At 33.5% G+C, this 57,671-nt stretch carries 46 protein-coding genes (1 of these 46 only partly in view); 32 read left to right on the plus strand and 14 right to left on the minus strand.

All coding sequences use genetic code 11. The annotated features are described in order from the left end of the window. Positions 1 to 1,461, plus strand: partial view of a formate--tetrahydrofolate ligase gene (locus tag KA894_RS00800; RefSeq protein WP_096809150.1) — the 3' portion only. It extends 207 nt beyond the left edge of the window; the window shows 1,461 of its 1,668 coding nt (coding positions 208-1,668); its start codon lies off the left edge, out of view; the stop codon is at positions 1,459 to 1,461. A gap of 146 nt (positions 1,462 to 1,607) precedes the next feature. On the opposite strand, the gene KA894_RS00805 is transcribed toward KA894_RS00800, so the two are convergent. Beyond that, positions 1,608 to 2,519, minus strand: coding sequence for a biosynthetic peptidoglycan transglycosylase (locus tag KA894_RS00805; RefSeq protein ID WP_108909282.1), 912 nt, complete (start codon positions 2,517 to 2,519; stop codon positions 1,608 to 1,610). 395 nt (positions 2,520 to 2,914) lie between these two features. On the opposite strand from KA894_RS00805, the gene tyrS reads away from it, so the two are divergent. Further along, entirely contained in the window at positions 2,915 to 4,177 is a 1,263-nt protein-coding gene (tyrS, locus tag KA894_RS00810; protein ID WP_115342105.1) for a tyrosine--tRNA ligase, read from the plus strand. 274 nt (positions 4,178 to 4,451) lie between these two features. Here tyrS and KA894_RS00815 read toward each other — a convergent pair whose 3' ends face one another. Beyond that, positions 4,452 to 5,738 carry a S1C family serine protease gene (locus KA894_RS00815; RefSeq protein ID WP_210133622.1) on the minus strand — a complete coding sequence of 429 codons (1,287 nt, stop codon included), beginning with the start codon at positions 5,736 to 5,738 and terminating at the stop codon, positions 4,452 to 4,454. A 166-nt stretch (positions 5,739 to 5,904) separates the two neighbouring features. Between KA894_RS00815 and KA894_RS00820 the strand changes: the two genes are divergently transcribed. From KA894_RS00820 to KA894_RS00830, 3 genes are all read left to right on the plus strand, one after another. After that, the gene (locus tag KA894_RS00820; RefSeq protein ID WP_096809159.1) at positions 5,905 to 6,528 is read left to right on the plus strand and encodes a lysophospholipid acyltransferase family protein; all 624 of its coding nucleotides are present in this window, start codon (positions 5,905 to 5,907) and stop codon (positions 6,526 to 6,528) included. 173 nt (positions 6,529 to 6,701) lie between these two features. Beyond that, positions 6,702 to 8,204, plus strand: coding sequence for an N-acetylglucosamine-specific PTS transporter subunit IIBC (nagE, locus tag KA894_RS00825; protein WP_115342106.1), 1,503 nt, complete (start codon positions 6,702 to 6,704; stop codon positions 8,202 to 8,204). A 221-nt stretch (positions 8,205 to 8,425) separates the two neighbouring features. Next, on the plus strand, positions 8,426 to 9,547 hold the full coding sequence (locus KA894_RS00830; protein ID WP_115342107.1) for an HAD family hydrolase: 1,122 nt from the start codon (positions 8,426 to 8,428) through the stop codon (positions 9,545 to 9,547). Between the two features lie 262 nt (positions 9,548 to 9,809). Here KA894_RS00830 and serA read toward each other — a convergent pair whose 3' ends face one another. From serA to KA894_RS00845, 3 genes are all read right to left on the minus strand, one after another. Beyond that, the gene (serA, locus tag KA894_RS00835; RefSeq protein ID WP_103373218.1) at positions 9,810 to 11,450 is read right to left on the minus strand and encodes a phosphoglycerate dehydrogenase; all 1,641 of its coding nucleotides are present in this window, start codon (positions 11,448 to 11,450) and stop codon (positions 9,810 to 9,812) included. Next, positions 11,443 to 12,603 carry a pyridoxal-phosphate-dependent aminotransferase family protein gene (locus tag KA894_RS00840; RefSeq protein WP_103373219.1) on the minus strand — a complete coding sequence of 387 codons (1,161 nt, stop codon included), beginning with the start codon at positions 12,601 to 12,603 and terminating at the stop codon, positions 11,443 to 11,445. Before KA894_RS00840 ends, serA begins: the two co-directional genes overlap by 8 nt. Before the next feature lie 164 nt (positions 12,604 to 12,767). Next, positions 12,768 to 13,208: an SACOL1771 family peroxiredoxin gene (locus tag KA894_RS00845; protein WP_115342108.1), complete on the minus strand. Its 441-nt coding sequence runs from the start codon at positions 13,206 to 13,208 to the stop codon at positions 12,768 to 12,770. A gap of 78 nt (positions 13,209 to 13,286) precedes the next feature. On the opposite strand from KA894_RS00845, the gene KA894_RS00850 reads away from it, so the two are divergent. After that, positions 13,287 to 14,030, plus strand: a complete 744-nt coding sequence (locus KA894_RS00850) for a glycerophosphodiester phosphodiesterase (protein WP_115342109.1) — start codon at positions 13,287 to 13,289, stop codon at positions 14,028 to 14,030. Between the two features lie 195 nt (positions 14,031 to 14,225). Here KA894_RS00850 and KA894_RS00855 read toward each other — a convergent pair whose 3' ends face one another. The 3 genes from KA894_RS00855 to KA894_RS00865 all read right to left on the minus strand — a co-directional run bounded on the left by KA894_RS00855 (position 14,226) and on the right by KA894_RS00865 (position 16,415). Then, on the minus strand, positions 14,226 to 14,747 hold the full coding sequence (locus KA894_RS00855; RefSeq protein WP_096809168.1) for a GNAT family N-acetyltransferase: 522 nt from the start codon (positions 14,745 to 14,747) through the stop codon (positions 14,226 to 14,228). Positions 14,748 to 15,108: 361 nt separating this feature from the next. Continuing rightward, positions 15,109 to 15,711, minus strand: coding sequence for a 30S ribosomal protein S4 (gene rpsD / locus KA894_RS00860; RefSeq protein ID WP_096809170.1), 603 nt, complete (start codon positions 15,709 to 15,711; stop codon positions 15,109 to 15,111). A 239-nt stretch (positions 15,712 to 15,950) separates the two neighbouring features. Continuing rightward, positions 15,951 to 16,415, minus strand: a complete 465-nt coding sequence (locus KA894_RS00865) for a GAF domain-containing protein (protein ID WP_103373484.1) — start codon at positions 16,413 to 16,415, stop codon at positions 15,951 to 15,953. Positions 16,416 to 16,639: 224 nt separating this feature from the next. Here KA894_RS00865 and ezrA point away from each other — a divergent pair, with 224 nt between their 5' ends. The 9 genes from ezrA to KA894_RS00910 all read left to right on the plus strand — a co-directional run bounded on the left by ezrA (position 16,640) and on the right by KA894_RS00910 (position 26,606). After that, positions 16,640 to 18,331: a septation ring formation regulator EzrA gene (gene ezrA / locus KA894_RS00870; protein WP_107644229.1), complete on the plus strand. Its 1,692-nt coding sequence runs from the start codon at positions 16,640 to 16,642 to the stop codon at positions 18,329 to 18,331. A gap of 336 nt (positions 18,332 to 18,667) precedes the next feature. Then, on the plus strand, positions 18,668 to 19,804 hold the full coding sequence (locus KA894_RS00875; protein ID WP_096809178.1) for a cysteine desulfurase family protein: 1,137 nt from the start codon (positions 18,668 to 18,670) through the stop codon (positions 19,802 to 19,804). Beyond that, positions 19,801 to 21,024, plus strand: a complete 1,224-nt coding sequence (gene thiI / locus KA894_RS00880) for a tRNA uracil 4-sulfurtransferase ThiI (protein ID WP_096809179.1) — start codon at positions 19,801 to 19,803, stop codon at positions 21,022 to 21,024. Before KA894_RS00875 ends, thiI begins: the two co-directional genes overlap by 4 nt. 75 nt (positions 21,025 to 21,099) lie before the next feature. Next, positions 21,100 to 21,876, plus strand: a complete 777-nt coding sequence (locus KA894_RS00885) for a sulfite exporter TauE/SafE family protein (protein ID WP_096809181.1) — start codon at positions 21,100 to 21,102, stop codon at positions 21,874 to 21,876. A 213-nt stretch (positions 21,877 to 22,089) separates the two neighbouring features. Beyond that, a complete protein-coding gene (sppA, locus tag KA894_RS00890) occupies positions 22,090 to 23,082 on the plus strand; it encodes a signal peptide peptidase SppA (RefSeq protein ID WP_096809182.1) in 993 nt (330 codons plus the stop codon). A gap of 9 nt (positions 23,083 to 23,091) precedes the next feature. Further along, the gene (locus KA894_RS00895) at positions 23,092 to 23,643 is read left to right on the plus strand and encodes an RDD family protein (RefSeq protein ID WP_103373021.1); all 552 of its coding nucleotides are present in this window, start codon (positions 23,092 to 23,094) and stop codon (positions 23,641 to 23,643) included. Between the two features lie 76 nt (positions 23,644 to 23,719). After that, complete coding sequence (gene tpx, locus KA894_RS00900; RefSeq protein WP_096809186.1) at positions 23,720 to 24,214, plus strand: thiol peroxidase; 495 nt, start codon at positions 23,720 to 23,722, stop codon at positions 24,212 to 24,214. Positions 24,215 to 24,372: 158 nt separating this feature from the next. Further along, positions 24,373 to 25,320: a class I SAM-dependent methyltransferase gene (locus KA894_RS00905; protein WP_096809188.1), complete on the plus strand. Its 948-nt coding sequence runs from the start codon at positions 24,373 to 24,375 to the stop codon at positions 25,318 to 25,320. Between the two features lie 86 nt (positions 25,321 to 25,406). Then, the gene (locus tag KA894_RS00910) at positions 25,407 to 26,606 is read left to right on the plus strand and encodes an acetate kinase (protein WP_096809191.1); all 1,200 of its coding nucleotides are present in this window, start codon (positions 25,407 to 25,409) and stop codon (positions 26,604 to 26,606) included. 407 nt (positions 26,607 to 27,013) lie between these two features. On the opposite strand, the gene KA894_RS00915 is transcribed toward KA894_RS00910, so the two are convergent. Both KA894_RS00915 and KA894_RS00920 read right to left on the minus strand, forming a co-directional pair. After that, complete coding sequence (locus KA894_RS00915) at positions 27,014 to 28,192, minus strand: esterase-like activity of phytase family protein (protein WP_115342111.1); 1,179 nt, start codon at positions 28,190 to 28,192, stop codon at positions 27,014 to 27,016. 227 nt (positions 28,193 to 28,419) lie between these two features. Continuing rightward, positions 28,420 to 28,923 carry a universal stress protein gene (locus KA894_RS00920; protein ID WP_096809194.1) on the minus strand — a complete coding sequence of 168 codons (504 nt, stop codon included), beginning with the start codon at positions 28,921 to 28,923 and terminating at the stop codon, positions 28,420 to 28,422. Between the two features lie 150 nt (positions 28,924 to 29,073). Here KA894_RS00920 and ald point away from each other — a divergent pair, with 150 nt between their 5' ends. After that, the gene (gene ald / locus KA894_RS00925) at positions 29,074 to 30,189 is read left to right on the plus strand and encodes an alanine dehydrogenase (RefSeq protein ID WP_115342112.1); all 1,116 of its coding nucleotides are present in this window, start codon (positions 29,074 to 29,076) and stop codon (positions 30,187 to 30,189) included. A gap of 270 nt (positions 30,190 to 30,459) precedes the next feature. Here the strand turns inward: ald and KA894_RS00930 are convergent, their stop codons facing one another. Both KA894_RS00930 and KA894_RS00935 read right to left on the minus strand, forming a co-directional pair. Next, positions 30,460 to 31,089, minus strand: coding sequence for a copper homeostasis protein CutC (locus KA894_RS00930; RefSeq protein ID WP_115342113.1), 630 nt, complete (start codon positions 31,087 to 31,089; stop codon positions 30,460 to 30,462). Beyond that, entirely contained in the window at positions 31,086 to 32,138 is a 1,053-nt protein-coding gene (locus KA894_RS00935; RefSeq protein WP_096809200.1) for a M24 family metallopeptidase, read from the minus strand. Before KA894_RS00935 ends, KA894_RS00930 begins: the two co-directional genes overlap by 4 nt. A gap of 206 nt (positions 32,139 to 32,344) precedes the next feature. Here KA894_RS00935 and KA894_RS00940 point away from each other — a divergent pair, with 206 nt between their 5' ends. Then, positions 32,345 to 33,034, plus strand: coding sequence for a metal-dependent hydrolase (locus KA894_RS00940; RefSeq protein WP_096809202.1), 690 nt, complete (start codon positions 32,345 to 32,347; stop codon positions 33,032 to 33,034). 304 nt (positions 33,035 to 33,338) lie between these two features. Here KA894_RS00940 and KA894_RS00945 read toward each other — a convergent pair whose 3' ends face one another. Next, positions 33,339 to 33,752, minus strand: a complete 414-nt coding sequence (locus KA894_RS00945; protein WP_096809204.1) for a universal stress protein — start codon at positions 33,750 to 33,752, stop codon at positions 33,339 to 33,341. 223 nt (positions 33,753 to 33,975) lie between these two features. Between KA894_RS00945 and KA894_RS00950 the strand changes: the two genes are divergently transcribed. The 8 genes from KA894_RS00950 (at position 33,976) to pyk (ending at position 45,951) form a co-directional block, all read left to right on the plus strand. Next, positions 33,976 to 35,268: a DRTGG domain-containing protein gene (locus tag KA894_RS00950; protein ID WP_103373311.1), complete on the plus strand. Its 1,293-nt coding sequence runs from the start codon at positions 33,976 to 33,978 to the stop codon at positions 35,266 to 35,268. A 36-nt stretch (positions 35,269 to 35,304) separates the two neighbouring features. Beyond that, complete coding sequence (locus KA894_RS00955; protein ID WP_115342114.1) at positions 35,305 to 36,240, plus strand: DHH family phosphoesterase; 936 nt, start codon at positions 35,305 to 35,307, stop codon at positions 36,238 to 36,240. 21 nt (positions 36,241 to 36,261) lie between these two features. Further along, the gene (locus tag KA894_RS00960; RefSeq protein ID WP_096809210.1) at positions 36,262 to 39,465 is read left to right on the plus strand and encodes a DNA polymerase III subunit alpha; all 3,204 of its coding nucleotides are present in this window, start codon (positions 36,262 to 36,264) and stop codon (positions 39,463 to 39,465) included. A 237-nt stretch (positions 39,466 to 39,702) separates the two neighbouring features. Then, the gene (gene ystJ / locus KA894_RS00965) at positions 39,703 to 40,935 is read left to right on the plus strand and encodes an NADP-dependent malic enzyme (RefSeq protein ID WP_096809212.1); all 1,233 of its coding nucleotides are present in this window, start codon (positions 39,703 to 39,705) and stop codon (positions 40,933 to 40,935) included. 76 nt (positions 40,936 to 41,011) lie between these two features. Then, positions 41,012 to 41,878 carry an acetyl-CoA carboxylase, carboxyltransferase subunit beta gene (gene accD, locus KA894_RS00970; protein ID WP_096809214.1) on the plus strand — a complete coding sequence of 289 codons (867 nt, stop codon included), beginning with the start codon at positions 41,012 to 41,014 and terminating at the stop codon, positions 41,876 to 41,878. Beyond that, positions 41,871 to 42,815 carry an acetyl-CoA carboxylase carboxyltransferase subunit alpha gene (locus tag KA894_RS00975; RefSeq protein WP_115342115.1) on the plus strand — a complete coding sequence of 315 codons (945 nt, stop codon included), beginning with the start codon at positions 41,871 to 41,873 and terminating at the stop codon, positions 42,813 to 42,815. The genes accD and KA894_RS00975 overlap by 8 nt, the downstream gene beginning before the upstream one ends. Before the next feature lie 386 nt (positions 42,816 to 43,201). Continuing rightward, entirely contained in the window at positions 43,202 to 44,170 is a 969-nt protein-coding gene (gene pfkA, locus KA894_RS00980) for a 6-phosphofructokinase (RefSeq protein WP_096809218.1), read from the plus strand. A 20-nt stretch (positions 44,171 to 44,190) separates the two neighbouring features. Beyond that, a complete protein-coding gene (gene pyk / locus KA894_RS00985; protein ID WP_210133623.1) occupies positions 44,191 to 45,951 on the plus strand; it encodes a pyruvate kinase in 1,761 nt (586 codons plus the stop codon). A 355-nt stretch (positions 45,952 to 46,306) separates the two neighbouring features. On the opposite strand, the gene KA894_RS00990 is transcribed toward pyk, so the two are convergent. Next, a complete protein-coding gene (locus tag KA894_RS00990) occupies positions 46,307 to 47,671 on the minus strand; it encodes an amino acid permease (RefSeq protein WP_107644227.1) in 1,365 nt (454 codons plus the stop codon). A gap of 348 nt (positions 47,672 to 48,019) precedes the next feature. On the opposite strand from KA894_RS00990, the gene KA894_RS00995 reads away from it, so the two are divergent. The 7 genes from KA894_RS00995 to coaE all read left to right on the plus strand — a co-directional run bounded on the left by KA894_RS00995 (position 48,020) and on the right by coaE (position 57,638). Then, positions 48,020 to 49,138 carry a citrate synthase gene (locus KA894_RS00995; protein WP_096809224.1) on the plus strand — a complete coding sequence of 373 codons (1,119 nt, stop codon included), beginning with the start codon at positions 48,020 to 48,022 and terminating at the stop codon, positions 49,136 to 49,138. A 77-nt stretch (positions 49,139 to 49,215) separates the two neighbouring features. Then, the gene (icd, locus tag KA894_RS01000; RefSeq protein ID WP_096809226.1) at positions 49,216 to 50,484 is read left to right on the plus strand and encodes an NADP-dependent isocitrate dehydrogenase; all 1,269 of its coding nucleotides are present in this window, start codon (positions 49,216 to 49,218) and stop codon (positions 50,482 to 50,484) included. A gap of 413 nt (positions 50,485 to 50,897) precedes the next feature. Further along, the gene (locus KA894_RS01005) at positions 50,898 to 51,608 is read left to right on the plus strand and encodes a response regulator transcription factor (RefSeq protein ID WP_096809229.1); all 711 of its coding nucleotides are present in this window, start codon (positions 50,898 to 50,900) and stop codon (positions 51,606 to 51,608) included. Further along, positions 51,608 to 53,296 (plus strand): two-component system histidine kinase PnpS, encoded by a 1,689-nt coding sequence (gene pnpS / locus KA894_RS01010; RefSeq protein WP_119487937.1) that lies wholly within the window; start codon positions 51,608 to 51,610, stop codon positions 53,294 to 53,296. The genes KA894_RS01005 and pnpS overlap by 1 nt, the downstream gene beginning before the upstream one ends. A gap of 181 nt (positions 53,297 to 53,477) precedes the next feature. Then, positions 53,478 to 56,108: a DNA polymerase I gene (gene polA / locus KA894_RS01015; RefSeq protein WP_119487938.1), complete on the plus strand. Its 2,631-nt coding sequence runs from the start codon at positions 53,478 to 53,480 to the stop codon at positions 56,106 to 56,108. A gap of 15 nt (positions 56,109 to 56,123) precedes the next feature. Next, entirely contained in the window at positions 56,124 to 56,996 is an 873-nt protein-coding gene (gene mutM / locus KA894_RS01020) for a bifunctional DNA-formamidopyrimidine glycosylase/DNA-(apurinic or apyrimidinic site) lyase (RefSeq protein WP_096809234.1), read from the plus strand. Positions 56,997 to 57,011: 15 nt separating this feature from the next. Further along, positions 57,012 to 57,638 (plus strand): dephospho-CoA kinase, encoded by a 627-nt coding sequence (gene coaE / locus KA894_RS01025; RefSeq protein WP_096809236.1) that lies wholly within the window; start codon positions 57,012 to 57,014, stop codon positions 57,636 to 57,638. Positions 57,639 to 57,671 lie beyond the last annotated feature (33 nt).

The raw sequence follows: 57,671 nt of genomic DNA on the forward strand, positions 1-57,671 counted from the left end.
GGTAAATCAACAGTTACAGTTGGTTTATCTGACGCTTTTAATCAATTAAAGAAAAATGTAATGGTTGCTTTGCGTGAACCTGCGTTAGGGCCTACATTTGGTATTAAAGGCGGCGCAACTGGTGGCGGTTATGCTCAAGTGCTGCCAATGGAAGATATTAATTTACACTTTAACGGTGACTTCCATGCTATTACAACAGCAAACAACGCGTTATCAGCATTTATTGACAACCATATTCATCAAGGAAATGAATTAGGTATTGATCAAAGACGTATTGAATGGAAACGCGTCTTAGACATGAATGATCGCGCTTTAAGAAATGTCATCGTAGGATTAGGTGGGCCAACACAAGGTGTGCCCCGTGAAGATGGGTTCAACATTACAGTAGCTTCTGAAATTATGGCTATTTTATGCTTAGCTAACGATATTAATGACTTAAAAGCTAAAATCAGTAATATTACAATTGGTTATACAAGAGATCGTAAGCCAGTTACAGTAGCAGATTTAAAAGTTGAAGGCGCTTTAGCAATGATACTAAAAGATGCAATTAAACCTAATTTAGTCCAAACAATCGAAGGTACACCAGCATTAGTACATGGTGGGCCGTTTGCAAATATTGCGCATGGCTGTAACTCAATTCTTGCAACACAAACAGCAAGAGAATTGGCTGATATCGTCGTAACAGAAGCTGGTTTTGGATCAGACTTAGGTGCTGAAAAATTCATCAATATTAAAGCACGTGAAGCAGGATTCGAACCCTCGGCAGTTGTGGTTGTTGCTACTATCCGTGCGCTTAAAATGCATGGCGGCGTTGCAAAAGACAATCTTAAAGAAGAAAACGTGGATGCATTGAAAAAAGGTATCGTAAACTTAGAACGCCACGTAAACAATGTAAAAAAATACGGTTTAGAACCGGTTGTTGCATTGAACGCATTTGTTCACGACACAGATGAAGAAACGAAGTTTGTACAAGAATGGGCGAAAGAAAATGGCGTCCGTCTTGCTTTAACTGAGGTTTGGGAAAAAGGTGGCCAAGGCGGTCTCGATTTAGCTAATGAAGTATTAGAAGTGATTAACCAACCACAAAATTTCAAACATTTATATGAACTAGACCAACCACTTGAAGATAAAATTGAAACGATTGTAAAAGAAATTTATGGTGGCAGCAAAGTAACGTTTAGCAGTAAAGCACAAAAACAATTAAAACAATTTAAAGAAAATGGTTGGGATAATTATCCTGTATGTATGGCTAAAACACAATATTCATTCTCTGACGATGCATCATTATTAGGTGCACCAGAAGGATTTGAAATTACAATTCGCGAGCTAGAAGCTAAAACAGGTGCAGGATTTATCGTAGCACTAACTGGTGCGATTATGACAATGCCTGGATTGCCTAAGAAACCAGCTGCATTAAATATGGACGTTACTGATGATGGTCACGCAGTAGGTCTATTCTAATTTAGTGATTATAACATAAAACAACCGAGGCACAGTGGCGCCTCGGTTGTTTTATGTTGTAGATATTTATAGTCTTATTTCTAGTTATCGAAATCTTGTCAAGCTAACAAAATCATATTGAAAATATGATTGCTTTGTTGTTTTTTTTACTTTGTCATTAATCGAGATTTAATATCGTAACGTTCCGCACGAACATAATCATATTGTGTAATTTTGTTTTCTACTAGCATGCGTTTTAATACGTAATGTTGTCTATTTAAGCCGATTTGAATTTGATGATTAGGTTTAAGTGATCCATCTTCATTATAAGGCGTGTAGTAGTAAGGACTTTGCAGTAGACCAATGATATACGCAGATTCAGCAATATTTAGATCTTCTGCTGGTTTGCCGAATAAACTGAAAGAAGCTGATCCTATACCTGAAATGTTTAACCCATTATAATCACGACCAAATGGAACAATATTCAAATATGTGTACAATATCTCATCTTTAGTTAAAATTTTTTCAGCACGCATGGAAAGTACAAGCTCATTTGCTTTACGATTATAAGTTTTTTGATTTGTAAGTATTTGATTTTTAACAAGTTGCTGTGTGATTGTACTGCCACCTGTAGCATCGCTAGAATTGAATATATCTTGTCCTATAGCTCGTAAAACAGCTTTTGGTAAAATGCCATTATGTCGAAAAAATAAACTGTCTTCTGAGGCTGTTAAAGCTTTGATCACATTGTTGTTAACATGTTTTGGGCCAACGATGAGCGAATTCATAGAATTATTATACTCTACGAGTAGGTTATCGCTGTTATAATTGATTGCTTCATTTCCAGAAATAACTAATAGCTTGGACTTTAATTCAGCATCTGACATATGGGTAGCTTCTTTGGTTAAACTTTGAAAGTAAAATACAGATATGGCAAGTAAAATAAGCAAAGTGCAACCAAATATGGAAAATAAACCTACGAAAAAATGTTTGAGTTTTTTATAAATAAATTCAAATTGATTTAGTTTTATATGTTGTTTATTTTCTTCAATGTGGCTCTCATATGCATGATTTTTCATCGTGGACCTCCTTATTTAAACAATATTATATCATAATATATAGAGTTGACTTTTAAATTAGAGTTAATTATAATAAATACAATTCGATATCGTTTTTGGATAGAGGAGAAGTAATATAATGTATCATCTACAGAGAGTTAGTGGTTGCTGTGAACTAGCGTTGGTCCTTATATGAATACACCTTTTGATAAGTAATTATCCAAACGTTTTAGTTAATGAACGTATCATTAATAGAGTTGTTTGACTTAAAGTATGGTGGTACCGTGCGTTTGCGCCCTTACAAAAAATGTAAGGGCGCTTTTTTGTGTTCTCTAAAATTACGCGGTTAAAATTTTAAGTGATGCAAATGAATTCTATTCAAAACTTTATCATAATTAAATTAGGAGGCGAATGCAATGACAAATACGTTAATTGAAGATTTAAAATGGAGAGGTTTGATTTATCAACAAACGGATGAAACGGGTATTGAAAACTTACTAAATAAAGAGCAGGTCACACTGTATTGTGGGGCTGATCCAACAGCAGACAGTTTACACATTGGCCATTTATTGCCGTTCTTGACTTTACGTCGTTTTCAAGAGCATGGTCATCGTCCGCTCGTATTAATTGGTGGCGGAACAGGAATGATTGGTGATCCTTCAGGTAAATCAGAAGAAAGAAAATTACAAACAGAAGATCAAGTTGAATTAAATGTGCAAGGCATAAGTGAACAAATGCATAAAATTTTTGAATTTGGTACAGATAAAGGTGCAAAATTAGTTAATAACAAAGATTGGCTTGGCCAAATATCATTAATAGATTTTTTAAGAGATTATGGTAAACACGTGGGTGTCAACTATATGTTAGGTAAAGATTCTATCCAAACGCGTCTAGAACATGGTATTTCATTTACTGAATTTACTTACACTATCTTACAAGCGATTGATTTCGGGCATCTTAATAAAACGTATAATTGTAGGATTCAAGTAGGTGGTTCAGACCAATGGGGTAACATCACAAGTGGTATAGAATTGATGCGTCGTATGTATGGAGAAACTGAAGCGTTTGGACTTACAATTCCATTAGTAGTTAAATCTGATGGTAAGAAATTTGGTAAAACTGAAGGTGGCGCAATATGGTTAGATGCCGATAAGACAAGCCCTTACGAATTTTATCAATTTTGGATTAATACTACAGATGCAGATGTTATTAAATTCTTAAAATACTTTACGTTTTTAAGTAAAGAAGCTATAGATACACTAGAAACTTCATTGAATGAGGCACCTCATTTACGTGAAGCTCAAAAAGCATTAGCTGAAAATGTTACTAGATTCATTCATGGCCAAGCAGCATTAGATGATGCCATCAGGATTTCTCAAGCTTTATTCTCAGGTGATTTGAAATCACTTTCAGCTAGAGAATTAAAAGAAGGCTTTAAAGATGTGCCTCAAGTCGAATTAGATCATCAAACGACGAACATCGTGGAAGCAATTGTGGAAACAGGCATTGCTTCTTCTAAAAGACAAGCACGTGAAGATGTAAATAATGGTGCTATTTATATTAACGGAGAAAGACAACAAGATTTAAATTTTGAATTGTCAAATGAAGATAAAATCGAGAATGAATTTACTATTGTACGTAGAGGCAAGAAAAAATACTTTATGGTTAGTTATAAATAAGTGTGAAAGTTGAACATACCATCGTTTATAAAAAGTAACACGTTCAGCAATACAAAAATACGTCGTGCTGTTTCTAATAATAGTTACTAAGCGTAGAAGTCGTCTATATCAGTATATATTGGTTTCAGAAGTTTGATATATAGGTGTAATAAAAATATTGAAATATGGCTTTATGCTTAGGGCGTATTTTATTATCTGAACACAGTTATAAAATACAATAAAGGCACCAAATCATATTTATGATTTGGTGCCTTTAAGTATTTATAACACTCATTTAATTAAAAGGAACGGCTTGTTCTTTTGATGAATCAGAAGTTTTTGATTTTTGTTCTTTTAATGTTACATCAACAGTTTGTGTTTCACCTTTTCTTTCTACAGTTAATTTAACTGTATCTCCAGGTTTTTTATGTTCATATAGATAAGAGCGTAAATCTGTATCCTCTTTTACTTCTTCATCATCAATTTTAGTGATAATATCTCCTTCTTTTAGATCATTATCAGCGTATACTTTTGCTACATAAATACCATCTTTTCTATCAGTATTTAATTGCTTTTTATACTCATCAGGAATTTCGCTTAAATTAAGTAAACCGATACCGATTGAAGGGCGATCAATTTTGCCATTCTTAACTAATTCTTTAATAGTCACTTTGACTTCATTACTTGGAATAGCAAAACCAATGCCTTCGACTTGTTCGTTCGCTATTTTCATTGAATTAATACCAACTAAATTACCATTTAAATCAACCAATGCCCCGCCTGAGTTACCAGGGTTAATTGCTGCATCTGTTTGTAGTACGTTTACCTTATTAGCACCAGCTGAAGTTTGTGTGTCGATTGTTCGTTCGCTAGCTGAAATAATACCAGACGTCACAGAGTTTGCAAATTCTAAGCCAAGCGGGTTGCCCATAGCGAATACGCTGTCACCAGTTTTTACCTTGGAAGAATTAGCAAATTCTACCGCTTTTGTACCTTTCGTTTCATTTATTTTCAATACTGCAATATCCGTAAGTGCATCTTTGCCAATTAGTTTAGCATCGACTTGCTTAGAATTATGTAATTGAACTTTAATTTCACTTGCACCATCAATGACATGGTTATTTGTAACGATATAAGCTGAGCCGTTATTTTTTTGATAAATTACACCAGATCCAACGCCAGCTTCTTCTGATTTACCTGTTTTACCTTTAAGCAAATCGTCTAAATTTTGAGCTTTTTGCATATTAATTACACCTACAATGGCGGGGGATACATCAGTAATCATTTGATTTACCGAATCGTATTTCTCGCTTTTTCCATCTAAGGAATTACCAGCTCTACTACTATCACTTGTTTCCTTTACTGATGACCCATTATCGTCTAATACTGTACTTTCCATAAATTTCCCCACACCTAAGACAATCAGTGCACCAAGAATACCTGCTACAAGTGCGACGAGTACAGTTTTAAACCATGGGAATTTGGGTTTTGATCGTTTACTATAGTTGGGTTGTGTGTATTTTGATATTTCTTCATCAGGTTGTTTTTTATTTGAGTTCTGATCATTATTAAATTCTGACATATTATACCTCCGATTCATTCTTTATAACCTATTATGAAAGGTTTACTCAACTTTTTCTAGTATATCATTATACTACTTTAGACTGAAATATAAATTACCTTGTCCATTGATGTTCTAAATGATAGAATCAATAGGGTAATATAAGGCTAAATAAGTAGGTGAAAAAATGTATAGATTTGTTAGCGGTTTATTAAATTTTATTTTACGCAAAATATGTAAATCATTAGAAGTGCAAGGAAAAGAGCATATCCCACAATTACATCGTTATGTCGTAACTTGTACACATGAAAGTTATAATGAAGTTATTATGCTTGGCATGGCTATTTATCCAAATCAAATCCATTATATGGCTAAAAAAGAACTTTTCTATAATAAATGGTTTGGTAGATTTTTGAGTTCGCTTAATGCATTTCCAGTAGATAGAGATAATCCTGGACCAAGTACATTAAAAAAACCAATTAAATTATTAAAAGAAAATAAAACAGTTGGAATTTTTCCGACAGGGCATCGTATGAAATACGATGAAGGCGCGCCAATGAAACGCGGTGCAGTAACGATAGCGTTAATGGCACAAGCACCTATTTTACCAGCAGCATATGTAGGGCCTAAAGAAATCAAAGGATTAGTTACTGGTAAATCAATTATAAGATTTGGTGAACCAATTGAAACAAAAAATTTACCAAAAGACATGAAACGTAATGAAAAATTAGAATATTTAACTAAAGAATTAGAAAAAAGAACAATACAATTACAAGATGATTTAAATGAGTATGTAACACATAATAAGTAAATTTTACTCATTTTTTTAACTATTGAATCATAATATATATACGAAATTAATATAACTTGTGTTATTATGAAAATGTACAATAACAACAAGTATAACGCTTTCATTTCACCACGTGGACAAATTGTACATGTGGTGATTTTTTGGGTGAATTTATTGTGAAATGGGGAATAATTATGTATAGTTTCTTTCAACGTTTGGGAAGATCTCTTATGCTGCCTGTTGCCGTATTACCAGCAGCCGCAATTATTGTAGGTATAGGGAATGCCTTAACTGCAATTGGTATATGGCCGACTGTAGCTGCTTTTTTCTCGACAGCAGGGTCTACGATTCTTGAACAATTAGGTATTTTATTTGCAATCGGTGTAGCATTAGGGATGGCTAAGAAAAATGATGGGGCTGTGGCACTTGCAGCGGCGGTTGGTTTCTTCTTGACCACAGTCGTACTTAGTCCTGAAAAATTAGCACCATTATTAGGTGTGAAACAGTCATCTTTGAATGACGCATTTGAACAAATGAACAATCAAAACGTGTTAATTGGTCTAGTTATTGGTTTAGTCGCAGCTTATACTTATAATAAATTTAGTAAGACAGAGTTGCCGGCAGCATTGTCATTCTTTAGTGGTAAACGGTTAGTACCAATCATGACCGCATTTTTTAGTATTTTTATAGCGGTTATTATGTTATTTGTTTGGCCCGTTGTATACTCAGCAATCGTTACGTTTGGGACATGGATACTGGATTTAGGTCCAGGTGGCGCATTTTTATATGGTTTTTTCAACCGTTTATTAATTCCAACAGGATTACACCACGCATTAAATGCAGTATTCTGGTTTGATTTAGCAGGCATTAATGATATTGCAAAATTCCAAACGGGTGATGGCGCAATAAAAGGTATAACAGGTCGATATATGGCTGGTTTCTTCCCAGTAATGATGTTTGGGGTTCCAGCAGCAGCGCTAGCAATGTATCATACTGCAGAAACGAAACAGAAGAAACGTGTATATGGTTTAATGTTTGCTGGTGCACTTTCAGCATTTATCGTGGGTGTTACTGAACCAATTGAATTTTCATTTATGTTTGTAGCACCTATACTATTTGTTATTCATGCATTATTAACAGGATTGTCATTATTTATTGCCGCTTTGTTCCATTGGACAGCAGGATTTTCATTTAGTGCGGGATTAATTGATTTCATATTGTCTCTAATTAATCCAGTTGCAAACCATCCGATGATGTTAATAGTACAAGGTATCGTATTCTTTATCATTTACTATGTTGTATTTAGGTTAGCAATAAAATGGTTGAAACTGAGTACACCTGGCCGTGGAGATAACTTGTTACCTGATCCTACATCTGATGAAGCAACAACTGGTGATACAGCTCAAGATGGAGATGGTACAGAAAGTACACCATCAACAAGCAAATATGCGCAAACAGCCAGCCAAATCTTAGAAGGCTTAGGCGGTAAAGAAAATATTACTTCTTTAACAAACTGTGCTACACGTTTACGTATGGAACTTAATGACAACAGCGTGATTGATGAAACTAAGATTAAGGGTGCAGGCGCAGTAGGCGTTACAAAAAGTGGTGAACATAATACGCAAGTTATTATTGGCACACACGTACAACAGGTTGCTGATGAAATAGAAACTCAAATGGAAAATAACAACTCGTAAGTATATTTTAATGTAGTATAAAATAATGTTTTAAGAACGTAATATCACGCATAAAAATAAACGAATTTTTATAATTTCGTTTCATTTCTATGCGTGATTTTTTGTTGTAAGTATAAAGTTTGTTTGCCGTATATTATTATCAAAAATACATTGCTCTTTTAACATGTAAATAGTACGATGTAGTAGTATCAGAATTTTCTGATTAAAGGAGAGGAATGCATATGAAGTCGGTACTATTTGATGTTGATGGTGTATTTTTAAGTGAAGAAAGATGTTTTGATGTTTCTGCGTTAACAGTATATGAAATGTTGATGAGTAAAGACTATATTGGTATAGACCCTAGTATCAATTTTCAAACATTAAATGATAAACAAATATCTGAAATTAGAGATATCGTATTTTACCATGATGAAATTTTAACCAAGTTAAAATCACTTGGTTTAAACTCGAACTGGGATATGCTATTTATCGTGATTGCTCTTCATTTTATTGAATTATGTAAATCTTTATCAACAGATAAATTATCCATTGTATTAGATACAGACAATTTCAATGAACAAACACTGCAATTTCTTGGTGAACATATTTCAGACATAGCGCTTAATTTTGAACTACCGCTATCATTTTTAGACGGTTTAAGTTCGGGTAAAGATCATATTTATCAAGCGCTTGTTACACATGCGAATGATCAATTAAATACAGATAATGATGGATTATTTGAATTAAAAAGCCCGTTTTGGTTGTTAGCACAGGAAATTTATCAGGAATGGTACTTAGGTTACCAATTATATAATGAAGTTGAACAAAAACCGCAGCGTTCTAATTTTAAACAAGGTTATATTTATCAAGAGGTTGCGCTTAGACCAGTTAATGAAATGAAACAGTTGTTAGAAGATTTGAAAGACGCTGGTTACCAAATTGCGATTGCTACAGGACGACCTCGAACAGAAACGCTAGTACCATTTGAAAGTTTAGGTATTAAATCACTGTTTGATGATATACATATTGTTACGGCAAGCGATGTTTTGACAGCAGAAGCACATTTCCCTGAGTTAAAGCCATTAGGGAAGCCTAATCCGTTTAGTTATTTAGCTACATTAGAAGGTAATTATCTTGAAAATTATAAAAAATATGCAACAAACCAGCAAAATCGCGTAAATAAAGATGAAGTGTTTATCGTAGGGGATTCTTTAGCTGATTTGTTGAGTGCTAAAAAGATTGGAGCTACTTTCATTGGCCCATTAACTGGATTGAAAGGGCAAAAAGCACGTAAAGAATTAGAAGATTACGACGCAGAGTATATCGTTAATCATGTGAGCGAAATTAGAGAAATTCTTTTATAAATACAATGAACATGTTGAAAAAGCTGAGACAAAATAAAATGTCTCAGCTTTAAATATATGATCCGCTAACTACCCTTATAATAGTATCGCGAAAAATAGTATGAGTGAGAGCGTTAAAGTATCGAGTTATTTCTTTAGGTGGGTATGAAAGTTTAAAATCAGGGTAATTTAAATACAAAAAGACACCTCCACTCAAATTTATAAATGAAGGTGCCTTTTACTTTAAGAAGCATAGGCGTCTATCTTCTAAAGTTTAAAACTGTTAAATATGATACGTCTCGCTCGCTTTTTCATCTAACTCTATGCTGGATTCCACATCTAATTCTACACTTCTGATAAGGTTAAAGCCTTCAATTTCATATAAAGCTTCAATAACATCTTGAGTGACAGGATGGTCAATGGACAGCACCATTAGTGCATTACCACCTTGGTTGGTACGGCCTAAATGCATTGAGGCGATATTGATATTATATTCGCCTAATATTTGTCCAGTACGTCCAACAATACCTGGTCTATCGTTATGGTTAATTACAAGTTGGTGTTTTTCCGGTTTGAAATCAACAGGATAGTCGTTGATGCGCACAATTCTAGGACCATAACCATTTAATACTGTCGCGCCAATTTTAATTTGTGTGTCTTTATTAATTAATGTTAGTTCAATATAGTTACTAAAACCACGGTGTTTTGTATCTTTCTCTATATTATATGATACACCTTGTTCATTGAGTAATACTAAAGCATTAATTAAATTAACACGTTCCGCTAAATCTTGACGTAAAACGCCAGATACAAGTGTTCTAGTGAGTAAGCTTGTATCATCGATTGCAATATCACCTTTGTACTTAATTTGAAGTTCACGTGGCGCTTTCTCTAATAATTGAATGCCTACTTCACCAGTTAATTTACTTAATTCAATATATGGTTTTAGTTCATCATTGATTTCGTTGAAAGACATTTTTGGAGCGTTAATCGCATTAACGACATTACCCTGTTCAAAGATATCTACAATTTCATTTGCAACAGAAACAGCTACTTTTTCTTGTGCTTCTACAGTTGAAGCGCCTAAATGTGGTGTAACAATAATTTTATCATGTGCTACCAGTGGTGAATCGGTTGCGGGTTCAGTTTCAAATACATCGATTGCAGCGCCTTGAATTTGGTTTGCATCCAGCGCTTCAATGAGGGCATCTTCATCAATAATACCGCCACGTGCCACATTGATAATTTGTAATGTTGGTTTGGCTTTATCGAAAAAGGCTTTATCAACAATGCCTTTTGTTTTTGGTGTGAGTGGCGTATGCACAGTGACAAAATCTGCTTGCTCAGCAATTTCTTCTACAGTAGCACGTGTCACATTAAGTTCTTTGGCTTTGTCTTCAGAAAGATAGGGGTCAAAAGCAAGGATATTCATACCGAAACTTTGCGCTCGTTTTGCTACGCCAATACCAATTCTTCCGGCTCCAATAACGCCTAAAGTTTTATTATAAAGTTCAGTTCCTCTATATATTTTACGATCCCATTTTCCGTTTTTAAGCGATTGGTGTGCTTGTGGCACATTACGTGCCATCGATAAAATCATAGCCATTGAATGTTCAGTAGCTGAAATGGTGTTCCCATCAGGTGCGTTAATAACGATGACACCATGCTTTGTAGCAGCATCTACATCTATATTATCTACCCCAACACCCGCACGTGCAATGACTTTTAGGTTTGGTGCCGCTGATATAATATCTGAAGTGACTTGTGTTTGACTTCTCACTATCAGTCCTTCGTAATTCGTAATAGTTTCTGCTAACTCTGTTTTGCTTAATTCAGTATTGACATCAACTTCAAAGTCTTTATGTTCTGTTAAACTTTTTAAACCTTCTGGTGAAATAGGATCTGAAACTAAAATTTTATACATATGCTTTTACGACCTCCATATATTGCGTAATTGCTTTACCAACATAAGATTCATTTCTAAATTCTGTTAATAATATTTCTAATGCTGAAACGACTTGTAAAATATCAAAGGGTGATATTTGTCCCATATGACCAATACGTAAAATCTGACCTTTTAAGTGACCTTGACCACCAGCAATCGTAATTGCAAAACGCTTTTTCAATTCATTTTTAATATAGTCTAATTCATCTTTGGATTTTGGTACAAAAGCCGTAACAGTAGGTGAAGCATAAGCGTCTTGAACTAATAATTCTAGATCTAGCGCATTTAATGCTTGTCTCAACGCATCACGTATCGCGTAATGTCTAGCGATAACTTGATCCAACCCTTCTTCATTTATGAGGTTAGCATAAGCATTTACACCTCTAAATAAAGATACATTAGGTGTGAAAGGCGTAGAGTTCTCTGTTAATGATTTTAAATACTTATTTAAATCTAAATAAAATCTAGGTGTTGTAACTTGACTAAAACGAGCTTTAGCACGGTCGTTATAAGCTACAAAACCTAACCCAGGCGGAAGCATAATTGCTTTTTGACTTCCTGAAACAAGCACATCAATATTGTCACGATTTAAATCTACATCTACAGCACCAATACAACTGACACCATCGACTACGAAGTAGATATCCTGATCAAAGTTTCTTAGTGCTGTACCCAATTCCTGAACAGGGTGTAAGACTGCCGTTGAAGTTTCACAATATTGGCTAAAAACTGCTGTTATATCTCTTTTTAATGATTTTAAGAAGTCTATAAAGTCCGGTATGTTTACTGCTTGTCCCCATTCAACTTCAAATATATGTACATTATCGTAATATGCTTCTGCTATTTGCTTAAATCTGTTGCCAAAAGCACCTGAAACAATAATAACAATATCTTCTTCTGGGTTTGCAATATTTAACATACTCGCTTCAAGCACACTTGTGCCGCTAGAAGTAAGTATCATGACTTCATTTTCAGAACCAAAGACAGGTTTGAGTGCTTTAAATGCCTGTTCAGCAATTGCTTCAAAATCGCTAGAACGGTGTCCTACCATAGGTAATTGCGTTGCGTATAATATTTGATCTGGCACTGGTGTAGGTCCTGGTGTTAATAATAAAGGATTATAATAGTTCATATGTAATTCCCCCATTGCTTATGATTGTCAAGTTTAGCAAATTTTCAGAAAATATAAAAGTACAAAAATTAATATTTATTAAAAATAAACACATTTTTAAATAAATGTAAGGGTATACATTGTTATTGTAATCATATTCCGTCATACATAAAATGAATTCAAAATTATTTTATTATGGGCTCTATTTTCACATCAACGTTGCCTCTAATTGAATTGGATATCATACAGTTGTTGTCTGCAATTTTTAGTAATTTAGGGAGTTTCTTTTTTAATAAATCTTTTTGATTTTTGTCAACCGTTATTTCTGGATAGTGTGTAATTGAGTCCATTTTAAATTTAGCATTTTCAAATATGGCTAAGCCAATTGAAGATTGTTGTATCTCAATATGATCAAAGCCTGAACGTTCCAGTACTGCTGCTAATGAAATGATATAACATGAAGAGGCGGCAGAAACGAGTAATTCATCGGGATTAGTTCCAGTTCCATTACCTCCTAAACCTGCTGGTATTGATATTTGTTCATCTAAGACATCTCCTATAAGATTTCCTACAGATTCACGGCCATCAGACCATTGTGTGTTAACTTTAAATTGATGTTGAACCATTGCTATTGACCTCCGTTGATTATATGATAACTTAAGTTTAGACGATTCTACCGTATAATGAAAGGGGAGAGGATTTTAATGCAATTAAAAGAGGAACGACAAAACCTTTTGTTAGTTGCACACCGAGGATTGTCTTCAGAATATCCAGAAAATACATTGATTGCATTTCAAGCAGCATTACAAAGTAATATCGATATGTTAGAAATAGATTTACATAGAACAGCAGATGGCTGTCTAGTTGTTATACATGATGATTCCATTGATAGAACGTCCAATGGCAGTGAAAAAATAAAAGCAGCTACATTGGACGCTTTAAGACAATATGATTTTGGAATAAGTAAAAATAGCCTGTTTGAAAGACAATTGATACCGACATTTGAAGAAGTGTTGCAGTTAATTCAATCATTGCCTCAAACACTATTAATTGAAGTGAAACAGCCTAAAAATTATCCAGGTATTGAAAATGATTTGTTTAATAAATTAGAGCAATATAACATAAATAAAGATAAAGTCATTATACAATCATTTGATCAAAACTTTATCGAAGTATTGTATAAAAAGGGCTTTGGGTGTCGATTGGGTGTGTTAATAAGTAGAAAGCGATATTGGTATCACATGCCTAAATTTAAAAAAATATCAGCTTATGCTGATTTTGTTAACCCTCACTATTCATTAGTGACTAAAACTTTTATGAAACAAGCACACCAAAACGGTTTGAAAGTAATGCCATATACGGTAAATGATGGAAATCTTGCTAGGAAATTAGAGCGTCTAGGTGTAGATGGTTTAATCTCAAATAATCCAAATTTATTATTTCATTAATACTATAAACGTTAAGTGTTGGTTACGAATTTTTTAGAAAAATGAAGCATTTTGGTGCAGATATAATTAAAATTTTTTAATCGTACATTTACATAAATATAAATAAAAGACTGATTTCTATTTCATATACTAGAAACCAGTCTTTTTAAATGTTGTACTTTGAAATTTCACGACCAATGTATTAAGGTAAAAAGATTATTGTAGTGGTTCATGTCCACCATAACTAATCCAATTCTTTTTCAATAAACCCATCACATGACAATCATTATATTGTCCTCGTGTATAGAAATGTTCTTGCAAAGTCCCTTCGATTTTAAAATTTTGCTTTTGATAAATATGAACTGCTTTTTCATTAGTGACGTCTACGAACAAATAAATTTTATGCAAGTTTAATACTAGAAAAGCATAATCTATAGCCATTTTAAATGCTTTTGAAGCGTATCCTTTACCACTATATTGGCCATCAACGATAATTTGAATCTCACAGTTACTATGTATAAAATCAATTTCAACTAACTCAACTACACCAATGCGTTCTGATTCTTCTTCTATAATAAATCTTCTCTCAGATTCATCTAAAATATGTTTTTTATAAAGTGATTGTAGTTCACTTAAAGATTGGTATGGCTCCTCAAACCAATAGGACATATTAGCATATTCATTATTTAAACGATGTACAAAGTCTAAATCTGTTTCTTCTAAAGCTCTAATTTTCACTCATAACACTCCTTTATCATATATACTATATATGATAAAGGAAAAAGTAAAAAGTAAAATAGAGCATAATTTATAAATAAGATTGAAATCTATTCAACCAGGGTTTAATTTACGAAAATACAAAAATCACAATGCCAAATTAAACTCAAATCACTTAAAAGTAGGTGGGAGAAGATAAGTGAAAACGATTCGAAGTCCATATCGAAAAGGCAGAAGATGTTGGAAAAGTAAACCATTTTATATTTAGATTTTGACCGCATTGTTCTAACCATCTATACATTAAAAGATATAAGATGGTTTTCAATACTGATATCAATAAAAAACACCAACCATTTTGGTTGGTGTTTTTTATTGAAGACAATTATCTTGAATAGTACTCAACGATAAGTTGTTCATTAATTTCTGCTGGTAATTCACTACGTTCAGGAATACGGATGAATTTACCTTTTAAGTTGTCTGCATCAAATTCTAAGTACTCAGGTACAAAGTTGTTGATTTCAACAGATTCAGCAATGATATCTAATTTAGCAGATTTTTCACGAACTGAAACCTCTTGTCCTGGCTTAAGTGTGTATGATGGAATATCAACACGTTTACCGTCTACTTCGATGTGACCGTGGTTAACGATTTGACGAGCTTGACGACGCGTACGAGCCAAACCTAATGAATATACAACTGCATCTAAACGAGAAGCAAGTAATTGCATGAAGTTTTCACCATGTACACCTTGTTGGTTACCAGCGATTTCGAATGTGTTATGGAATTGTCTTTCAGTTACACCATATAAATAACGTAATTTTTGTTTCTCACGTAATTGTAAACCATACTCAGACATTTTTTTACGTTGGTTTGGACCATGTTGTCCTGGAGCGTATGGGCGTTTTTCTAATTCTTTACCAGTACCACTTAATGAGATACCTAAGCGACGAGATTTTTTCCAATTTGAACCTCTGAATCGAGCCATAATAAGACTCCTCCTTTATCTTTTTTGTTGTTATGAAAAAACAAAAAAGAGTGTTGTATGCTTAACTGGATATATTGTTTTATGTGTCCTCGCCTCATAGCTACGGTTACACGGCACGCCCGCATCGGGAACAATATAGAGCCAATTAATATACAACTGCTAATTTCGTTTATTCACACAAAGAGTATTGTATCATGATATATCGTTCTGTCAACTCTTGAGTTGAAAATAAGTAGAAATTAAGTTAGTTGTTGCTCGATAATCGCTACAACTTTTTCTAAACCTATTTGGTCGTCGTTTCCAAAGCGATTTGTAATTGGCGCATCAATATCTAAAACACCAATTACTTTGTTATTCTTATGAATAGGAACTACAATTTCAGATTTACTATTTGCATCACAAGCGATATGACCTGGAAAGGCATTAACATCTTCGACTAGTTGCGTTTCATTTTCAGCAACAGCTGTACCACACACGCCCTTACCAACAGGGATATGTACACAAGCTGGATGCCCTTGGAACGGACCTAGGATTAATTCATTCTCTTCCATCAAATAAAACCCTACCCAATTAATTTGATCTAATGAATCATTTAGTAGCGCAGATACATTACTTAAAATAGCAATGGTATTTGATTCGTCTTCAATTAAACTAAACACTTGTTTTTGTAATAAGTCATAATTTGTTACTTTGACTTCTAACATAAAAAAACCTCACTTTTTACTTTTCATTTATTATAAAGACTGTTTTAATAGTAATCAATCAATTAAATTGAAAAGGCTTTATTGAAGATAACATTATACATATTATTAATAGAGAGTGATTTAATACTTATTTTAAATAATTAAGGCGATTAGCTCATTTTCTCTTTTAATGGGTAGGTAACTTACGTTATAATGAATAGTGATAAAATAGGAGGAGAAAACATATGGTATTGTATGTCATTTTAGCAATTATTGTCATTATACTGATTCTTGTCGGTGTATTATTCTATATGCGTTCAAACAAAAGCCAGATGATAGAAAAGGCTGAAACGCGTAAATCAAAAGTAGAGCAATTACCCTATGATGAAAGTCTATCTCAATTATCTGAGTTAACTTTAACTGGCGAAATGAAATCTACTTATAATAATTTAAAACAAAATTCATTAGATAGTAAAAATCAATATTTATTACCAGTAGAAGAAAAAATTCATCAAGCAGAAGGCTTATTGGATAAATTTAAATTTTCACAAGCACAGACTGAAATTGATGAAGCACATGAATTGATGGATAAATATGAAGAAAACTATAACGAACTTAATTCGTATGTGGAAAATGTTTTAGAGTTACATAAAGATAGTGATCATTTATACGAAGCGTGCAAGGTAGACTACCGTGAAATGAAACGTGATGTATTAGCCAATAGACACCAATTTGGTGAAGCAGCAGAACCATTAGAACAAGAAATTGAATCATTTGTTCAAGAAATGGAAACATATGAATCATTGAAAGCAGAAGGTAATTACAATCAAGCGCATGAGCATATCAAAACATTAAATGAAGATATGAATTATTTGAAAAAAGATATGGATGAGATTCCTGAATTAATTAGAGAAGCGCAAAAAGAATTACCAGGCCAATTCCAAGATTTAAAATATGGCTGTAGAGATCTTAAAGTGGAAGGCTATGATTTAGATCATGTCAAAATCGATAGTTCACTTCAAACGCTTAAAACAGAATTAAGTTTTGTGGAACCGATGATTAGTCGATTAGAATTAGACGAAGCAAACGATAAATTAAATAGTATTAATGATCGACTTGATGAAATGTATGAACTCATAGAGCATGAAGTTAAGGCTAAAAATGAAGTAGAAGAAACTAAAGAAGTTATCACTGATAATTTATTTAGAGCAAAAGAAATGAATTACACATTACAAACTGAAATTGAATATGTTCGAGAAAATTATTACATTAATGAAAGCGATGTTCAAAATGTACGACAGTTTGAAAATGAAATTCAAAGTATGATTTCTGTTTATGATGAAATTTTACGAGAGATGGCCAAATCAGCTGTAAGGTATAGTGAAGTTCAAGATAATTTGAAATATATTGAAGAGCATGTTGATGTTATAAATGAAAAACAAGAAAAATTACAGAATCATTTAATTCAACTGCGCGAAGATGAAGCAGAAGCAGAAGAAAATATCTTGCGTATACAAAGTAAAAAAGAAGAAGTTTATAGAAAATTATTAGCTTCTAATTTGCCAAGTGTGCCAGAACGATTTATTATTATGAAAAATGAAATTGATTACGAAGTCCGAGAAGTTAATAAAAAATTCAGTGTAAGACCGATTCATGTTAAACAATTAAAAGATAAAGTATCCAAAGTTGTTTTACAGATGAATAAATTCGAAGATGAGGCTACAGATGTACTTGTAAATGCAGTTTACGCAGAAAAATTAATCGAGTACGGTAACCGTTATCGTAAAGAAAGTTCAAATATTGATAAGAGTCTCAATGAAGCTGAAAGATTATTTAAAAATAATCGCTACAAACGGTCAATTGAAATTTCTGAACAAGCGCTTGAAAGTGTAGAACCTGGCGTTACAAAACATATTGAATCGCAAGTAATCAACTAAGACCAATTTTTAGTGATTGAAAATGTACAAGGGCTGGGACATTTATCGATGTCGCAGCCTTAAATATGATATAGGCAGTAGACGGCTGGTTTTGAAAATAGACGCATAGCATGCTTTGACAAACCACGTCATAAATGTGGGGGCGGGACAATGAAATCTTTTTAAACAATAGATTTCTGTTCCGCTCCCTTTTCTTTTTATTAAAAGCGAGTATAATGCTAAAAGGAAAACGCTAAAAATATGTTAAAAAGGATAAGTATTTATCCATATTTCGATAATTGCTAAGAACTCAACAAAACAATAAACAATCAACTATACAGAACTGGAGTGAACAAATTGATTTATCTTGATAATGCTGCGACGACTAAGCCGCATCAAGACGTATTAGATACATTTATTACTGTGAATGAATCGCTATACTTTAATCCTAATAGTCCGCATAAAGCTGGCTTACAAGCAGAGCAATTATTACAAAAAACGAAAGCACAAATTAAAGAGCTATTTCATTTAAAAAATAGTTTTGATATTGTGTTTACGAGCGGGGCAACCGAATCAAATAATATAGCAATTAAAGGTATTGCTTATAAGAAAAAAGATTTTGCTAATGTCATTATTACTTCTGTTTTAGAACACCCTTCAGTGTTAGAAGTTGTACGTTCATTAGAAAATGAAGGATTTAATATAGAATATGTAAACGTGACGAAGGAAGGACAACTTGATTTAGAGCATTTAAACTCATTAATGTCAGATAACGTAGCGCTTGTCACTTGTATGCATGTAAATAATATAATGGGGCAAGTTCAACCATTAGAAGAAGTGGCTCAAATTGTACATCAATATCCTAAAGCACATTTACATGTAGATGCAGTGCAAGCAATAGGAAAAGTCCCCTTAAATTTTGAAGCGGCAGATACGTTAAGTTTAAGTGGGCATAAATTTCATGGATTAAAAGGCCAAGGTGTTTTATTTGTGCGTAACTTACATCAGCTTGAACCGATTATTCACGGTGGCGGACAAGAGTATGGCGTCAGAAGTGGGACAGTGAATTTACCTGTAGACATATCCATAGTAAAAGCCTTGAAAATAGCTGTAAATGAAACGAATGAATTGTATAATAAATTAAGTGCATTTAATCTCGAAATCATTCAATTTCTGAAAGGTTACCATGGTGTGCAAGTCAATTCTCCTCTCGGTGCATCGCCGCACATTTTGAATATTGGCCTTCCTGGTGTGAAAGGTGAAGTTTTAGTTAATGCATTTTCTAAAAATGATATTATGCTTTCTACTACAAGCGCTTGCTCATCTAAAAAAGCGTCTTTAAACGAAGTACTTTTAGCAATGAAGATACCCAAAAAACAAATCGAAGGTAGTATTCGAATATCCATGGGTGCTAATACGACCTCTGATGATATTCAAACTTTCAAAGAAAAATTTAAAAATGTATATGAAGAAGTAAGGGAGTTGTTAAGATGATTTATGATCACATATTAGTGAGATATGGCGAACTAACATTAAAAGGCGCTAACCGAAAGATGTTTGTTAATAAATTGCGTGCAAATGTTAAACGTGCTTTAATGCCGTTGCAAGGTTATAAAGTTAAAGCGAATAGAGATAGAATGTACATTGAATTATACGAAGGGGCAGATATAGATGAAATGTGTCGTAGACTGGAAAAAGTATTCGGTATATATTCTATAAGCCCTGTGTTGAAAATTGAGAAAACAGTGGAAGCGGTACGTGATATTGCTGTGAAATTTGCTCGAGATTACGAAAGTGACGATACGTTTAAAATTGACGTCAAACGTTCAGATAAAAACTTTTCATATGATACGTATCAATTGCAAAAGGATATTGGTGGTGCAGTGTTAAATGCGACAGACCATTTAACGGTGGATGTACATCACCCTGATCATACAATTAAAGTAGAAGTACGTTTAGATGCGATTTATGTTTATGATAAAGTGATTTCTGGTTCAGGCGGTCTACCAGTTGGTACAGGCGGCAAGACGTTATTGATGTTATCGGGTGGCATTGATTCTCCGGTAGCAGGTATTGAGGTTATGAGAAGAGGGGTCACTGTCGAAGCAATTCACTTTCATAGCCCACCATTCACAAGTGAAAAAGCGAAAGATAAAGTGATTGAATTAACACGAATTATGTCGACACACGTTGGCCCTATCAAATTACACATTGTGCCATTTACTAACTTACAAAAACAAATTAATAAAGAAGTCCATGAACGATATACGATGACTTCAACGCGACGTATGATGATGCGTGTTGCAGATAAACTTGTGCATGAGATTGGCGCACATGCCATTGTAAATGGCGAAAATTTAGGACAGGTTGCGAGCCAAACATTAAAAAGTATGTACGCAATTAATCGTGTGACATCAACGCCAGTATTACGTCCGCTATTAACTCTAGACAAAGAAGATATTGTCAAAAAATCTAAAGATATTGGTACGTTTGATGTTTCTATTCAGCCATTTGAAGATTGTTGCACAATTTTCACACCCAAAAACCCTGTAACAGAACCAGATATTGAAAAAGTAGAAAAATTTGAAAGCGTCTATGATTTTGAACCTTTAGTGCAAGAAGCGTTTGAACAAATTGAAACTTTAACAATCACACCAGATTATCAAAGTGACAAAGATTCTGAAACACAAGCACTAGCAGATAATTTATTCTAATATAGCCTTACATTTATCTATTAGATATCATAATGAATGCTTATAAATTAGATAATATAGACAGGGGATGGAAACATGTTAGATTGGGATATTTCAATTGTCCTTATAATTATACTTCTAGGTTTTTTAGCAGCTTTTATTGATGCTGTTGTAGGTGGCGGTGGACTAATTTCTATACCAGCGTTATTAGCAGTGGGCATGCCCCCTTCAATGGCATTAGGGACAAATAAGCTAGCAAGTTCTTTTGGTTCTTTAACAAGCGCTTATCGCTTTTTGAGATCAGGTAATGTTGATCTAAAGATTGTAGGAAAACTATTTCCGTTTGTATTTATTTTATCTGTGTGTGGTGCAAGCGTGGCTACGTTTTTACCGGCTGAATTGTTGAAACCACTCGTAATTATAATATTAACAATAGTCATGATTTATACACTTGCCAAAAAAGATTGGGGCAGTGTCCGTACGTACACTAAATTAACGTTTGGAAAAGCAGTCATATTTACCATGCTTATGTCATTAATAGGTTTTTATGATGGATTTTTAGGTGGCGGAACAGGGTCATTTATGCTCTTTATTCTATTAATGTTTGGCTTTGATTTTTTAGGGGCTGCAGGTAATGCTAAAGTATTAAATTTTGCATCCAATTTAGGTGCTTTATTATTATTCATGATACTAGGTCAGGTTGACTATTTTTATGGGTTGATTATGGCTATAAGTATGATTTGTGGCTCTTATGTTGGTGCAGCTTTTGCAATTAAAAAAGGTGTAAGCTATGTCAAAGGTTTGTTTATTATCGTTACAGCAATATTAATTTTAAAAAATGCTTATGACTATATTATACAAGTAATACATTAGGTGAAAGTATAATTTAAATTATAACAATATATTATTTTAATAGCATATTTATAAAAATAATGAAGCAGGCAAGAAAACTAAAATAGAAATATTTGTTTTCGTTAGCCTGCTCCTTTTATATTTAAAAAGTAAATTGAGGTATACACCGTTTAATTGATTATGTTTAAATTGTATTTGGAAAGATTGAAATAAATATTATGGGAGTGAATAGAGATGTCGAAGAAAAGGGTCATAGCAATTGTACTTGCAGTAGTTATTGTACTAGGAGGTGTCGTTATGAGTTCGATTTCGACTGTTATATCTTCGCTTTTTAATGAAGATAGTTCATCGGAAATGGATCCATTTACTGAAACAGTTGAAAAAGAAGGCGACGCTACCAAGAGAATTGCGCATTTAACTTTAAATGGAGAAATAGCTGAAGGAACCGGAGGCGGTATGTTTGGAGGATCTGGTTATAACCACGAAGCATTTCTTAAACAATTAGATAAAGTTAAAAAAGATAGTTCGATTAAAGGTGTGCTGTTAAGTATTAATACACCTGGTGGTGGCACATACCCAAGTGATGAAATTTATAAAAAGATTAAAGAAATAAAACAAAAACATAAAAAGGTTTATGTACATATGGAATCAATGGCCGCTTCAGGTGGTTATTATATAGCTGCACCATCTGATAAAATATACGCTGGTCCTCAAACGACAACTGGTTCCATAGGCGTTATTATGTCAAACGTAGATTATTCAGGTTTACAAGAAAAACTAGGCGTTAAAGAAAATGTAATCAAATCTGGTAAACATAAAGATATTATGAGTAGTTCCAGAGAAATGACTAGTGAAGAAAAAGATATATTGCAGTCAGTATTAGACGATAGTTATGAACGATTTGTTAATATTGTTGAAGATGGCAGAGACATGTCAGAAGAAAAAGTTAAAAAATTGGCTGACGGTCGTATCTATAGTGCGCAACAAGCTAAAGCAAATGGCTTGATAGATGAAATTGGTTATAAAGATAACGCTTTGAAAGCACTAAAAAAAGATATCAATGCTGAAGATGCAGAAGTATTTAAATATAGCGAAGGCGGCGGTTGGTTCAGCTCTCTCTATTCCACTAAAACAACAATAGGTCAATTCAAGAATGACTTAAACGAATTAAAATCAATTATCAAAAATGATACAGAAGCTGAACCGATGTATCTATACGAAGGTTAGGTGTATATAATGGATAAGCACACAAACGAAGAAGCGGTACAAAACGATTCGAAAAATCATACATCTGAAATAGAAACACTCTATCACCAACAATTAGCGAAGTCTTTATACGCCGGGTTTGGGATAAGATTTTGGAGCTTTATTATTGATTTATTAATCATATTTGGTCTTCATAGTTTGGTTTTAAAGCCCATATATCAATTTACTAATATAGATGAAATGAAGTTATGGATTGATTATTTTAGTATCGGTCATATGTTAGATGCACTTATTTTTTATATTTACTTTGTATTAATGACTAAGTTTTTCAAACAAACTATTGGAAAAATGATTTGTAATATTAGAGTAGAACGGTTAGATCGTCAACCGCTTTCATGGTCGGATGTTTTATTTAGAGAATGGATCGGCCGTATTATCAGTGGTGTAATGTTTAACTTACCGTACTTGGTTACATTATTTACTGACAAGCATAGAGGGATTCACGACTTCTTTGCTAACACGGTAGTAATAAAAAATAAATTCGAAAAAATCTTTTACCTAAAAGAAAGTAACAAACTTTAGTAGGTATAAGTTTATTTTAATACAGCAAACGGGTATACTATTTGATGTAAGTACTTTTTAATAGGAGGCGTGCAATATGGCACAAATTACATTTAAACAGGAACCAGTAACTTTATATGGTTCTCAAGTGAAAAAAGGAGAATTTGCTCCAGAATTTACTGTGTTAGACAACGACTTGAATGAAGTAAATCTAGAAACTTACGATGGACAAAAAAAATTAATCAGTGTGGTTCCATCAATAGACACAGGTGTATGTGATCAACAAACACGTAAATTTAATGAAGAAGCTGCGGAAGAAGATGGCGTTGTATTAACGATTTCTGCAGATCTGCCATTTGCGCAAAAAAGATGGTGTGCATCAAATGGATTAGACAACGTAATCACTTTGAGCGATCATAGAGATTTATCTTTTGGTAAAACATATGGCGTAGTTATGGAAGAATTACGCTTGTTAGCGCGTTCTGTTTTTGTATTAGATAAAAATAATAAAGTAATTTATACTGAAGTTGTTCCTGAAGGCACAGATTTTCCAGATTTTGATGCAGCTTTAGAAGCATACCGAAGCATATAAAAATATAAAATTGTCATAAGCATACGTTTGAACCGACTCATAAACAGTATCATTGACATTATAATTCAAACTGTCCATAATTATTTGGTAATATAAGTTAGGGGTACTGACTTAATTTCAACTTAATTATGGACAGTTTTTTTAGAAAGGACTTTTAAATGGCACAAGAAGAAACAGTAATGGAGAAATTATTTAAAACACTCGATGAAAAAGCTAAGGCTTTGAACGAAGAGAATGGCCAAAGTTTTATGGAAAATTTAGGGCTTGCAATGGAAAACGTTTATACGGAACAAAGATCATTGCTTGAACAGGCAACCTTACAAGATAGACGTAAGGCATTTCAATTTGCTTACCTAAATTTAATGCAAAAAGAAGATATCCAAGCTAATCACCAAATTACGCCTGATTCAATCGGCATGATTTTAGGGTTTCTTGCAGCACGCTTCTTAAAGAATAAAGAAGCATTTCATATTGCGGATATAGCTAGTGGCGCTGGACATTTGAGTGCTTCTGTACACGAGGTATTATCGGAACATACAATGATGCATCATCTCGTTGAAGTCGACCCAGTATTATCACGCGTAAGTGTACATTTAGCAAACTTTTTAGAAATCCCATTTGATGTGTATCCTCAAGATGCTATCATGCCTTTACCTTTTGAAGATGCCGACGTCGTTATTGGCGATCTACCCATTGGTTATTATCCATTAGATGACAGAAGCAAAGAAATGGAATTAGGGTTTGATGAAGGGCATAGTTTTTCGCACTATTTATTAATTGAACAAGCAATTAGTGCATTAAAAACATCTGGTTATGCATTCTTAGTGGTGCCAAGTGATTTATTTGAAGGTACAAATGTGAAACAGTTGCAAAACTTTATTGCTACAGAAACAGAAATGCAAGCATTTTTAAATTTACCATCTACATTGTTTAAAAATGAAAAGGCACGTAAATCTATCCTTATTTTACAGAAAAAAGAAACTAATGTAACGAAGCCTGTAGAGGTGCTATTAGCAAATATACCTGATTTCAAAAGCCCACAACAGTTCCAAGCATTTTTACAAGATTTAAATGCTTGGATGGCAGAAAATCACCCTGAAAATTAAACTGTAATATTCTTGAATTCGCACTGTATTAATGATTAAATAGATATGGATATTAAAAACTTAATTTAAATTGGAGGCATTATGCTATGTCAAAATTAATTTTGGCCATTAACGCTGGTAGTTCATCATTGAAATTTCAACTTATTGAAATGCCGGAAGAAAAAATTGTTACTAAGGGACTTATTGAACGTATTGGGTTAAAAGACTCTGTATTTACAATTGAAGTAAATGAAGAAAAACATAAAGAAACTTTAGATATTGCAGATCATGAACAAGCGGTTAATATCATGCTAGAAAGCTTCAAGAAACATGGCGTGATTGACAGTATCTACGATATTGATGGCACAGGACACCGTGTTGTACATGGAGGGGAATTATTCCCGAATTCTGTTTACGTTACAGATGAAGTTGAAGAGCAAATTGAATCTCTAAGTGAATTAGCACCACTACACAACCCTGCAAACTTAATGGGTATTCGTGCTTTCCGCAAGTTGTTACCAGAAATCCCACATGTAGCTATATTTGATACTTCATTCCATCAAACAATGCCAGAAAAATCATATTTATATAGTTTACCTTATCAATATTATGAAGATTATGGTATTCGTAAATATGGCTTCCACGGTACAAGTCATAAATATGTATCACAACGCGCTGCTGAAATTTTGGGTAAACCAATTGAAGAGTTGCGTATCATTTCATGTCATATCGGTAATGGTGCGTCAATAGCAGCGATAGATGGAGGCGAATCTGTAGATACTTCAATGGGCTTCACACCATTAGCAGGTGTTACTATGGGCACGCGTTCAGGTAACATTGACCCAGCTTTAATTCCATTTATTATGGAAAAAACTGGTAAAAACGCCGAAGAAGTACTCAACACGCTAAATAAAGAATCTGGTTTATTAGGTATTTCTGGTACTTCAAGTGATTTAAGAGATATTATTGACGATGCTAAATCTGGTAAAGAACGTGCACAGTTAGCGTTAGATGTATTTGCATCTAGAATTCATAAATATATTGGCTCGTATGCTACGCGTATGCACGGTGTAGATGTGATTATCTTTACTGCAGGTGTTGGTGAAAACTCTGATCCTGTTAGAGCAAAAGTATTAGAAGGTTTAGAATTTATGGGTGTTTATTGGGACGCTAAGAAAAATGAAGCGATTCATGGCGAAGAAGGCTTTATTAACTACCCACATTCACCTGTTAAAGTTATCGTGATTCCAACGAACGAAGAAGTAATGATTGCACGCGATGTTGTTAAATTTGGTAATTTAGACTAATGTTACAGAGGACGAGATATCAATTATGTCTCGGCTTCAAAGTAGGATACACAGCGTGAGCGTAAAGTAGCACTTCTTAATTTATGCAGTTAGTGATACTTATGCATATGCTTTAACACATGTATGTGATTTAACTTCACTTTTTACTTATACATGCGAGGGCGAGATAGAATTTATAAATTCTATCTCGCTTTTTTATATACTTAAATTCGGTGTCTCAGCGTATATCATTTAAAAAGGTCATTATTTTCTTTTAATTAAATGCTTATAGCTTAAATCAAGGTCATATATGTTAAAAGATTTTAAACCCATTATACTTTTTGACAACTACTTAAATATTTGGGGCAAAACTAAAAGACGACACAATTGTGTTTAATTCAATAGTTAGTCGTCTTATAGTTTACATATTATTTTTCATCTGTTGGCTCTACATCAAAAGCAATCAGATTCGTTTGCTGTTTGTTATTGAAGTTATTATCTGAAATAAGCACTAAAATGTCATGGCCATTTGGTAGTTTAGGACCGAATGTCATACCTTCAATATTATCAATATGGCCAACATCTTGTTCATTTAAATTTGCAATTAAATGTTTTTTAACTGGTGATATTTTATGATTTTGAATTGAATTCATATTTTTAATGTTTGTGCCACTCGTCACATCCGCTTTATATATACGTATATCATTTTTAAATTGATTATTATTGTTTTGAACACTTGCACGTTCTAATATTAAAAGTTCTTTTTCATTTAACATTAATATTTCGGCGATGCCATTTTCTGCTTCTTTATTTTTACCAGGTTTTTGAGGGATGGCGTCTAGCGGGTAGGCAATTTCAGAGATGGTATCTCCTTGTCTATTATACTGTGTTAAGCGGGTATGGGAACCTGAATTTGTAGTTGGTAATTGATCATCTTGAATAATTGGTGCTTCCATCGATGCCCAAATATGTTTGCCATCTTCAGTAAAGGTACTGCCTTCTAATGCTAGATTATTACGAAAGCCTTGTTTGTTTTGATGATCCATTTTAAGTGGGGTATGTATTGGAATTTCAGAAATAAAATCACCATTTTTAGATGCTATTCTTATGAATGGATTTAACCCCAACTCACGGTCGCCTTCACTGGTGTATAGAATTTGATGATTGTTTAAAGGATTAACGCGAATTGATTCAGGATCGGCTACCGCATGATTTGATTCAGAGGTAAAGTCATTTTTGTTTGGATATGTTGTTTTATCTGGCTGTTTTAGATAATGCATTTGAGTAAACTTAATATGATTAAACTGTTGCTTATTATAATTAATATGTGCTTCATAAAATCTAGCATGGTCTTTTTCTGAACGATCGTCACTAATCATTAGCCATGTGTTACTTTTAGGGTCGTAATCTATGCCAGACAAGCCACCGATACTAGCCCCTTTGTATTTTGTTTGATAGGGGATGGTTTCTGTATCGATGTATGTTAGTTGCGAGGCAGTTTTTTGATTGGATTTCATATTTTTTGTTTCTGCATATGTATTAGAGGAAAGACTTAAAATGGAACAACCTACTATACTCAAAATAATTATCCTTTTAAAAGAATTCATATCATCTACTCCTTTATTTATGTGCTGTTTGATTTAAATTTTAAAATACAAATATGAATTTTGTTTGAAATTGATATAACATGTTTATAACAAATTAATTTAAAAAGCGACCTAAAAGCAGATTATAAAAAAATAGTTTGCTCTCAACATTGAGGCAAACTATTTTTGAGTATTTGTATGATTCACAGGATGACACGGTTTAACAATCCAGTTAAATTACGCTATTATTAACGCGCTTGATATTTTGATCTGAATTCGTCTGTAGCAACTTGTGGTTGGAAATCTTCAGGAAGTTCTTCAGTGCGCACAACTAATACGTCACAAGGTGAGTGGCGAACGATGGCTTCTGATACAGAGCCGACTATGAATCTTTCGACCGCATTAAGGCCTGAAGTACCACACATAATTAAATCTGCTTCGACATCCGCTGCCAATTTTTTAGGTATAATTGCCTTTGGAGAGCCAAATTCTAAACGTGTTTCCACGTCAGTAACGCCAGCATTTGTAGCGACTTCTTTGTAACCTTTCAATAGATCTTCAGAGAAGTTTTTAGATTTTTCGGTAAATTGAGCATCGTAAACTTCATAGGAAGAATAAGTTCTTGAATCAATTACATTTACAATAGTTAATTTTGCTTCATTACGTTTTGCTACGTCTACTGCTTTGTTGAACGCCCATTCAGCTTCATGTGATCCATCTACTGCAATTAATATGTTTTTATAAGTTAGCATCACAATTACCTCCTTCATCTTCTTGATTATATTATACCACTATTTACAGAATATTAACATAATTTGTAGTCATTAATAATGTAAAAATACTCTAAACTATGATTGCGCTTTCACAAAATACACGTTACTATAAATTTGGAGGTGGATAAAATGATCATAGGTATTCCGAAAGAGATTAAAAACAATGAAAATAGAGTAAGTTTATCCCCAAGTGGTGTACATGCTTTAGTAGAAGAAGGGCACTCTGTCATTGTTGAAAAGTCTGCAGGTTTAGGTTCATATTTTGAAGACGAAGACTATATAACAGCTGGAGCTAAAATTGGTAATGGGCCTGCTGAAGTATGGGATGTTGACATGGTTATGAAAGTTAAAGAACCATTAGAAGAAGAGTTTCAATATTTTAAAGAGGATTTAATTCTATTTACGTATTTACATCTAGCAAATGAAAAGAAATTAACACAAGCTTTATTAGAAAATAAAGTCATTGCAATCGCGTATGAAACGGTTCAGTTGTCTGATAAATCATTACCACTATTGACACCTATGAGTGAAGTGGCTGGTCGTATGTCTGCTCAAATTGGTGCTGAATTTTTACAGAAATACAAGGGGGGCATGGGTATCTTACTTAGCGGTGTGCCTGGCGTAGCTAAAGGTCGTGTAACGATTATTGGCGGCGGCCAAGCGGGTACAAATGCTGCTAAAATCGCTTTAGGTTTAGGCGCGGATGTTACAGTTTTAGATGTTAACCCTAAGCGTTTACAAGAGCTTGAAGATTTATTCGATGGTCGCGTACATACGATTATGTCTAACCCATTAAATATAGAAGAATGTGTTAAAAATAGTGACTTAGTGATTGGGGCAGTGTTAATACCTGGAGCTAAAGCGCCCAATCTAGTTTCTGAAGACATGGTTAAATCGATGAAAGATGGTGCGGTTATCGTAGATATTGCTATTGACCAAGGCGGTATTTTCGAAACAACAGATCGCATTTCAACGCATGATGATCCAACATATAAAAAACATGGTGTCGTACATTATGCAGTAGCGAATATGCCTGGTGCAGTGCCACGTACTTCTACGATTGCATTAAACAATGCGACATTGCCATACGCATTACAAATTGCTGGAAAAGGTTATTTAAAAGCATTACAAGATAATGAGCCTTTATCTTTAGGTTTGAACACAATTAACGGTGTATTAACAAATAAAGGTGTAGGAGAAGCGTTAAATTTAACATATGCCAATATTGAAAGCGTACTAAAATAACTTGATTCAATTTGGAAAATAGTATCAAAATAAAAAACTGGCCATCTCATACGAATCGAAGGGATGGCTAGTTTTTTTAATTAATTAACAATGAACGTCTATACGATTGAGACATAAACAAACAATCTAGTCTCAACTACAATATAGGCCAGTAGTTGGTTAAATCTGACATTGCACTTATAGTTAGCTTTTAAGATTGGTATAATCATGACTAAAAGGCGCAACGAAAATTAAAGCATAAGATCGTTATTCGTTTGTCATCGTTAGGTGCTAAACAATTTGAGTGCCGTGCACTTCTTGGAAAGGAAAGGCAGCTAGGAGCTTTTGTACATTAAATTTGTTCAGACCACCGCCGGGCATAATTTCGATATCCCCGCCTGAATTGACTACCAATTTACCTAGTTGGTTTAGATTGTCAAATATATCCGAATCAGCTGGACCGCCGTGCGTTAGCAGACGCGTAAAGCCAATATCAATTAATTGATGTAACGCTTTTATTTGGCCCTGTAAATGTATTTGATCAAACGCCATATGACATACAACTTGTTTCGGCGATGCTAGCTGTTTTAATGTCTTCATTTGCCATTCATTTAATGTATCATCATCAGTTAGGCAACCGAAAACAAAATAATCAATACCACAACGTTTGATCGCAGTTATATCGCGTTGCATAATTTCAAAATCATAAAGACTATATACAAAGTTACCGCCACGTGGACGAATCATCACAGCGATTTCTACGTTATTAGCTTTACACATTTCAGTCGCAATTTCTATCATGCCTATACTTGGTGTTGTGCCACCGACACTTAAGTTATCACAAAGTTCAACTCGGTCGGCGCCATGTTTGATAGCATATTCAATTTCCTGTACTGTTTCAACTACAGCTTCTTTAATCATTTTTGATACCCTGTTAAACTTTCGTTCCCATTTTCTGTAACGAGAATATCATCTTCAATACGTACACCAGCAACGCCTGGAACATATATACCAGGTTCCACAGTTACAACCATTCCAGGTACAAATTTATTTGTATTTGTACTAGACACATCTTGATATTCATGTTCTTCTAATCCTAATCCATGACCCAAACGGTGAGGGAAATAGTCACCATAACCAGCGTCACTAATAATGTTACGAGCGATAGCGTCCACGTCTTTAATCGTCACTCCAGGTTTAATTGCCGCAATGGCTTCTTGTTCAGCTTTTAAAACAGTATCGTAAATTGCTTGAGCTTCCGCACTTGGTTGTCCAAATTGTACTGTTCTTGTCATATCACTACAGTAATTTTCGTAAATAACACCTAAATCAAATAATACAAATTCATCATTTTGTAATTGACGGTCTCCTGGGACTCCATGAGGTGAAGCAGCATGGTCACCGAAAAGCACCATAGTATCGAAACTCATTTCATTTACGCCATAAGCTTTAATTTCATATTCGATATGATTAACTACTTGGCGTTCTGTTACGCCTTCTTTTAAAAAGTTGACACCGATTTCAATACATTTATCTGCGAGTTCACATGCTCTTCGAATTTTTGCTATTTCGCTCTCGCTTTTTACATTACGAAGAGATTTGATAATATGGTCAATATCCCCAAATGATTGAACATTGAAAGCTGCGATTAATTCACGCTGGCGTTGTAAAGTTAAATGCGCTGCTTCGACCAGAATCTTATTAATAGCTAGTGGGTATTTATCTAAAGCGTTTTCGGTGTCTAGATAGCCAATGATTTCACCTTCAAAAGGAGAGGCTTTTACTTCTTCTACTTCCAGTTGTGGGCAAAACAGGACTTGCTCACCATTTTCTTTGATAAGTAACGCTAGTAAACGTTCATGAGGATCACTTAAATAACCTGTGAAATAAAAAATATTCAGTGGTGTGGTAATCCATGCTGCGTCAGCATGTTGAGATTTCAGTTCTTCTGTAACTTGTTGTAACTTCATTGTTTCATCCTCCTAAATGTAATATCATACTAATTTTATGTTAGTTTATGAAGGAATTCAAAAATAATATATTAAAATTAAATAGACCGATTATAATTTCGATGAAAGAAAAGGCTATTTGTGTCGATGTTTTACAAAAATGTGTTATAACCAGCTGTAATTGTGGTATATATAAATTAAATAGATTTATGGGAGGAATTATCGATATGAAGTTATCTTTTCATGGACAATCAACGATTTATTTTGAAGCGAATGGTAAAAAAGTTATTGTCGATCCATTTATTACAGGCAATGAGTTGTCTGACTTAGATGCTGAAACGTTAGATGTTGATTATATTATTTTGACACATGGTCATGGAGATCATTTTGGTGATACTGTAGAGTTAGCAAATAGAAATCATGCAACAGTGATTGGTTCTGCAGAATTAGGAGATTATTTGACTACTACAAAAAATGTTGAAAATGTAAGACCTATGAATATTGGCGGTAAGGCTGAATTTGAGTTTGGTACAGTTAAATTTGTGCAAGCATTTCATAGTTCTAGTTTAACTGATGAGAATGGTATCCCAGTTTATTTAGGTATGCCGATGGGTCTAATTCTAGAAATAGAAGGCAAAACAATATATCATACAGGTGATACTGGGTTGTTTGGTGATATGAAATTGATTGCAGAACGTCATCCAGTTGATGTTTGTTTTATACCAATCGGTGACAATTTCACTATGGGAATTGATGATGCTAGCTATGCAATTAATCAATTCATTAAGCCTAGTATTACAGTACCAATCCACTACAATACATTCGATTTGATTAAGCAAAATCCAGATGAATTTAAAGCTGCAGTGTCAGAAGGGGAAGTGCAAGTGCTTAACCCAGGTGATTCAGTAGAATTTTAATTGTGATACGGCAAAGATAGTAGTACAGGATCATATTTTAAAAATCATTTCCATACGCCGCCAAGATTTAGAAAGTTAAGAACAAAGAAGCTAAGTCTTGGCACGTGTACAAGTGTTACTCGTTTTCATAGAAATGGTAGAGGATAGAGCGCTTGGATAAGAACTACTAACGTAAAAGAAGGCATATGAGTGTGCTTTAAAAGTAGTTCTTTAAGAGTAATGTTTAAACATAACACTTTAGCAACCAATTGTTGAGAACAAAGATGAGGCTGAAACGTAAATAAGCGTTCCAGCCTCATCTTTATTATTTTACTATAAGAACAGGGATGCTAGCTCTTTTAGCCACTTTGTGACTCACACTACCTAATACAAATTTTTTCTTTTCTTCAGCACGACGGTTACTAAGAACAATAATTTCATATTTTCCACTATTCGCTTCTTTTACTAATTGCTCTTTTGGATTGCCGCGGACAATGATTTCATCATATTTGATACCATATTCTTCTAAAGCATTACGTGTACTTTCTAAACCTTCACTTCGTTTTTCAACAAGTTTATCTAAATGCACACCAGATTTAATTGAAGCTTGGGCATCTTGTTCACTAATTGTATTCATAATTGTTACAACAGTGTCTTTCCCAGCTAATTTAGAAACTTCTTTAAGTGCTTTTTCGTTTTTAAGTGTTGTATCAACACCAAGTAAAATATTTTTGAACATTGTTCATCCCTCCTTAACTCTATTCTAATTAAAGTTTATCACAAATCAAATTAAAATTTATGTATTTTCATATAAACTGAGTAAAAAACTTTTTAGATATTAATTTATGTAGAAATATATGTCATAATTGTTGTTAAAAAGTGATTTTAACATCATTACTTCGCAATTTTATTTATAAAAAGTTATAATATCATAGAAAATGTCCAAAAATGAGGTTATTACAATGACAAAGCATGAGCAAATTTTATCTTATATAGAATCTTTAGCAGTAGGACAAAAAATTTCTGTTAGGAAAATAGCGAAAGATTTAAGTGTATCTGAAGGAACAGCATACCGTGCTATTAAAGATGCTGGGAGAATAGGTTTAGTAGCGACCATTGATCGAGTTGGAACAGTCCGAATAGAAAAGAAAACACGCGAACAAATCGAACAACTTACATTTGGAGAAATTGTAAAAATAATTGATGGACAAGTGTTAGGCGGTAGAAATGGGCTTATCAAAACATTGACAAAATTTGCTATCGGAGCAATGGAAATCGAAGATGTGATAAAGTATTTAAGCCCTCATACATTATTAATTGTTGGAAATAGAAAAGATGTACAATTAGCTGCTTTGAAAAGAGGAAGCGCAGTATTGATCACTGGTGGTTTTAGGACTTCTGATGAAATTGTTAAATATGCAGATGAACATGATTTACCCATACTATCCTCAAATTATGATACATATTTAGTTGCTAATATTATTAACAGAGCAATGTATAACCAAATGATTCGAAAAGAAATTTTGGTTGTTGAAGATATAGTTAAACCTGTTAACGAAGGCACTGTAGTGTTTGACCATATGACTTTGCATGATTATAAAGAAAAAGCGAAACACACAGGTCATTCAAGATTTCCGGTGATTGATGAATATTGGCGTTTAGTTGGAATTATTACTAGTAAAGAAATTATTAAAATGGAAGATAATGACACATTGGCACATTTTATGACTAAGACACCCATCAATGTGCAACTTTCCACTACTGTAGCTAATTGTGCCCATATGATGATTTGGGAAGGCATCGAACTTTTGCCTGTTATTTCTCCAAGCAAAAAACTAATTGGTGTTATTACAAGAAAAGATGTACTAACCGCGATGCAATTATTAAGTCGTCAACCGCAAGTAGGAGAAACGATTAATGACCAAATTGCTAAACACATTACAATTACTAATGATGTTATTCAAGTTCAAACTTCACCACTGCTTACAAATCAATTTGGTACTTTAAGTAAGGCAGTATTCGTAGCTATTATTGAGGAAACAGTGCGTTATGAGATGAGAAAATTAAAAAAACTTGAAGTGATGATCGAAAGCTTAAATATTATTTACATTAAAACAGTGCAAATTGAATCTGAAATCAACGTGCATTATGATATGTTAGATGTAGGAAGAAATTTTGCTAAATTAGAGGTTACAATGACGAGAGATGGTAAACATGTCGCCAAAGCAATGATTATTTGTCAGATGATAGATTAAAGAAAATTATATTAATTAAAAAGGAAGATAATAGAAATGACGATAGAATTCAATCGAATTATGGATGAAATAAAAACAGCACAAACGATTATAATACATAGGCACGTAAGACCTGATCCAGATGCGTATGGTTCCCAACTTGGTTTAAAATATTATTTAAACTTAAAATTCCCGGAAAAAAATATTTTTGCCGTAGGAGAAGCAGAATCATCGCTTGATTTCATTGGAACCTTCGATGAAATTAGTGATGAGCAATATAACGATGCATTAGTTATTGTGTGTGATACTGCGAATGCACCAAGAATTAGTGATAACAGATTTAACACAGGCAATCGACTTATTAAAATCGATCACCATCCTGCAGTAGATCAATACGGAGAAATTAATTATGTTAATGATCATGCCTCTTCAACGAGTGAAATTATTTTTGATTTTATAACATATTTTAACGATCAAACGATTATTGATGCTTCAGTGGCTCGCGTACTGTACTTAGGTATTGTAGGAGATACAGGTCGATTCTTATTTAATAATACGACGCCACATACGATGGAAGTAGCGAGTCAATTATTGAAATATCCATTTAATCACCAAAAAGAACTGAATAAATTGGGGGAGAAAGATCCTAAGTTATTACCATTCCAAGGATATGTTTTACAGCATTTTGTTTTAAACGAAAAAGGGTTCTGTAAGGTTAAGATTACTAAAGATATATTGGAACAATTTGATATTGCTGCAAATGAAGCATCCTTATTTGTAAATGCCATTGCAGATATTCAAGGATTGAAAATATGGGTGTTCGCAGTTGATGAAGGATCAGAAATCAGATGTCGCATTCGATCTAAAGATATTGTTATTAATGATATAGCAAACGAATTTGGCGGCGGGGGCCATCCAAATGCGTCAGGAGTTTCTGTAGCAGATTGGGCGCAATTTGAAGTGTTAGCTGAAGCGTTAAATAATAAATTGTAATGACATAGGAGGTATTTGCTAATGGTTGCGCATTTAAATATTCATACATCGTATGATTTGTTGAATTCTAGCATTAAGATAAAAGATTGTATCACAAAAGCGGCAAAAGAAGGCTACACTTCATTAGCAATTACAGACACCAACGTTTTATATGGCTATCCTCAGTTTTATGATGCATGTATAGCAGCAAATATCCATCCTATATTCGGCATGACTACTTATGTGACAGATGGTTTGGTCTCAGTAGAAACAATCATCCTTGCGAAAAACAATCAAGGTTTAAAAGATTTATTTAAATTATCATCTGCAATCAAAATGAAAGAAAAATCAGAAACATCGTTTGAATGGTTGAAAAAATATAATGATAATTTTGTTGTAATATTTAAAAATGTAGTAGAGGAACACCAAAGTTTACTACAAACTTTTTCGAATGATGATGAAGTATTTCTAAATCACACGAGTCAAAAACTATTTGATTTACCGGTTGTTTGGGCACAAAGTACGAGTTATTTAAACCAAGAAGATGGCGATACTTTAACTGCTTTAGCAGCTATTAGAGATAATTCGAAATTAGATTTAGTTAAAGAAGAACACGAATATAACGCACATTTGTTTAGTCTGAATGAATTGGACACATTAGATTTAAGTGACGAAGTTTGGCAAAATACCAACTACATTGAAACGATTTGTAAAGCCGAATTGCAATATCATCAGTCATTATTACCTAAGTTTAAAACACCAGACAATCAATCATCCAAAGATTATCTATATCAAACATTGCAACAAAATTTAAAAAAATTAAATTTATCTTCTGAAATTAAACAAGGCTACAATAAAAGGCTCGTACATGAATATGATATTATTACGCGCATGGGGTTTGAAGATTACTTTCTTATTGTGAGTGACTTAATACACTACGCAAAAACAAATGGTGTATTTGTGGGGCCTGGCCGGGGTTCATCAGCGGGTTCACTTGTCAGTTATTTATTAGATATTACAACCATTGACCCCATCAAATATAACTTATTATTCGAGCGTTTTTTAAACCCAGAACGCGTCACGATGCCTGATATTGATATAGATTTTGAAGATACGCATAGAGAGAAAGTGATTCGCTATGTACAAGAAAAATATGGTGATAACCATGTAGCTGGAATTGTGACATTTGGACATTTATTAGCTAGAGCAGTTTCGAGAGATGTTGGTCGAATTATGGGGTTTGACGAAATTACATTAAACGAAATTTCATCTTTAATTCCTCATAAACTTGGTATTACGTTAGATGAAACTTATGAACGCAACGACTTTAAACAGTTTGTCCATAGAAATCACCGTCATGAACGTTGGTTTGAAATTTGTAAAAAATTAGAAGGCTTACCACGTCATACCTCAACACATGCAGCAGGTATTATCATTAATGATCATCCGTTATATGAGTACACACCATTAACAATAGGTGACGCTGGATTATTAACACAGTGGACGATGACAGAAGCTGAACGTATCGGTCTGTTGAAAATTGATTTTTTAGGTTTGAGAAATTTATCTATTATCCATCAAATTGTTAAACAAGTTAAGAAAGATTTGCGTATTGATATAGATATAGAAGCCATTCCATTTGATGATAAAAAAGTATTTCAACTCCTTTCTCAAGGTAATACAACAGGAATATTTCAATTAGAATCGGATGGTATCAGAAATGTATTGAAAAAATTACAGCCACAGCACTTTGAAGATATTGTAGCTGTAACGTCGTTGTATAGACCAGGTCCTATGGAAGAAATCCCAACCTATATTGCGAGAAGGCACGCTCCAGAGAAAGTACAGTATCTCCATAAAGATTTAGAACCTATTTTAAAAACGACGTACGGCGTCATTATCTATCAAGAACAAATCATGCAAATCGCAAGTAAGTTTGCTAATTTCAGCTATGGAGAAGCCGATATATTAAGACGTGCGATGAGTAAAAAAAACCGCGCAGTGTTAGAAAGCGAACGACAGCATTTTGTTGATGGCGCATTGAAAAATGGTTACGAGACTAGTTTAAGCAAACAAATATTTGATTTGATTTTAAAGTTTGCTGATTACGGATTTGCACGTGCGCATGCTGTTAGTTATTCAAAAATTGCTTATATTATGGGGTATTTAAAGGTACATTATCCGAATTACTTTTATGCAAATATATTAAGCAATTCAATTGGTAGTGAGAAGAAGACGGCACAAATTATTGATGAAGCTAAACATCAACAACTCAAGGTATTGGCACCGAACATCAATGAAAGCCATTGGTTTTACAAAGCTAATAAGAAGGGTATTTATTTATCTTTAGGTGCAATTAAGGGTGTTGGATATCAAAGTGTCAAACTCATTGTTGATGAGCGAAAAGAAAATGGTATATATAAAGACTTTTTTGATTTTACACGTCGCATACCAAAAAGAATCAAGTCTAGAAAATTACTTGAAGCATTAATTTTAGTTGGAGCCTTTGATTCCTTTGGAAAAAACCGTGCTACTTTATTACACTCTATAGACCAAGTGCTTGATGACGTCTCTGACGTGGAACAAGATGGTTTTATTTTTGACGTGTTAACGCCTAAAATTTCATACGAAGAAAAAGAAGAATTGCCGGATAAAGTGCTAAGTGATTATGAAAAAGAATATTTAGGGTTTTATGTATCAACCCATCCAGTAGAAAAAGCATTTGAACAAAAGCAATATCTCGGCATATATAAATTAAATAATGCACGAGATAATCAACCTATATTTGTTCAAATTGATCAGTTGAAACGCATTCGTACTAAAAATGGTCAAAACATGGCGTTTATAACTTTGAACGATGGTATCAATAATCTAGATGGCGTCGTATTTCCTGATGCTTATAAAAAATATGAATCAATTTTAAATACAGAAGATACATTGATAGTAAAGGGTAAATTTGAAAACAGAAATAATAAAAAACAACTTATAATCAATCAAATGGAAGATGTACCAACATTTGAAGATTATAAGTTAACACATGCCGAACAAATTATAATTAGAAATTTAGAAGATTTTACTGAAATAGAACAATGGTTGGAAGAACAAGAAACCACAGGTGATATTCCTGTGACGTATTTTCAAGAAAATCAAAATCAATTTAAAAACATCGGTTTTATCTCTCGTGAAAAAGAGAAAATCAAAATGCTTATTTCTAAATTCTCACCGTGGGATATAAGGATAATTTAGCTTTATCAAGACTGTAAACTATGGTATAGTTAACTGATGGTTAAGTAGATACTTGCCATCAGTTTATAATATGAATAATGCTTCACTTGAATAATTGAAATATATGTTTTTATTACAAAGGTTAACAAAAAAGATCACTGATTTAATGTTAGCGATATCATTTGTAATTTATGTTAGATTGTAATAAAAATATATATGAGCTGTTTATAATCATTGAATGTAAAGGGGTAGATTTACATGACGTTGAGAGACGATGCATTAGAAATGCATAGAGTAAACCAAGGCAAATTAGAGGTTACACCGAAAGTCCAAGTAACCAATAAAGAAGAATTAAGCTTAGCATATTCACCTGGCGTAGCAGAGCCATGTAAAGAAATACACGAAGACCCACGCAAAGTATTTGAATATACGATGAAAGCCAATACTGTAGCAGTTGTTACTGATGGTACAGCTGTATTAGGACTCGGTAATATTGGCGCAGAAGCGAGTATTCCAGTCATGGAAGGGAAAGCAGTTTTGTTCAAAAGTTTTTCTGGCATAGACGGCGTGCCAATTGCGTTAAATACAACGGATACAGATGAAATTGTTAATACTGTAAAGTTATTAGAACCTAACTATGGCGGGATTAACCTAGAGGATATTTCAGCCCCACGTTGTTTCGAAATAGAAGAACGTTTAAAAAAAGAGACAAAAATACCTGTTTTTCACGATGACCAACATGGTACAGCAATTGTAACTGTTGCAGGTATGATTAATGCACTTCGTATCGTGGATAAAGATTTGTCAGATATTAAAGTTGTGCTTAACGGTGCAGGCGCTGCAGGTATGGCTATCGTACAATTATTATATTCATATGGTGTTAGAGATATGATCATGTGTGATTCTAAAGGATCTATTTATGAAGGACGTTCATACGGTATGAATGATACTAAATCATTTGTTGCTAAATGGACAAACAGAGAAAAAGTTGAAGGCTCTTTAAATGATGTCATTAAAGATGCTGATGTATTTATTGGTGTTTCTGTTGCTGACTTATTATCAAAAGAAATGGTTGAATCAATGGCTCAAGACCCAATTATCTTCGCAATGGCTAACCCAAATCCTGAAATTAATCCAGAGGTAGCAAAAGAAGCGGGCGCTAAAGTAATTGGTACGGGTCGTTCCGATTTCCCAAACCAAATCAATAATGTGCTTGCTTTCCCAGGTATTTTTAGAGGGGCGTTAGATGTGGAAGCTACTCATATAAATGAAGAAATGAAACAAGCTGCTGTGGAAGCAATTGCTAATTTAATTAAATCGGAAGAATTAAATCCAGATTATTGTATCCCTGGTCCATTTGATAAACGCGTGGCACCTTCAGTTGCTAGAGAAGTTGCAAAAGCTGCAATGGAAACAGGGGTGGCAAGAATAGATATGGATCCAGAAGAAATTTATAATAAAACAATGAAATTAACAGATTTAGACAAATAATATTCATGAATGCTAGTCTTGAAATATTGCGTGTGAAGTATAAGGAAGACAGCAATGGTTATGTGGAGGTTTACCAATGTTTAAAGATTTTTTCAATCGAAGTAGTAAAAAGAAAAAGTATGTAACTGTTTCTGATTCAAAACAAAGTGATGTTCCAGCGGGAATTATGACGAAATGTCCAAAATGTAAAAAAATAATGTATACAAAAGAATTAGCTGAAAATTTAAACGTATGTTTCAACTGTGACCATCATATAGCGCTAACTGCACATAAACGAATTGAAGCTATTTCTGATGAAGGTACATTCACAGAGTTTGATAAAGGCATGACCTCTGCGAATCCATTAGATTTTCCAAGTTATGAAGAAAAAATTCAAAAAGACCAACAGAAAACAGAATTAAATGAGGCTGTTGTCACAGGTACAGCAACTTTAGAAGGTATCGAATATGGCATAGCTGTTATGGACGCTAGATTCAGAATGGGAAGTATGGGGTCCGTTGTAGGTGAAAAAATTTGTAGAATAATTGAACACTGTACGGAACACCGTTTGCCATTTATATTATTTTCTGCTAGTGGTGGCGCCAGAATGCAAGAAGGAATTATCTCATTAATGCAAATGGGTAAAACAAGCGTTACGCTTAAAAAACATATGGATGCAGGTTTGTTATATATTTCTTATATTACAAACCCAACTACAGGTGGAGTGTCAGCTAGTTTTGCTTCCGTTGGTGATATTAATTTAAGTGAACCAAAAGCACTAATAGGTTTTGCAGGTAGACGTGTAATTGAACAAACAATTAACGAGAAATTACCGGATGACTTCCAAACTGCTGAATTTTTATTAGAACATGGACAATTAGATAAAGTGGTACATAGAAAAGAAATGAAAATGACGCTATCTAATATTTTAAAAATGCACCAAGAGGTGAAAACAAATGCTTGATTTTGAAAAGCCACTTTTTGAAATAAAAAATAAAATTGAATCACTGAAAGATTCTCAAGAAAAAAATGATGTGGATTTACAGGAAGAAATTGATATGCTTGAAGCATCGCTGGATCGTGAAACCCAAAAAGTTTATACCAATTTAAAACCTTGGGATCGTGTGCAATTAGCACGCTTACAGGAAAGACCTACCTCGTTAGATTATATTCCATACATTTTTGATTCATTCATGGAATTACATGGTGATCGTAACTTTCGAGATGACCCAGCAATGATTGGTGGTATTGGTTATTTAAATGGACAAGCTGTTACGGTCGTTGGACAACAACGTGGTAAAGATACGAAAGATAATATTTACCGCAACTTCGGAATGGCGCATCCTGAGGGATATAGAAAAGCTTTACGTTTAATGAAACAAGCTGAAAAATTTAACAGACCTGTTTTTACCTTTATTGATACTAAGGGGGCATATCCAGGTAAAGCGGCCGAAGAACGTGGCCAAAGCGAGTCTATTGCTAAAAATTTAATTGAAATGGCTTCGCTTAAAGTTCCCGTTATTGCCATTGTAATTGGTGAAGGTGGCAGCGGCGGCGCTTTAGGTTTAGGCGTGTCTAATCGGTTATTAATGCTTGAAAACAGTACATATTCAGTGATTTCGCCGGAAGGTGCTTCTGCGTTATTATGGAAAGATAGTAATCTTGCACAAATTGCGGCAGAAACAATGAAAATCACAGCAGAAGATTTGCGCGAGTTGAAAATTGCAGACCAAGTCTTGAAAGAGCCTTTAGGCGGCGCTCATCATGATATTGAGACACAAGCTCAAAGTATTAAAGAAGCTTTTTTACAACATTTAACTGAATTAAGTCCACTAGATAAACAACAAATAGTAGATGACCGTTATGATAAATTTAGAAATATTGGGTCATTTAATGAATAATTATTAAAAAAATTATAATACTCATCTACATCGTTTACTTTGCTTCAATGAATAGGTGCATCTATTCTGATAGTAATTTAAACGCCTGCAAAAGAGCGATAATATAGANNTGATTCTATATTATCGCTCTTATTTTTATTGTAATAATTTAAGAAGAAGTATAAAAAATAATATTATTGTTTATTAAATATAAGTTAAAGGTAATGTAAGATATAGTTGGAATATTTTAGGAGGGGTTATGAAAGGAAACGCTTACTAATTGTAAAATTATTTTTTATTATAATTAAAAACGTTTACATTAGTTATGATGCCTTATTTTAATGGCACCTTATATGATTTTATGGTATTTTTAGAATAAGAAATACATGTTAGAAAGGTATGTCGTCATGAAAAAAATTGCAGTGTTGACTAGCGGTGGAGATTCACCAGGCATGAACGCAGCTATAAGAGCTGTTGTTCGAAAAGCGATTTATAATAATATTGAAGTTTATGGTGTCTATCAAGGCTATCAAGGCTTATTAAACGATGATATCGAGAAGTTAGAACTCGGTTCTGTTGGAGATACAATCCAACGCGGCGGAACATTCTTATATTCGGCAAGATGTCCTGAATTTAAAGAACCAGAGGTACGTAAAAAAGCAATAGAAAATTTACGTAAAAGAGGTATTGAAGGCTTAGTAGTTATTGGTGGAGACGGTAGCTATAGAGGTGCACAACGTATAAGCGAAGAATGCCAAGAAATCCAAACGATTGGCGTACCAGGAACGATTGATAATGATATTAACGGTTCGGACTTTACAATTGGTTTTGACACAGCTTTAAATACAATTATTGATTGTGTCGACAAGATACGAGATACGGCTTCAAGCCATGCAAGAACATTTATCATTGAAGTTATGGGTCGCGATTGCGGGGACTTAGCACTTTGGGCAGGCCTTTCAGTAGGTGCAGAAACAATTATTGTTCCTGAAGTTGAAACAGACATTAAAGAAGTCGCTGAAAAGATTGATAATGGTATAAGACGTGGAAAGAAACACTCAATTGTTATGGTAGCTGAAGGATGTATGTCTGGTGAAGATTGCGCGAATGAATTGACTAAATATATTAATGTTGATGCTCGTGTATCTGTATTAGGACATATCCAACGTGGTGGCAGCCCAAGTGGTGCAGATAGAGTGCTCGCTTCACGATTGGGTGGGCATGCTGTAGACTTATTACTTGAAGGAAAAACAGCAATTGGCGTTGGTATCCGCAACAATGAATTAACAGACACATCGTTTGAAGAAATATTCAGAGCTAATGAACACAAGTTTGATTTCGAAACTTATGCTCTAACAAATGAATTATCGATATAAAATACTGGGAGGCATTAATAATGAGAAAAACTAAAATTGTTTGTACAATTGGACCTGCATCAGAATCTGAAGAAATGCTTGAGAAATTAATTAAAGCTGGAATGAACGTAGCAAGATTGAATTTCTCACATGGTGACCATGCAGAACATAAAGCTAGAATTGATAGAATTCGCGAAGTATCACAAAGATTGGGTAAAACTGTTGGGATACTTTTAGATACTAAAGGTCCTGAAATCCGTACTCACAACATGAAAGATGGTGCTATTGAACTTGAAAAAGGTACGGAAGTCATCGTAAGTATGACTGAAGTTGAAGGTACACCAGATAAATTCTCAGTAACTTACGATAATCTAATAAATGATGTTCAAGAAGGGTCATATATTTTATTAGATGATGGTCTCATCGAATTACAAGTAAAACAAATAGATAAAACAAATGGCGAAGTTATTTGTGATGTATTAAATACTGGAGAGTTAAAAAATAAAAAAGGCGTTAACCTACCGGGTGTTAAAGTAAGTTTACCTGGAATTACAGATAAAGATGCTGAAGATATTAAATTTGGTATAAGTGAAAATATTGATTTCATTGCAGCAAGCTTTGTACGTCGCCCAAGTGATGTGTTAGATATACGTAAATTACTTGAAGAAGGTAAAAATACAAACATCAGCATTATTCCTAAAATTGAAAACCAAGAAGGTATTGATAACATTAAAGAAATACTTGAAGTTTCTGATGGTTTAATGGTTGCGCGCGGTGATATGGGTGTTGAAATACCGCCAGAATCAGTACCAATGGTACAAAAAGACTTAATTAGACAATGTAATAAATTAGGTAAACCAGTTATTACAGCTACTCAAATGCTAGATTCAATGCAACGCAACCCACGTGCTACGCGCGCTGAAGCAAGTGATGTTGCTAATGCTATTTATGATGGTACAGACGCAGTTATGCTTTCAGGTGAAACTGCTGCTGGCCTATATCCAGAAGAAGCTGTTAAAACAATGCGTAATATTGCAATCTCAGCTGAAGCTGCACAAGATTATAAACGTTTATTATCTGACCGTACAAAACTTGTGCAAACTTCACTAGTGAATGCTATTGGTGTATCTGTCGCACATACAGCACTGAATTTAAATGTAAAAGCAATTGTCGCAGCAACTGAAAGTGGTTCTACAGCTAGAACGATTTCTAAATATCGTCCTAAATCAGATATTATTGCAGTTACACCTCACGTTGAAACTGCACGTCAATGTGCACTAGTATGGGGCATTTACCCTGTAGTTAAAGAAGGACGTAAAACAACAGATGCTATGTTGAATACAGCAGTAGCTACAGCTGTTGAGACTGAAAAAGTTCAAAACGGTGATTTAATTATTATTACTGCTGGTGTACCTACAGGTGAGAAAGGTACTACAAACATGATGAAATTACATCTTGTAGGTGATGAATTGGCTAAAGGTCAAGGTATTGGCAGAAACTCAGTTGTAGGAAACACATTAGTTGTCAAAAACGCGAGTGAACTAGAAGGTAAAGATCTATCTGAAACAATTATTGTCACTTCTTCAGTAGATGAAACGCTTGTGCCATATATTGAACAAGCAGGGGGATTAATTGCAGAAGAAAATGGAATTACTTCACCAAGTGCCATTATTGGTTTAGAAAAAGGCATCCCTACTATTGTTGGAGTTGAAAATGCAACAGAAGAAATTCAAAATGATATCTTGATAACTGTAGATGCAAATCAAAGTAAAGTGTTTGAAGGTTATGCTAACGTACTTTAATTAATTGAATCGAAATCAGGCTCAAAGATGAAAATGTGTTGCTTACTTAATAAAGAGAACTCATATAACAACTTAATTTTTCTTAAATGTTTTTAACATACACTTGTTTGAGTGGTAAAAATTAAAAATTTGATATAAGCCTATTTTGATTCCAGTTATCTACTGCTATATCGTTAAAGAGACCGAGACATCTTTTTTATGTCTCGGTCTTTATTTGTTTTTATAAAATCGAAAACGGAATAAAAACTGCATTTTTAAACATTCTGTTATATTTTCTGATGCTAATCGCTATAAATAACCAAAATGATAAAATAGATACTATTTACCTTTATCATTTTGAGTTATTATATTATAATTATTTTAAATTAATATTTGCCACTTTTTTATATCTTAAATACATCAGGCTTAATATGATAAACCATATAGGTGTTAAAAAAACTGCTCTTCTTGTATCTACGTTTACGAACAATAAACAAAATACTAAGCAAAAGAAAATCAAAATGATGTATCCCATATATTTACCACCGATTAATTTATAGGTAGCTTTTTTGTGCAATTCAAGGTTATGGCGATGATAATTAATATACGCCACAATAATTAACGCCCAAACAATTAGAAATAATACCGTAGATACAGTCGTAATATATGTAAATACTAATGTTGCATTTGGAATAATATAATTCAACAATACGGATATTAATAACAGCGCACATGAAACGAAAATGGCTATATGAGGTACGCCGTTTTTGTTTGTTTTTTCAAAAATAGGCGGCGCTTGCTGTTGATTTGATAAGCCAAATAGCATACGACTATTAGAGAATATGCCGCTGTTACAAGATGACGCTGCAGCAGTTAAGACGACAAAGTTAATGATACCGGCTGCAAATGGAATACCGATTAAAGCAAATAGTCTAACAAAAGGGCTTTCGTCAGGATTGATGTTGTTCCAAGGGATGATAGACATAATTACCGTTAAAGCACCGACATAGAATACTAGAATTCTTATAGGCACACTATTGATGGCTTTAGGAATTGTTTTAGTTGGATCTTTTGTCTCTCCAGCAGTAACGCCAATCAATTCAATACCAACAAAAGAAAATAAGGCCATTTGAAATGACATTAGAAATCCACTAACACCTTTAGGAAAAATCCCATTATTATATAAATTTGTTAACGATGTATGACCAAATTGTGTATCGTATGCCATTACAATCATCACAATACCAACGAAAATAAGTGCCAAGATAGTAACTACTTTAATAATTGAAAACCAAAACTCTAATTCTCCGAATAATTTGGCACTAAGCAAATTTAATGACATTAAAATCAGTACACAAAACAAAGCGCTTATCCAGTTAGGGATATGTGGGAACCAAAAACTGACGTATTTAGCCACTGCTGTAACTTCAGCCATACCAGTTATAATCCAACATAGCCAGTATGTCCACCCAGTAACGAATCCAGCAAACGGACCGAGATATTGATTTGTCACATCGGCAAAAGATCTAAAATGAGTGTTTGTTACTAGTATTTCTCCTAATCCTCTCATAAACATAAATAGCATAAACCCGATAATAATGTATGTCAGTAAAATTGAAGGGCCAGTTAAAGCTATTGTTTGTCCAGCGCCTAAAAAGAGACCTGTGCCGATAGCACCTCCGATAGCAATTAACTGAATATGTCGATTGCTCAATTCTCTTTGTAACTGTTGTTTTGACATAAGTTTTAACTCCTTTATTAAGTTATTTATTATTATGATACTCAACTTAAAATAAAACAACTCTTTTTTTATTTTTATAGACTAGTGTTAGTGTAAATTTATATTAACAATTTGTTATTAATCACGATAACCAATTAAAAATCATTATAAATTGAAGAAAGGGTAATTACATATTAGAATGAGAATATAGCAACACGCAATCATATGGCGTGTTTAAGGGCATATAAACTAATTATCATTTCTTAATGATTGGTGTGATTATAAACTGAAATATTCACAAAAACGTAAATATTGTCTATAATGGTCTATGAAAGCCATTTCATTATGAAATAGAAAAGGGGAATATATATGGCAGAGTTACAAAAAGGTTTAGAAGGGGTAATTGCATCAGAAACTAAAGTAAGCTCAATTATTGATAGTCAACTTACATACGCAGGCTATGAAATTGATGACTTAGCTGAAAATGCTGAATTCGAAGAAGTTGTCTTTTTACTATGGCACTATCGATTACCTAATAAAGAGGAACTGCAAGCATTTAAAGAAAAACTCTTTAAATATATGACTTTAAACCCTAGGGTATATAATCATTTCAAAGAGTATGCAACAAGCAATGTACATCCAATGACAGCGCTAAGAACATCAGTGTCTTACATCGCTCACTTTGATGAACATGCCGAGGATGAAAGCGATGATCAGACAATGGAACGTGCCGTACGTATCCAAGCAAAAATTGCGTCTCTTGTTACTGCATACGCCAGAGTAAGAGATGGCAAAGAACCTGTCAAACCGAGCAGTGATTTAAATTATGCCGCAAACTTCTTGTATATGTTGCGTGGTGAATTACCAACAGACATCGAAGTTGAAGCATTTAATAAAGCATTAGTATTACATGCGGATCATGAACTAAATGCTTCTACGTTTACTGCTAGATGTGCAGTATCTTCGTTATCTGATATGTATTCTGGCATTGTAGCAGCTGTTGGTTCATTAAAAGGGCCATTACATGGTGGGGCAAATGAACGTGTAATGAGTATGCTTTCAGAGGTTAAATCAATTGATGAAGTAGATGAGTACATTGATAATAAAATTAAAAATAAAGAAAAAATAATGGGCTTTGGCCATCGTGTGTATAAAAATGGTGACCCAAGAGCTAAATTCTTAAAAGAGATGAGTAAAAAGATAACTTCTGAAACAGGCCAAAGTCAGTTATTTGATATCTCAGTTAAGATAGCTGATAAAATGCAAGAAGAAAAAGGCCTTATCGCAAATGTTGACTTCTATAGTGCGACTGTATACCATAGCATGAATATTGAACATGACTTATTTACACCTATTTTTGCAGTAAGTAGAACTTCCGGGTGGATTGCGCATATACTAGAACAATACAGAGATAATAGAATCATGCGTCCAAGAGCACAATATATTGGTGAAACAAATAGAACTTATGCACCAATAGAAGAAAGATAATCTGAATATTACTCATTTTTTAAAAATTATAAAACTATTGAACTAAAAAACAATTCAAATTACGGAGGTATATTTACATGGCAGGAGAAAAAGTAGTTAAAACATCAGAAGGGTTAACAGTTCCAAACAATCCTATTATTCCTTATATTATCGGTGACGGTATTGGGCCAGATATTTGGTCAGCAGCAAGCAGAGTGATTGATGCAGCAGTTGAAAACGCTTATAACGGCGAAAAGAAAATTGAGTGGAAAGAAGTATTAGCTGGCCAAAAAGCATTCGACGAAACAGGTGAATGGCTACCTAAAGAAACATTAGATACAATTAATGAATATTTAATTGCAATTAAAGGTCCGCTTACGACACCAATTGGTGGTGGTATCCGTTCTTTAAATGTTGCTTTACGTCAAGAACTTGATTTATTTACTTGCCTAAGACCTGTACGTTGGTTCCAAGGTGTGCCTTCACCAGTTAAACGCCCAGAAGATACAGATATGGTTATCTTCCGAGAAAATACTGAAGATATTTATGCGGGTATTGAATTTAAAGAAGGTACGCCAGAAGCTAAAAAGTTAATTGACTTCTTACAAGATGAAATGGGTGCTAAAAATATTAGATTCCCAGAAACTTCAGGCATTGGTGTAAAACCTGTTTCTAAGGAAGGTACAGAGCGTTTAGTGCGTGCAGCGATTCACTATGCATTAGATAACAATCGCAAATCAGTAACTTTAGTGCATAAAGGTAATATCATGAAGTTTACTGAAGGCGCGTTTAAACAATGGGGCTATGATTTAGCACACAATGAATTTGGTGATAAAGTATTTACATGGCAACAATATGATGAAATTGTTGAAAAAGATGGTAAAGAAAAAGCAAATAAAGTTCAAGAACAAGCTGAAAAAGACGGTAAGATTATTATTAAAGATTCAATTGCAGATATTTTCTTACAACAAATTTTAACGCGTCCTGCAGATCATGATGTAGTTGCTACTATGAACCTTAATGGGGATTATGTATCAGACGCATTAGCAGCACAAGTTGGTGGAATTGGAATAGCGCCAGGGGCAAACATTAACTATGAAACGGGTCATGCTATTTTTGAAGCTACACATGGCACTGCTCCTAAATACGCTGGGTTAAATAAGGTGAATCCATCTTCTGAGATTCTAAGTGCATCTTTAATGTTAGAACATTTAGGTTGGCAAGAAGCTGCTGACAAGATAACTGAATCTATTGAGAAAACAATTGCTTCAAAAGTTGTCACTTACGATTTTGCACGTTTAATGGACGGCGCTAGAGAAGTATCAACTTCTGAATTTGCAGACGAACTTATTAAAAACATTAAGTAATATATCATCAAAGTAAGTGTTTATATAAATTGAAATACTTTTACAGGAGTAAGCATAGAAATCAGATGACGTTATGATTTCTATCTTGCTCCTTTTTTATTTAAATTTATCTAAGAAGGAGATATTAAATAGTGATAACTAAATTATTTTTGCTTATAATAGAAAATATAAGCGTTGAAATATAAAGTAAATGTTAAGTAAATATTAACTTTTTAAATACTTAGGCTTAAATTATTTATCTTGAAATCCCTTAGTGATTTGTTAAATAAGAAAATACAATTTTTTTGTAATTATTTTACAAATAACTAACGATCAATGATTTATTAAGTTTATGTAAAAATACTTTTAAGTATGTTATTTTTATTAAAATATAAGTTATAATTAATTTGTAATCATAAAATTGGAGGTATACTATGTCACAAAAAGTACTTGTAGTAGATGATGAGCAATCAATCGTAACCTTGTTAAAATATAATTTAGAGCAAGCTGGATACATAGTGGAAGTTGCTTATGATGGCGAAGAAGCTTTAGAAAAAGTAAATACTTCAAATCCAGAATTGGTTGTATTGGATGTTATGCTTCCTAAAAAAGACGGTATCGAAGTGTGTAAAACGATTCGTTCAGACAAAAATTTAGTGCCAATTTTAATGTTAACTGCTAAAGATGATGAATTTGATCGCGTGTTAGGCCTAGAGCTTGGCGCAGATGATTATATGACAAAACCATTCTCTCCACGGGAAGTGGTAGCTCGAGTCAAGGCAATTTTAAGGCGCTCAGCAATGATAAGTGAGGCTGTACCAGGTGATGAAGACGAAGATGATATTTTAATTGGTTCAATAAGAATTAGACCTGAATACTTTGAAGTTTATCGTGAAGATGAATTACTCGAATTAACACCTAAAGAATTCGAATTATTGTTATACCTTATAGAAAGACAAGGAAGAGTTATAACGCGTGAACATATGTTAAACTCTGTTTGGAATTATGAATTTGCTGGCGATTCAAGAATTGTGGATGTACATATTAGTCATTTGAGAGATAAATTGGAAGAAAATCCTAAGCAGCCTAAATTGATAAAAACAGTTAGAGGCTTAGGCTATAAGTTGGAAAGACCTAAAGTTTAATGCTGAAGTTTCACCAGAGACTATTATTTTTATTATGTACAATTGTTATCGTTAGTTTTATTGCGTTAGGTGCGATTATTACACATGTTATTTATAATACTGTTATTTCAAACCAAGAAGGCGACTTAGAACATCAAGCACAACATCTCGTAAGCTTATACAATCAAGATAAAACAAATGAAATTAAAGACATTGCTAAGAGTGAAAAATTCACATTATTCATTACTAAAGATAACGACAAAATATTTTCCACAAATGAAGGCACTCATATTAATAAAGATATTAATAATGAAGCGAACCCTTCTAAGTTGATATACGATAAAGTAGGAGACAATCATAGGTACACTTTCAAAACGTCTTTAAAAGATAAAGATATTATAATTAGTAGTATTGATAATGAAATTTTTGAATTACAAGTTGGTATTTGGAAATACGTGGGACTAATCGGTTTGTTTGTTTTAATTATCATTTTCTTTGTTGTTAGAAGCATTAATAGGACTTACATTAGACCTATCAACGAAGTCACATACGCAACAAATCTTTTAGCTGAAGGTTATTACCATGTCAGAGTGCCTGAAAGCAATGTCAAAGAAACAAGAGAGCTATTTGTTACCACAAATGAGTTAGCTAGAAGACTACAGCGATTGAATCACAAACAAAAATTGCAATCTAACCGTTTGAAGACAACAATAGAAAACATACCTAGCTCAATTTTAATGATTGATAAATATGGAGACATCGTAGTAGCTAATAGATCATATTATGATGTATTTAACCCTGAGGATGCAGTAGAACATAAAAATTATATTGATTTTATTGATCCTGAGATACAACCATTGATTGCTGCAGCATTTAAAGTAGAAAAATCTACATATGATCAAATCAAATTAACGATTGACCAAGTACATCAAAAATACTTTGATACAGCGTGTATTCCAATTTTATCTAAAAACAAAAAAAATTTATATGGTATGGTGGTCGTGCTGCATGATATAACAAATTTAAAAAAATTAGAAAATTTAAGACGCGAATTTGTTGCCAATGTATCACATGAATTAAAAACACCTATTACATCAATTAAAGGCTTTGCAGAAACTTTACTAGACGGCGCTAAAGACGATGCACAAACGTTAAACGATTTCCTAGAAATCATTTCAAAAGAATCTAACCGTATTGAAACGTTAGTTTATGATTTGTTAGATTTGTCTCATGTGGAACAGCAGACACAATTAGAAACAGAGCCTACAAGCTTATCCGAAATCGCAGAAACTACAATAAAAAACATGCAAAATATCGCTGAAAATAAAAACATCACAATCGTTAACGAAATTAATCGTGATATTATTATCGAAGCAAATAAGGATAAAGTCTCACAAGTAGCACTTAACCTGCTATCCAATGCGATAAGTTATTCTAAAGTTTCAGAAGAAGTCATTGTGCGTGTTTTTAAAGAAGGCAATAAGCGTATTTTAGAAGTTCAAGATTTTGGTATTGGTATAAGTGAGCAAGACCAAAAACATATATTCGAACGTTTTTACCGTGTAGATAAAGCTCGAAGCAGAGATTCTGGTGGCACAGGACTTGGTCTGTCAATCACTAAACATATTATGGAAGCACACCACGGCAGAATCAATGTATTTAGTGAGCTGGAAAAAGGTTCGACGTTTAGAGTAACATTTTTCGAATAGAATATGTCTATAACCAATCATTTCAATCGATTTAACCCTAGCAATTTAGGGTTAAATCGATTGATTTATTTTTATTATCGCTTTTAAAAAGCTCTTTTAGAAATCTGTATGTCGAATGAATACTGATTAACATATCATTTATGCTAAAATAGTATATAAATATGTGTTGGAGGTTAAAATATTGAACAAATTAATTTTAATTGATGGTAATAGTTTAAGCTTTAGAGCTTTCTACGCATTACCATTATTACAAAATAAAGCTGGTATCCATACGAATGCCGTTTATGGTTTTGCGATGTTACTAGAAAAAATAATTAAAGAAGAACAGCCTACACATTTTTTAGTTGCTTTCGATGCAGGGAAAACAACATTCAGACATGAACAATACAGTGAATACAAAGGAGGGCGTCAATCCACGCCACCCGAGTTAAGTGAACAATTTCCTTATGTTAGACAACTATTAGATGCATATCAAATCAAACGCTACGAACTTGAAAATTATGAAGCGGACGATATTATTGGCACTTTAAGTAAACAAGCCAATAGTGAAAACTTCCAAACTATTATCATCACCGGTGACCGTGATTTAACACAACTAGCTACAGATGACGTTACAATCTATTATACTAAAAAAGGTGTTACAGACGTAGATCATTACACGCCTGAATTTATCGCTGAAAAGTATGATGGATTAACACCTACACAAATCATTGATATGAAAGGTTTGATGGGTGATACATCAGATAATATCCCAGGCGTAGCAGGGGTAGGTGAAAAAACTGCAATTAAACTGCTGAAGCAATTTTCAAGCGTAGAGAATGTATATAATCATATTGACCAAGTGTCCGGAAAGAAATTAAAAGAAAAACTTGAAAATAGTAAAGACGATGCTTTAATGAGTAAGACGCTTGCGACAATTAATTGTGAAAGCCCTATTGAAGTTGCGCTAGAAGATACAAAATTACCAGATCATCCCCATACTGAGGATAAGGTTGAATTATTTAAAAAGTTAGAGTTTAATCAACTTTTAAATCAAATGGATGTTTCAAATGATACGTCTAGTGCAGAAGAAATGGATATTGAGATAGAGCAAGATTTTTCAAATGTAGATTTCCAAACATTAAGTTCCGCGACAATTCATTTTGAATTAGATGGTGTTAATTATCTAAAAGATAATATTTTAAAATTTGGATTATATGATGGTGAGCATCATGTAGTAATCAATGCAGATCAAATAAAAACATACCCTGCATTAGTAGCGTGGCTAGAAGATGATACTACAGAGAAAATTGTTTATGATGCTAAAAAATCTTATATCGTAGCGCATCGGCTAGATATTAATATCAAACATATCGTTTTTGATGTTATGTTAGCAAGTTATATCATTGACCCTTCACGTACAATCGATGATGTCAATTCTGTAGTGGCAAATTATGGCCAACATTATGTACAATCAAGTGTTGCAATATATGGTAAAGGTAAGAAAAAGCATATTCCTGAAGATGAGGTATTAAACCCATATGTGGGAACAATTATTGAAGCGATTGATCAAGTCAAATCCAAAATTCAAAAACAATTAGATGAATATAATCAGTCTGATTTATTATACGACTTGGAATTACCATTAGCGCGTATATTAAGTGAAATGGAAGAAACTGGTATTTATACAGAAATCAGTGAATTACAAAAAATGGAGAAAGAAATCCAAGGTAAATTAGACGTTTTGATTGAGAATATCTATGATGCAGCAGGTGAAACGTTTAACATTAACTCGCCAAAACAATTAGGCGTTGTGTTATTTGAAACACTTAAATTACCGGTAATTAAAAAGACTAAAACAGGTTATTCGACTGCAGTAGATGTTTTAGAGCAGTTACAAGGTGAACATCCAATTATTGAATATATTTTAGAATACAGACAACTAGCTAAATTACAGTCTACTTACATTGAAGGTTTACAAAAGGTTATCGGTGAAGATAATCGTATTCATACACGCTTTAACCAAACATTGGCTCAAACAGGACGTTTGTCATCAGTTGATCCTAATTTGCAAAATATACCTGTGCGTTTAGACGAAGGTCGAAAAATAAGAAAAGCATTCAAATCTAGTGATGAAAATAATGTTATATTCTCAGCTGACTATTCACAAATTGAACTAAGGGTATTGGCACATATTACGCAAGATGAAAGTTTAAAACAAGCATTTATTAATGATGAAGATATTCATACTGCAACAGCAGTTAAAGTATTTAATGTTGCACCTGAAGAAGTAGATAGTTTAATGCGAAGACAAGCTAAAGCAGTAAATTTTGGTATTGTTTATGGGATTAGTGATTATGGCTTGGGTCAAAGTTTAGGTATAACACGAAAACAAGCTAAAAAATTCATAGATGATTATCTAGATAGCTTCCCGGGTGTGAAACAATATATGGAAGATATCGTTAAGGATTGTAAAGCACAAGGGTATGTAGAAACATTACTGCATAGACGGAGATATATCCCTGATATCACAAGCAGAAACTTTAATTTAAGAAGTTTTGCTGAACGAACAGCAATGAATACGCCAATACAGGGAAGTGCAGCAGATATTATCAAACTTGCGATGGTATATTTTGCAAATGAAGCCAAACATACGAATTTCCATGCGCAATTATTGCTGCAAGTTCATGATGAATTGATTTTCGAATTACCAAAAGAAGAAATAAACGATTTTGAAAAATTTATTGAAGAAATAATGGATAATGCACTTAAGTTAGACGTTCCATTGAAAGTGGAATCTAGTTATGGGCAAACATGGTATGATGCAAAATAGAAAGAAGGGAATAACATGCCTGAACTACCTGAGGTTGAACATGTTACAAGGGGGATTAAGCCTTTTGTAAAAGGACAGAAAATTGAAGAAGTTATCTTTTCTGATAAAGTGATAGAGGGTAAAGATAAAGGCAAAGAAACGATTATAAAAGGTTTAGCATTAGATACATTTAAACGTTATACTGAAGGTTATACGATATATGATATCGAACGACGAAGTAAATATATCGTTTTTTATATTGAAAATAATTCTGAACAAAGAATATTAATTAGTCATCTAGGCATGGCTGGTGGATTTTTTGTTGTAGATAAATTAGAAGACATCAACGTCCCTAATTACCGTAAACATTGGCATGTGATTTTTAAATTAAATAATGATAAACTACTTGTTTATTCAGATATTCGTAGATTTGGAGAAATTAGAAATGTAGCTTCTTTTGACGCATATCCATCATTCTTAGAGATTGCGCCAGAACCTTTTGACAAAGAGGCCTTATCACACTATATGGCTTGGTTTGATAAGAGGTTATATCAAAATAAACCAATCAAACAAATGATTTTAGATCATAGGGTGATTTCTGGTTGTGGTAATATTTATGCTTGTGAAGCATTATTTAGAGCCGGTATTAACCCTGCACGCAAGTCTAAAGAATTGAACCATCAAGAAAAAGAAATGTTATTTTATTATGTTCGTGAAGTATTAGAAGCGGGTATTAAATATGGTGGTACTAGCATTTCAGACTATCGTCATGCTGACGGTAGCACAGGTACGATGCAAATGCATTTAAACGTATATAAACAAAAGACATGTAAAGTGTGCGGAAATGATATTGAAACGCAAGTGATTGCAACACGTAATAGTCATTTCTGCCCGACATGTCAAAAATGAAGGAAGAGTGAAATTATGCCTAAAGTTATTGGATTAACTGGTGGTATCGCATCAGGTAAATCGACTGTTTCAGAATTACTATCTGTGCATGGCTTTAAAATAGTGGATGCTGATATTGCATCACGTAAAGCAGTAGAGAAGGGTTCGAAAGGCCTTGATCAAGTTAGAGCAACATTTGGAGATGAAGCAATTGGTGAAGATGGTAACATGAATCGTTCCTATGTTGGCGATCTTGTCTTTAATCATCCAGAAAAACGGTTAGAATTGAATGAAATCGTACATCCAATTGTGAGAGAAATCATGGAAAAAGAAAAAGAAGCTTATTTAGAAGATGGATATAATGTTATTATGGATATCCCTTTATTATATGAAAATGATTTACAAGATACAGTGGATGAGGTGTGGCTCGTTTACACTTCAGAAAGTATACAGATAGATAGATTAATGCAACGTAACGATATTTCTATGGAAGATGCTAAAGCGCGAGTATATAGCCAAATTTCTATAGATAAAAAACGTAGAATGGCGGATCATGTGATAGATAATAGAGATTCTAAAATAGAGTTGAAACAAAATTTAGAACAATTATTAGTAGATGAAGGTTATATTGAGAATGCAACAGACCATTCTCAAGAAGTTTAAATGATGAACAATGGTTGCGTTCATTGAATCGTT

Source organism: Staphylococcus sp. GDY8P131P, from assembly GCF_017891975.1.
In the GTDB taxonomy this organism is placed as follows: Bacteria; Bacillota; Bacilli; order Staphylococcales; family Staphylococcaceae; genus Staphylococcus; species Staphylococcus nepalensis.

Excerpts from the sequence above, each read along its gene's own strand:
- KA894_RS01005 (WP_096809229.1), top strand. The coding sequence starts at position 50,898 with ATGTCACAAAAAGTACTTGTAGTAGATGATGAGCAATCAATCGTAACC.
- ald (WP_115342112.1), top strand. The coding sequence starts at position 29,074 with ATGATCATAGGTATTCCGAAAGAGATTAAAAACAATGAAAATAGAGTA.
- icd (WP_096809226.1), top strand. The coding sequence starts at position 49,216 with ATGGCAGGAGAAAAAGTAGTTAAAACATCAGAAGGGTTAACAGTTCCA.
- pnpS (WP_119487937.1), top strand. The coding sequence starts at position 51,608 with ATGCTGAAGTTTCACCAGAGACTATTATTTTTATTATGTACAATTGTT.
- KA894_RS00950 (WP_103373311.1), top strand. The coding sequence starts at position 33,976 with ATGACAAAGCATGAGCAAATTTTATCTTATATAGAATCTTTAGCAGTA.
- KA894_RS00955 (WP_115342114.1), top strand. The coding sequence starts at position 35,305 with ATGACGATAGAATTCAATCGAATTATGGATGAAATAAAAACAGCACAA.
- KA894_RS00935 (WP_096809200.1), bottom strand. The coding sequence starts at position 32,138 with ATGAAGTTACAACAAGTTACAGAAGAACTGAAATCTCAACATGCTGAC.
- KA894_RS00840 (WP_103373219.1), bottom strand. The coding sequence starts at position 12,603 with ATGAACTATTATAATCCTTTATTATTAACACCAGGACCTACACCAGTG.
- KA894_RS00830 (WP_115342107.1), top strand. The coding sequence starts at position 8,426 with ATGAAGTCGGTACTATTTGATGTTGATGGTGTATTTTTAAGTGAAGAA.
- KA894_RS00845 (WP_115342108.1), bottom strand. The coding sequence starts at position 13,208 with ATGGTTCAACATCAATTTAAAGTTAACACACAATGGTCTGATGGCCGT.
- KA894_RS00930 (WP_115342113.1), bottom strand. The coding sequence starts at position 31,089 with ATGATTAAAGAAGCTGTAGTTGAAACAGTACAGGAAATTGAATATGCT.
- KA894_RS00975 (WP_115342115.1), top strand. The coding sequence starts at position 41,871 with ATGCTTGATTTTGAAAAGCCACTTTTTGAAATAAAAAATAAAATTGAA.
- KA894_RS00885 (WP_096809181.1), top strand. The coding sequence starts at position 21,100 with ATGTTAGATTGGGATATTTCAATTGTCCTTATAATTATACTTCTAGGT.
- KA894_RS00910 (WP_096809191.1), top strand. The coding sequence starts at position 25,407 with ATGTCAAAATTAATTTTGGCCATTAACGCTGGTAGTTCATCATTGAAA.
- mutM (WP_096809234.1), top strand. The coding sequence starts at position 56,124 with ATGCCTGAACTACCTGAGGTTGAACATGTTACAAGGGGGATTAAGCCT.
- KA894_RS00940 (WP_096809202.1), top strand. The coding sequence starts at position 32,345 with ATGAAGTTATCTTTTCATGGACAATCAACGATTTATTTTGAAGCGAAT.
- KA894_RS00815 (WP_210133622.1), bottom strand. The coding sequence starts at position 5,738 with ATGTCAGAATTTAATAATGATCAGAACTCAAATAAAAAACAACCTGAT.
- tyrS (WP_115342105.1), top strand. The coding sequence starts at position 2,915 with ATGACAAATACGTTAATTGAAGATTTAAAATGGAGAGGTTTGATTTAT.
- KA894_RS00820 (WP_096809159.1), top strand. The coding sequence starts at position 5,905 with ATGTATAGATTTGTTAGCGGTTTATTAAATTTTATTTTACGCAAAATA.
- pfkA (WP_096809218.1), top strand. The coding sequence starts at position 43,202 with ATGAAAAAAATTGCAGTGTTGACTAGCGGTGGAGATTCACCAGGCATG.
- KA894_RS00895 (WP_103373021.1), top strand. The coding sequence starts at position 23,092 with ATGGATAAGCACACAAACGAAGAAGCGGTACAAAACGATTCGAAAAAT.
- KA894_RS00995 (WP_096809224.1), top strand. The coding sequence starts at position 48,020 with ATGGCAGAGTTACAAAAAGGTTTAGAAGGGGTAATTGCATCAGAAACT.
- KA894_RS00905 (WP_096809188.1), top strand. The coding sequence starts at position 24,373 with ATGGCACAAGAAGAAACAGTAATGGAGAAATTATTTAAAACACTCGAT.
- nagE (WP_115342106.1), top strand. The coding sequence starts at position 6,702 with ATGTATAGTTTCTTTCAACGTTTGGGAAGATCTCTTATGCTGCCTGTT.
- KA894_RS00850 (WP_115342109.1), top strand. The coding sequence starts at position 13,287 with ATGCAATTAAAAGAGGAACGACAAAACCTTTTGTTAGTTGCACACCGA.
- coaE (WP_096809236.1), top strand. The coding sequence starts at position 57,012 with ATGCCTAAAGTTATTGGATTAACTGGTGGTATCGCATCAGGTAAATCG.
- thiI (WP_096809179.1), top strand. The coding sequence starts at position 19,801 with ATGATTTATGATCACATATTAGTGAGATATGGCGAACTAACATTAAAA.
- ystJ (WP_096809212.1), top strand. The coding sequence starts at position 39,703 with ATGACGTTGAGAGACGATGCATTAGAAATGCATAGAGTAAACCAAGGC.
- accD (WP_096809214.1), top strand. The coding sequence starts at position 41,012 with ATGTTTAAAGATTTTTTCAATCGAAGTAGTAAAAAGAAAAAGTATGTA.
- tpx (WP_096809186.1), top strand. The coding sequence starts at position 23,720 with ATGGCACAAATTACATTTAAACAGGAACCAGTAACTTTATATGGTTCT.
- pyk (WP_210133623.1), top strand. The coding sequence starts at position 44,191 with ATGAGAAAAACTAAAATTGTTTGTACAATTGGACCTGCATCAGAATCT.
- KA894_RS00915 (WP_115342111.1), bottom strand. The coding sequence starts at position 28,192 with ATGAATTCTTTTAAAAGGATAATTATTTTGAGTATAGTAGGTTGTTCC.
- KA894_RS00990 (WP_107644227.1), bottom strand. The coding sequence starts at position 47,671 with ATGTCAAAACAACAGTTACAAAGAGAATTGAGCAATCGACATATTCAG.
- serA (WP_103373218.1), bottom strand. The coding sequence starts at position 11,450 with ATGTATAAAATTTTAGTTTCAGATCCTATTTCACCAGAAGGTTTAAAA.
- KA894_RS00945 (WP_096809204.1), bottom strand. The coding sequence starts at position 33,752 with ATGTTCAAAAATATTTTACTTGGTGTTGATACAACACTTAAAAACGAA.
- rpsD (WP_096809170.1), bottom strand. The coding sequence starts at position 15,711 with ATGGCTCGATTCAGAGGTTCAAATTGGAAAAAATCTCGTCGCTTAGGT.
- KA894_RS00920 (WP_096809194.1), bottom strand. The coding sequence starts at position 28,923 with ATGCTAACTTATAAAAACATATTAATTGCAGTAGATGGATCACATGAA.
- KA894_RS00960 (WP_096809210.1), top strand. The coding sequence starts at position 36,262 with ATGGTTGCGCATTTAAATATTCATACATCGTATGATTTGTTGAATTCT.
- ezrA (WP_107644229.1), top strand. The coding sequence starts at position 16,640 with ATGGTATTGTATGTCATTTTAGCAATTATTGTCATTATACTGATTCTT.
- KA894_RS00865 (WP_103373484.1), bottom strand. The coding sequence starts at position 16,415 with ATGTTAGAAGTCAAAGTAACAAATTATGACTTATTACAAAAACAAGTG.
- KA894_RS00805 (WP_108909282.1), bottom strand. The coding sequence starts at position 2,519 with ATGAAAAATCATGCATATGAGAGCCACATTGAAGAAAATAAACAACAT.
- sppA (WP_096809182.1), top strand. The coding sequence starts at position 22,090 with ATGTCGAAGAAAAGGGTCATAGCAATTGTACTTGCAGTAGTTATTGTA.